Below are 41,080 nucleotides of genomic sequence, written 5' to 3'. Positions count from 1 at the left end.
CCAACCGGTCCACCAGCGGTCCGTCCATCCCGGTCCTCTCGTACTAAGGACAGCTCCTCTCAGATATCCTACGCCCACGCCGGATAGGGACCGAACTGTCTCACGACGTTCTGAACCCAGCTCGCGTACCGCTTTAATGGGCGAACAGCCCAACCCTTGGGACCTACTACAGCCCCAGGATGCGATGAGCCGACATCGAGGTGCCAAACCACTCCGTCGATGTGAACTCTTGGGAGTGATAAGCCTGTTATCCCCAGGGTAGCTTTTATCCGTTGAGCGATGGCATTCCCACTTAATACCACCGGATCACTAAGCCCTACTTTCGTACCTGCTCCACCCGTCGGTGTCGCAGTCAAGCTCCCTTCTGCCTTTGCACTCTTCGAATGGTTTCCGTCCATTCTGAGGGAACCTTTGGGCGCCTCCGATACCCTTTCGGAGGCGACCGCCCCAGTCAAACTCCCCGCCTGGCATTGTCCCACCGCCGGATTACGGCGGCTGGTTAGAAGCCCAATATCACAAGGGTGGTATCCCAACAGCGGCTCCGCGGCAACTGACGTTACCGTTTCTCAGCCTCCCACCTATCCTGTACATGCAACACCGGACCCCAGTGCCAAACTGGAGTAAAGCTCCATGGGGTCTTTCCGTCCTGGCGCGGGTAGCCAGCATCTTCACTGGCACTTCAATTTCACCGGATGTATTGCCGAGACAGCGCTCAAATCATTACGCCTTTCGTGCGGGTCGGAACTTACCCGACAAGGAATTTCGCTACCTTAGGACCGTTATAGTTACGGCCGCCGTTTACTGGGGCTTAAATTCAAAGCTTCGACTTACGTCTAACCTCTCCTCTTAACCTTCCAGCACCGGGCAGGCGTCAGCCCATATACCTCACCTTTCGGTTTCGCATAGACCTGTGTTTTTGCTAAACAGTTGCTTGAGCCTATTCTCTGCGGCCTGCTCTCGCAGGCACCCCTTCTCCCTAAGTTACGGGGCCATTTTGCCGAGTTCCTTGGCAATACTTCTTCCGCCGGCCTTAGGATTCTCTCCTCATCCACCTGTGTCGGTTTACGGTACGGGTACAGTATAAACAATAGCGGCTTTTCTTGACGCATGGCTCACGGGCTTCGCTACTAAAATTCGCTCCACATCACGTCTTCCCATTGCATGGCGGATTTTCCTACCATACTGGTACCTCGCTTGTACCGGACTTTCCATTCCCGGCTCCCGCTCTCCTTACGTGTCCCCACAGTTCTGTTATACTGCAGTACAGGAATATCAACCTGTTGTCCATCGGCTACGGCTCCCGCCCTCACCTTAGGTCCCGACTCACCCAGGGCAGATCAGCTTTACCCTGGAAACCTTGGATATTCGGCCTAGAGGATTCCCACCTCTATCTCGCTACTCATTCCGGCATTCTCTCTTCTATACAGTCCACAGCTCCTTACGGTACTGCTTCTTCCCATATACAATGCTCCTCTACCAATCCTTTCGGATTCCTTAGTTTCGGTGGCGCGTTTCAGCCCCGGACATTTTCGGCGCAGGACCTCTCGACCAGTGAGCTATTACGCACTCTTTGAATGTATGGCTGCTTCTGAGCCAACATCCTGGTTGTCTTCGAAATCCCACATCCTTTTCCACTTAACGCGCACTTTGGGACCTTAACTGTAGGTCTGGGCTCTTTCCCTTTTGACCGCCCAACTTATCTCGTGCAGTCTGACTCCCGGTGATATCTACACGGCATTCGGAGTTTGATATTCTTCGGTAGGCTTTGACGCCCCCTAGGAAATTCAGTGCTCTACCTCCGCAAGACTCACACCGAGGCTAGCCCTAAAGCTATTTCGAGGAGAACCAGCTATCTCCGGGTTCGATTGGAATTTCTCCCCTATCCACACCTCATCCCCACCCTTTTCAACGGATGTGGGTTCGGTCCTCCACTACCTCTTACGGCAGCTTCAACCTGGACATGGATAGATCACCCGGTTTCGGGTCTACTCCTACTGACTCTGGCCCTCTTAAGACTTGGTTTCCCTACGGCTCCACACCTGAAGTGCTTAACCTTGCCAGTAAGCGTAACTCGCCGGACCGTTCTACAAAAAGTACGCGGTTGTGCATATAAAGCACTTCCACAGCTTGTAGACACAGGGTTTCAGGTTCTCTTTCACTCCCCTCCCGGGGTCCTTTTCACCTTTCCTTCACAGTACTATGCGCTATCGGTCACTAAGTAGTATTTAGCCTTAGGGGGTGGTCCCCCTTACTTCCCACAAGGTTCCTCGTGTCTCGTGGTACTCCGGATCCTGCTCAGTCAGCTTGGCTTTCACGTACGGGGCTTTCACCCTCTGTGGCCGGCTTTCCCAAAACCGTTCTGTTAACTTCGCTGAATCTTAAATGCAGTCCATGACCCCGGCATGCACGCACACCGGTTTAGGCTCCTCCGCGTTCGCTCGCCGCTACTTACGGAATCGATGTTTCTTTCTTTTCCTCCGGGTACTTAGATGTTTCAGTTCCCCGGGTTCCCTTCCATACGTTATGGATTGGCGTATGGATGCATGAGGTCTTCTCATGCGGGTTTCCCCATTCAGACATCTCCGGATCACGGGATATTTGCTCCTCCCCGAAGCTTTTCGCAGCTTATCACGTCTTTCATCGGCTCTTAGTGCCAAGGCATCCGCCCTGTGCCCTTATTGCTTGACCTTTCGCTTCATCACCCTAGCGTAGGTGATGCGGTCTCTTGATTCTCTGTTGTATCACGCTACTCGCGTATCTTACAACGTGTGTTTGATTACTCTGTTCATAACAGATAAATCGATGTCTTCCTATCTTTGCGTTTGCATTAATTTCTTAATACTTTGCGTTTAAGGATATTTGATTAACTTAATCAAATTTCATGTATGCAGTTTTCAAGGTACAATGCTGACTGATGTTTTATCAGCCATCTGAAAGGAAAATAGCTTTTTCTCTCAGATCACTGGTAAAACCAGCATCTATTCTTATCAGGATCTACTCCTGCTTTTCTTTTTTTGATCTGGCAGCCCACCTGCTCTCCCACACCGTCTCCAGTGCAGTACCATCGGCCGCTTGGGTCTTAACCGTCGTGTTCGGGATGGGAACGGGTGTGTCCCCCAACCGCATCGGCTACCAGAAATATCGTTATTCAGTTGCCTTGATAACTCAACAGTAAAACACATTTCTTTTCTCTACTTTTTTCCGTTTTAGTTGGATTGATTCAGCCGTTTGCACAGCCTACTGTATCCAATTTCCTTAGAAAGGAGGTGATCCAGCCGCACCTTCCGATACGGCTACCTTGTTACGACTTCACCCCAGTCATCGGTCCCGCCTTCGGCAGCTCCTCCCTTGCGGTTAGGTCACTGACTTCGGGCGTTACTGACTCCCATGGTGTGACGGGCGGTGTGTACAAGACCCGGGAACGTATTCACCGCGGCATTCTGATCCGCGATTACTAGCGATTCCAGCTTCATGTAGTCGAGTTGCAGACTACAATCCGAACTGGGACGTTATTTTTGGGATTTGCTTACCCTCGCAGGCTCGCTTCCCTTTGTTTACGCCATTGTAGCACGTGTGTAGCCCAAATCATAAGGGGCATGATGATTTGACGTCATCCCCGCCTTCCTCCAGGTTATCCCTGGCAGTCTCCACAGAGTGCCCACCTTATATGCTGGCTACTGAGGATAGGGGTTGCGCTCGTTGCGGGACTTAACCCAACATCTCACGACACGAGCTGACGACAACCATGCACCACCTGTCTCCCCTGTCCCGAAGGAAAGGAACGGTTAAGTTCCGGTCAGGGGGATGTCAAGACTTGGTAAGGTTCTTCGCGTTGCTTCGAATTAAACCACATGCTCCACCGCTTGTGCGGGTCCCCGTCAATTCCTTTGAGTTTCATTCTTGCGAACGTACTCCCCAGGTGGAATGCTTAATGCGTTTGCGGCGGCACCGAAGAGCTTTGCTCCCCGACACCTAGCATTCATCGTTTACCGCGTGGACTACCAGGGTATCTAATCCTGTTTGCTCCCCACGCTTTCGAGCCTCAACGTCAGTTACCGTCCAGTAAGCCGCCTTCGCCACTGGTGTTCCTCCTAATATCTACGCATTTCACCGCTACACTAGGAATTCCGCTTACCTCTCCGGCACTCAAGACGGGCAGTTTCCAATGCAGTCCCGGGGTTGAGCCCCAGCCTTTCACATCAGACTTGTCCATCCGTCTACGCTCCCTTTACACCCAGTAAATCCGGATAACGCTTGCCCCCTACGTATTACCGCGGCTGCTGGCACGTAGTTAGCCGGGGCTTCTTAGTCAGGTACCGTCATTTTCTTCCCTGCTGATAGAAGTTTACATACCGAGATACTTCTTCCTTCACGCGGCGTCGCTGCATCAGGGTTTCCCCCATTGTGCAATATTCCCCACTGCTGCCTCCCGTAGGAGTCTGGGCCGTGTCTCAGTCCCAATGTGGCCGTTCACCCTCTCAGGCCGGCTATGGATCGTCGCCTTGGTGGGCCGTTACCCCACCAACTAGCTAATCCAACGCGGGTCCATCTTATACCACCGGAGTTTTTCACACTGAGCCATGCAGCTCTGTGCGCTTATGCGGTATTAGCAGCCATTTCTAACTGTTATCCCCCTGTATAAGGCAGGTTACCCACGCGTTACTCACCCGTCCGCCACTAGAATTAAATCATATCGACCGAAGTTTCAATAAAATAATTCCCGTTCGACTTGCATGTGTTAAGCACGCCGCCAGCGTTCATCCTGAGCCAGGATCAAACTCTCTGATAAAATGTTTGATTCATTTACTCAAGACAACCGTTTGGCTATCTCTCGTTTTACTGCTAAATAGGTTGTAACTCCGATTTGCTTCCGCTCATCGGAGCAGGTTCATGCTTTCGCATTCACCCGAACCGTTCTTTAAATGTAAAGAAATTTTCGAGAATCGTATGTGTTTCACTGTTTAGTTATCAAGGTTTGTTGTGTCTGTCTCTCAGACAGCTCGTTTATTTTATCTCATCTCTTTTTGTTTGTCAAGCACTTTTTTAAGTTTTTTTCAAACATTTTCGAGTTAAGATTTTGTTGCCGCTTTGTTGGCGACTTGGATACTTTATCATATCTTCTGTCTTTTGTCAACTGTCAATTTCATTTTTCTGAAATTCTTTTTAATTGTTTGTTTTTCAAAAACAATTATTTGCGACAGCTCAGTTATAATACCACTGGGAGTTATGCTTGTCAACCATAAAATTCAAATTTTTTTGATTATTTTGTTTGTTAGTCTAAATGTGTTAATTTCCATTGGCATGGAGAGGCCACTGGCTACGCACGTCACACTATTCTAACCGCATCGTCATACCAATACCGCTTCACCCTCACACTACTTCCCACAACCCAGGACAGGGCGCGAATCGCGTCCGCATCCGTCCTTCACCCAATTGACTACCAGCCGTGGAGCTGGGGTCTGGCCGGGCAACTCTGCAGGAGGGTCGAAACTACTTGGGCTGCGGGGAGCGGCGTTATTTTCAAAAATCCTGCTGTCTGAGCGACGCAGGAGCGAGTTCAGGATTTTTGGAAATGGTTTTAGCCGATCCACGGAGTCCTAGTAGTTTCCCCCGACGAAGCCCTGCCCGGACAGACCCCAGCTCCACGGCGTACGTTCGTTAATAACCACAAAAAAAGCAGGTAGCTCCGCACTGCTCCTGCTAATCTTCACTATTCACACTCACTCACTTCATATTAGCGAATCTCTCCACAGCCTTAGTAAAACTCTCTATCGTCTTATCCGGATCTCCATGGGTGATTCCATCCCGTACACAATGCTGGATATGACCCTCCAAAACAACCTGTCCCACCTTATGCAAGGCCGACTTTGCCGCATTTATCTGAGAAAGAATATCCTCACACGGAATATCCTCATCTACCATCCGATCAATAGCCTGTACCTGTCCAACAATCTTCTTCAATCTTCTGTGAAGGTTATCCGCATCCATACACTGCTTCATACTACTACCCCCATTATGCAAAGTTCATTTCATTTATTATTTTAAAGGCCTCTAACTTTCTTGTCAAGTTTTTCTCACACCCAAACATTTTTTCCGGAAAAGCAAAAAAAGCCCAGGACATACCATCTCAGTCTGTCCCGGACATTTTTCCACTGCGTACACTCTCAGTCAGAGCCTCGCCGCCTTTGCGATACCACTCCTTAACAAACGTATCAAAATAGCTCACAGGCTTTTTCCCCATAATAATCTGGATAAAAGCCTTCTTCTCCAGTTGCTGCAAAATCTGCGGGATCTCACTGTCCCCATCACCCATATATTTTCTCTCCGGTGGATGATAAGAGGCATCTACAAGAAGTCCCACAGCCGTGATCCTGGATTTATAGGCAGCCCACTCCTCCACAGACGGAGAATCTGTGCCGAGATATTTTTTGCATGCATCAAAATACGAAACCTCGATAGCACTAAGCTCCTCCCGCATCCTGGAACCGTAAAGAGCCTCCCTGATATGCCTTGTCACCATATAAGTAGCTTCATTATAATCCACATTGATCATCAGCGGCCTGGCCGTAGGATCTACATTCAAAGCAAAATAAGCATTCATTTCCTCTGTATCATCAGCCTCATACCGGGAATAATCAAACAGCACACTCAAAACCTTCATCACGATTTCCGGATGCTCGTATCCTTTGCGCACAACTACATATTTATTATCCCGAAATGTAGAATATACTTCAACCTGCCGCCTGGCACCAGAAGTCAGGTAATAAGGCTGCCAGTCCGCGTCTTTATTCTGACGGTACTCATCCATCAAAGGATTGTTAGGCGTCCACCAGAGCCCAAAAAAAGCCCCGCATTTTCCCTTCACAACAAGATCACGGATATTATTCTGTGCACGCAGTGCAAAATCCGGATCCAGAATCCCTCTGCTATAAAGATCATGCAAACAGGACAACGCATTCTTCGTCTCTTCAGTCAGCGATCCATACACGATCTCCCCCTCAGGATTACGGATCCACTGTTCAGGATAAGCCCCGAAATTTTCGAATATGGCATCCATGGAATAACTGGTACTGACAGTTCCCACAAGACCCGGATCACACACCAGACCTACCGGTTCTTCATCTCTCTCTGCGCCCATCCGGTTCTCCTGAAAAGCCTGGATCACAGAAAAAGCATCCTCCAGTGTTTTCGGCTCTGTAAGTCCCAGCTGTTCTATCCAGTCACGGCGGAGCCACAGAAGCTGCGGACCGTGATCAATGGCAGTTTCCGGAAGTGCAAGAAGCTTCCCGTCAAAAGTTCCGGATTCCAGAAGCTCATCTCCATAGCTTTCATACATCTCCCTGATCCTGTCTGATGCACAGCTTTTGTATACATCTGTCAGATCTTCGATCAGATCATTTTCAACCAGTTCCTCCAGTGTTTCCCTGTCCGACACCAGAAAAATATCCGGCAGATTCCGGTCTTTTACCAGAATATTCAAAGCCTCATCATACCCCTCTTCACTTTCCATGAAAATATTCTTATTCTGTACATTGAGGATTTTTTTCAGATACCGGGTATAGGCATTATTCTCATATGTCTCCCCCTCCGGTAGATTGGAATTGCCGGTGCCCTTCATCTGACCCAGGGTGTATGTCACTGTCTCAGGATATTTTCCCAATGGAGAAGTTTCAGCTTCCTTCCATGCCTTCTGCCTCTGTGCCATCTTAGTTCTCGTGTCTGCATCCTGGCTTTTTTTCTCGCCGGAAGTACACCCTGTAAGAAAAAGCACTGCACTTAGTATCAGAAGCATTCCGGTTTTCAGCTTAAGCCTTCTCATCTTTTTTCTCCTTTCCCGGAATTCTCATCTCAACCCTGGTTCCTTTCCCAACCTGGCTTAAGATCCTAATGGCATATTCCTCTCCATATAAGATACACATACGGTCATTGACATTCTTTAATCCATAACCTTTGGCCTGGTAGGTGATCAGCTTCTCGGCCTGCTCCTGCTCCATTCCCATTCCATTATCATCTACCCGGATCACCACGTCACTGCCATCCGCAAAAAACGAAAGCCGAAGGATTTTTTCCCCTTCTTCCTTTACATCAAGACCATGCTCCAGCGCATTTTCGACCACCGGCTGCAAAATAAGCTTAGGTACCAGTTCCTGCTGCACCTCCTGATCGATCTTCCATTCCACTTTAAAGTCATTATCATGCATGATCAGCTGGATTTCCAGATAAGCCTCAATATTCCGGATGCAGTTCTCCACAGTCACCATATCAGCACCTTTACTCAGCGCAGTCCGATAAAAAGTAGAAAGAGCCAACGTTACACGGCTGATCTCCTTCTGCCTGCTTTTGATGGCCATCCAGTTTATAATAGAAAGAGAATTATACAAAAAATGAGGATTGATCTGTGCAGTCAGAGCTTTCAGTTCAAATTCCTTAAGCGCGATCTTATTCTCATAAACTTCTTCGATCAGCCGGTTGATCTCATCCATCATATGATGGAAGCTCCGTATCAGCTGACCCACCTCGTCCTGTGAATCGCTGTAAACCGTAACCTCTCGGCTTCCCTGGTTGACCTGTTCCATATTTCTGGTAAGCAGTTCAATATTTCTGGTAAACAATTTGGAAAAAGTCATCCCCAGAACAATAATGATCACAACGCAGAGGCCGATCAGCGGGATTTCACTGATCAGAAGTTTGGAGACAGAGCTCTCAATCACTGCAGGCGGCTTATAAAAATAATAAGTCCATCTCGTTTCGTGGCCGCTGGTGCTGACATAAGCATATTCCTCCCTGAGCCTGTCCAGCATTTTTTCGGTACTTTTCTGCGCGGAAATATCGCTGGCAGCCAGATTTTCCCCGTGGTAAACCACATTTTTCTGCTTATCTACCACTATGCCGCCGGAATTTCTCTCAATAATATTGGCAAGAGGCCGGAAAACTTTTTCATAATCAAGAGTAATGCAAAGAACTGCGTCACGTTTTTTTTCGTTATAAATCTCACGCACAGCTGCAATCTGCCGATTGTCACGGTCTACGATCCACTGCGCCATCACACTTCCGTCCAGTTTGCTGCTCCACCATTCCCCGTACATCTCATCCAGCGGAACCAGCGTATATTCATGGCGTACCGGAATGCTCTCTGCAAAAAGCTGTATTCCAAGAATGGCATCGTGATAGGATTTCGGCACAGTAAGAAGTGGATCTACTACCTCTGTATACTGTTCATAAGCGGTATACCGGTCCATATCCTTATTCTCGATCACTTCCAGAATCTCCGGAGAATAAGTGAGATAATTTAGAAGACTCACATAGATCTCCATCTGGCCGTCAATACTCTCTCTTATCTGCTCCAGTATAGAATACATATCTTCCATCTCATTTTCCCGTACAAGACTGCTCATACGGCTGTGGCTGTACAAAGCCAGAACTGTCATCGGAACAAGGCTGGCCACAACAAGAAGAATCGTTAGTTTGTACCGGTATTTCATATTTTTATACTTCATCAGAAGCTTCTTCATCCTCACTGTTTCCCTTTCTGTAGGACTCCGGGCTGCTTCCGTAATATTCCCGGAAACTGCGGCAGAAGTATGACGAATTGGTAAAACCTACCTTTTCGCTGACCATAGCTACTTTCATGTTCGTTGTACGCAGAAGCTCTTTTGCTTTTTTCATGCGGAATACACGGATAAAACGGTTCAGGTTCATTCCTGTCTCCTTCTTGAAAATAAAGCTTAAATAGCCGGAAGAAAGATAAACTTTTTCCGCCAGTGTTTCAAGATTCAGATCCTCTGCATAATGGTTGTAAATATAGTTCTTAACTGCTGCCACCTCATCTCTGGATTCGCTCATGGAACGATCCAGGAACTCTTCGTACTGATGAATATTTTTCTCCGTAACCTCAATGATCTCCTGAATGGTAGAACAGCTATACAGATGATCCACTTCCAGATCCAGCCTGTGCTCACCCGCAAAACGATTCTCCTGGAACAACTCCCTTATCACATTGGAAAAAACAAATTTCACATACATGGCAGAAAACTGGGTATTGGACTGATATTTAGATGCCAGACTGCGGAAGTGGCTCCACAGCTGCTTCACATCTTTTCTGGAAATATCTTCTGAAATTTTTTCCATGAGTCTGGAATCTTGTTCTTCTTCCCGGGTATTTTTTTCCGCATCTTCCTCACTGGTGTAAACATGGATATCCGGATGATAGAATTTCTCTTCCATCTGCTGTTCCAGCTGCTCCATAATGTCCGGAAGCTCCTGATATCCATCAAAACGTCTGCTCACTGCCAGGTGAAACCTCACAGAATGCAGTCTTTTCAGAAGAGTGTAGACATTTTTTGCCACAAGTACATAATCGCAGTATACATCTTTGAAAAGAAGCAATGACTGACGGCCGTTCAGATTCAGGTAAAAAAATGATCTGCGCAGCTCTTCCATGATTTCCTCCGGAACCTCATCATTCGCAGACTCAAAAAAAGCTTCATCTGATTCAATAAGGATCGCGCAGTGCCATTCCTTCCACATTGCCAGATCCACGATCCCCTCTGCTTCCTTCAGCCGTTCCTGGTCTCCTGAATAGATAAAGCTCAGAAGAAAATATTGCTGCAGAAAACTTTTTTCTTTCATCGACTGCTGTTCTTTGTCCTTCCGGGATGTAATCTCTGCCTGTATTTTCTGAATCGTCTCATGAAAACGATCCGGATCAACAGGCTTAAGTACATAATCTGTCACACCATAACGTATCGCTTCCTGTGCAAACGAAAAATCTCCATATCCACTGAAAATGATGATCTCCAGCCCCGGATACTCTTCTCTTGCTTTTTTGGAAAGCTCCAGCCCATCCATATGCGGCATTTTGATATCTGTCAGCATCAGATCAATCTTATGGCTACGCAGCTCATTTAACGCCAGCTTTCCATTGGCAGCCTCATAAATCTCCCACTCACCTTCTTCCATAGACAGCAGAAATCTGATTCCCTCTCGTTCCAGCTTCTCATCATCTACCACCAAAACTCTGTACATTCCCCACCTCGCCAAATATGGCCTGATCCACGTAAAGACACGCAGATCAGGCCGTTTTTCTTTCATTTTACCATTATTCAGTTGATTTGTCAGCCCTTAACAGCTCCTGCAACCACACCTTCGATAATATATTTCTGGCATGCAAGATAGAATACAATGATAGGAATAATAGAAAGGACAAGAACTCCCATCATAGCTCCCATATCAATCGTACCATAGCCACCCTTCAGATACTGGATCGCAATGGAAATTGTTTTGTACTTCTTGATATCAAGTACCAGATATGGAAGAAGATAATCGTTCCAGATCCACATGGTTTCCAGAATTGCTACTGTTACACAGGTCGGTTTCATAACCGGAAGAACTACTTTAAAAAATGTCTGAATCGGAGTACAGCCATCGATCATGGCAGCTTCCTCAATCTCGATCGGAATGGATTTTACAAATCCGCTGAACATAAATACCGCAAGTCCTGCTCCATATCCAAGATAAATGATGATCAGTCCCCACGGAGTATTCAGTTTCAGAATGTTTGCGATCTTGGAAAGGGTAAACATTACCATCTGGAATGGTACGACCATGGAAAACAGACACAGCATGTACATGGTTTTTGTCAGCGTGTTGGTAACACGGTTGATGTACCAAGCACACATGGAGGTACAGAGCAGAATTACCGCAACCGAAAATACTGTGATAAATAATGTCCATCCAAATGCCTGGAAAAATCCGGTTTTTGTAAGACCATTTACATAGTTTTCCAGACCTACGAACATTTTATCCGTTGGGATTGCAAAAGGATAACGGCTGATGTATGCTTTTTTCTTAAAAGAATTGATCAAAACCAGAAGAATCGGGAAAATATAAGCAACAGATACCACGCTCAGGATCGCAGTCCACAGACCGCTGAATTTTACTTTTTTATTCATTACTGCTGTACCTCCTTACTTCTTGTGAGACGATTCTGGATCATGGCAATTGCTCCAACCAGGATAAAGAAGATCACGGCCTTCGCCTGTCCTACACCTTCCCATCCGGTACGTCCATAGAAGGTATTGTAAATGTTCAGTGCGAGCATTTCTGACATGTTGGAAGGCTCACCATTTGTAAGGGCAAGGTTCTGATCAAAAAGCTTGAAGGAGTTGGTAAGTGTCAGGAAAGTACAGATAGTGATGGACGGCATGACCATAGGAATGATCACATGCTTCAGAAGCTGTCCTTTGTTTGCACCATCAATCTGTGCAGCTTCGATCAGTTCACCAGGAATGTTCTGGATACCTGCGATGTAAATGATCATCATATATCCGATCTGCTGCCAGCACATCAGGATCACAAGACCCCAGAATCCGTAAACTGATGAATATGTAAGTGTTTTATTAATCTGAAGAAGCAGACCATTTAACAGAAGCTGCCATACATAACCAAGGATGATACCACCGATCAGGTTTGGCATAAAAAATACAGTACGAAATACATTGGTTCCTTTGATTTTCTTGGTCAGAAGCAATGCAACTGCAAAACCTATCACATTGATCAGAACAACCGATACAACCGTAAATGCAGTAGTGTACCATAATGCATGTCCGAATGTTCCATCCTCAGTAAAAATCTTCACATAGTTCTGTAATCCCACAAATTTTGCATCCGTTACTGTGGTAAATTTACAGAAGGAAAGATATACGCCCATGATAAACGGAACAATAAATCCAATGGTAAATGCCAGCAGGGTAGGCAGGACAAAAACCGGAAAATACTTTTTCATCATCTTATTCTGCATGTTTTCTCTTCCTTTCTCCTGAGGATGCATCCTTCCCTACTTTACGCACCCTCTCTTCATTGAAAGAGGCAGGCGGAAACCGCCCACCCCTTCGTGATCACGTTTCAGTTATACCTTATCAGCCTTCATTTGCTGCTTTGTACTCTTTTGCCCATCCGTCAACAAATGCAGTTTTCACAGCATCCCACTCACCGGTACCCTGTGCATACTCAAGCATTGCACTGCCGACCTGGTTTTTCCACTCTTCAGAAGGCATGGTTGTGAAGTTCCATGAAACCGGAGTTTTACCGGCTTTTACATATTCATTGGCTGCTTTTACAAGCGGATTTGTAGACTCATAATTCTCATCAAAGGTCTTGAATGGTGTTGTAAATCCCATCTCCTGGCTTATAGACTCTCTTCCTTCGTCACTTGTGATAACCCAGCTGAGGAAATCAAGAGTTGCCTGGATATCCTTCTCATCTGCTTTTTTGTTTACACACCAGTAGTTCTCACTGCCTGTGCAAAGTCCCTGATCCTCTTCACCATCTACACCAATGTAGATTGGAAGCATTCCCATATCCTCGTCTGCTACTTCGTTATCTTTGATGCTATCATAAGCCCAGGTTCCATTCTGATAGAACACAGCCTCTCCAAGACCAAATTCAGCATTTGCATCATCGATAGTCTTGCTGGAAAGAAGGCTTGGCTCACAGGTAGAATCTGTGATATAAAGGTCAAACAGGTTCTTGAAGTTATCAAGATAGGTTCCTTTGATCGCATCTGTGGATGTGATTCCATCTTCTTTGTACTCATAATAGATTGGAAGGTTTGCAAGATGTGTCTTGAAACGCCAGTCACTGGAAGAATCAAAGCCTGCGGAAGTAAATGCACCGTCAACTCCAAGGTCATCTTTCTTAGCCTGGATATCATCTGCAACCTTCTTTAATGTCTCAAAATTGTTGATCTCATCTGCAGACTTGATCACAGCTCCATCCATCTCACAGTATTTCTTAAGAAGTGCCTTGTTGTAAATAAGTCCATATGTTTCAATTACATAGGCGATACCGTCAACTGCACCGCTGTCATCCTTCAGTACGAAATCGTCACTCTCCACATTTTTATAAACATCACTGTCTTTCAGGTCATAGCAATAATCCTTCCAGGATGCAAGTCCAACCGGTCCGTTAACCTGGAATAATGTCGGAACCTCATCTTTGGCCATCTCTGATTTCAGAGTAGACTCATAAGTTCCGGAAGCTGCTGTAACAACAGTAACAGGTACACCAGTCTCATCGGTGTATTTTTTTGCCAGATCTGACCACTGATCTGCCTGCTCCGGTTTAAAGTTCAGATAGTAAACAGAACCCTCACTGTCATCTCCTTTTGCCATGGCCGGAACTGCCGGGATCATGGTAGCTGCCATTAATGCTGCAAGACCAAATGCTGTTGCTTTTTTCATTCTCATAATCGTTACCTCTCCTTTACCTTAAATGATATTCAGTTCGTTCCCCGGATATGCTTATAACGCCCCATTTGCATATCCCTGACCGATAAGCTTTAAATTTGCTTCTCGATCAACTTGATGTTATTGTAAATCGGGGAGGTCATTTTCACTATATAAAAAAATCAAGAAACATGTTCATTTTTTTATATAGTGAAAATATTGATATTTTATCATAAAAAAAGAAACCGGAAGAGGATCACTCCTGTTCCGATTTCCTTTATATATTATTTTCGATTCATCATGCTTTATTGACAGATCCGAAAAGCTCCATTTTCTCTTTAACAGTAGCTTTGATCGCCTCTGCTCCAGGTGCAAGAAGCTTACGTGGGTCATATCCTTTACCCTGCTGATCTTTACCCTCTTCAATGTATTTACGTGTAGCTTCAGCAAATGCAAGCTGGCACTCTGTATTTACATTGATCTTGGAAACGCCAAGGCTGATCGCTTTCTTGATCATGTCTGCCGGGATACCTGTACCACCGTGAAGAACAAGCGGCATATCTCCTGTCAGTTTCTGAATAGCATCCAGAGTCTCAAAGCTTAAGCCCTGCCAGTTAGCCGGATATTTTCCGTGAATGTTACCGATACCAGCTGCAAGGAAGTTGATTCCGAGATCTGCAACTCTCTTGCACTCCTCAGGATCAGCGCACTCGCCCATACCAACAACACCATCTTCCTCGCCACCGATGGAACCAACCTCTGCCTCAAGAGACATGTTGTGCTCAGCAACGATCTTAACCAGCTCTTTAGTCTTAGCTACGTTCTCATCGATCGGATAATGAGATCCGTCGAACATAATGGAAGAGAAACCAGCCTCAACACATTTCAGGCATCCATCATAGCTGCCGTGGTCAAGATGAAGAGCAACCGGAACAGTGATGTTCAGCTCTTCCATCATACCGTTAACCATACCTACAACAGTCTTATAACCTGTCATGTATTTACCGGCACCCTCGGAAACACCAAGGATTACAGGAGAGTTGAGCTCCTGAGCTGTCTGAAGGATAGCTTTTGTCCACTCAAGGTTGTTGATGTTGAACTGACCAACTGCATAATGGCCTGCTTTTGCTTTTTTCAGCATTTCTGTTGCGTTTACTAACATGATAAAATCCTCCTAACCTGTATTAGGATACGGAAAAACCGTGTCCTTTATATCCAACCGTACTCATAATAGCAGATTTCCTTTGGTAAGTCCAGTGTTTTACCAAAAATGCTGATACTGTAAGAATTATTATTTTTTTTGAAAAAAAGCTTGCAATTTCATTAATTATTATATATAATATTTTTGTTGTTCACGGATGGATTCCCGAGTGGCCAAAGGGGGCAGACTGTAAATCTGTTGGCACCGCCTTCGAAGGTTCGAATCCTTCTCCATCCATCAGATTTTAGTTCTTACACTTTGTGAAGTGTAGGAACTATTTTTTTTGCTCAAAAAAGAAAACCGCAAAGGGGACGCAAAGCCGCGTCCCCTCTGCACACCCCTTGGGCTTTTTTTATTAGTGCTTAGCTGTGGTATACGTAATGTTATTGACTTGTGTCTGTATGCTTCGGTATAGGATGTGATACGCTATGCCGATACACTCCCACACACCACATTTCCCAGAACAGGACGCCTGCGACCGTCTCCGTCCACACAGATGCCCCATTCACAGCGTACGTATGTTCATTCGTTTCCCCCACAACAAAAAAAGCGGCCGCCTCCGAAGAACCAGCCACTCTTTTCACACATCATATATAGGAAGAAAATCTATTATTTATTAACTCTGTTAACCGTATTACCAGCCAGGAATGCCTTGATATTATCAACTGTGATATCCATGATTCTCTGTCTGGAAGCCTGAGCAGCCCAGGAGATATGCGGGGTGATGATGCAGTTTTTGGCTTTGAGGAGTGGGTTATCTCCTTTGATCGGCTCTGTGGATACAACGTCAAGTCCTGCTGCATAAACTTTGCCGCTGTTAAGCGCATCTGCAAGATCCTGCTCTACTACCAGCTGTCCACGGCTGTTGTTGATAAGGATAACGCCGTCTTTCATCTTTGCAATGTTCTCTTTGTTGATCATACCCTCTGTCTCCGGGAAAAGCGGGCAGTGAAGGAAGATCACATCAGACTGTGCAAACAGCTCATCAAGGGAAACATACTCAGCAAGCTTTGCACCAGCCTCACTCTGGTAAGCATCATAAGCAAGAACCTTCATATCAAGAGCATTCAGAAGCTTGGCTGTAGCCTGTCCGATTCTTCCAAGGCCAATGATACCGGCAGTTTTTCCATAGAGCTCGATCATCGGATAATCCCAGTAGCACCAGTCATCGTTGTTCTCCCATTTGCCAGCCTTAACAGTCTCATCATGATGACCATAGTGAGAGCAGATCTCAAGAAGAAGTCCAAGAGCATACTGACCAACGATCTGTGTACCATAAGTAGGAACATTCACAACCGGGATATTTTTTTCTTTCGCATAAGTATAATCAACAACATTGTAGCCAGTAGCCAGAACAGCGATCAGTTTCATATTCGGGCATTTGTCAATTGTCTCTTTGGAGATCGGAGTCTTGTTGATGATAACGATCTCAGCATCACCGATACGCTCAGCGATCAGTGGAGACTCCTCGTAGGAAGTTCTGTCATAAACAGTAACATCTCCAAGCTCTTTTAATGCGTCCCAGCTTAAATCTCCAGGGTTCTCTGTGTAGCCATCCAATACAACAATCTTCATATTCGTACTCACCTTTCTTAAAAAAATTTTTGTGGTATGTATGATTTATTTAATTCAGATCGATCAGCAATCTGAATTCAACTTTTCATCCAGAGCCTTCATATCATTAAGCTCGCGGATATACAGATCCTGTGCAAGATCAAGGCTTACCTCGACGAAGCGGATCTTCTGTCCAGGACGTGCCTGTGCGATCTTTGTAAAATCAACTGTGATCACAGTACCGATCTTCGGGTAGCCGCCTGTACTCTGACGGTCAGCCAGCATGATGATCGGCTGTCCGTTTAACGGGACCTGAACTGATCCCATGGAAATACCGTCTGTATTGATATTACCATCACCAGCATGCTCAACCGGCTCTCTCTCTATACGGCATCCCATGCGGTCAAATTCATTTGTGATCTTGCCGCTGTACCAGAAGAATTTACGGACCCCCTCTTCTGTAAATTCATTTTCCTGCGGTCCAAGAACAACCCGGAGAACAACCTCATCATCCGGAAAGATCTCTGCCGGAACATGGCGAAGCTCCATATTCGGAAGCTCTGTCTTCGGTGCTGTAAATTCGATACTGTCACCCTTTTCCAGCTTTCTTCCCTCAACACCGCCAATATGGTTACGAAGCAATGTGGACTTGCTTCCCATCACAAGCGGAATATCCAGTCCGCCTGCAAAAGCAATATATCCGCGGCTGCCGTTTCTGGCACCTGCAAACATCAGCTTCTGGCCTTTTTTTACAAGGACTGCCCTGTACATCGGAAAAGGCTGTCCGTCCAGCATCGGTGTCAGGTCACCGCCTGTCACCGCAATAATATTATCACTGGTAAAAGTAAGCGTTGGTCCGATGAAAGTCATCTCCAGCGCACCTTCTGTCATCTCATTTCCAACCAGCAGATTGGCAATATGGAAGGAATGAGGATCCATAGCTCCGGAGGTAGATACGCCAAATGCCTGGTTTCCGAATCTTCCTTCATCCTGAACGGTTGTCAGGATTCCTCCGTTTTCAACTGTTATTCCCATATCATGTCCCTCCGTTCTCAGCCATTATCCTGCAGTGTGTAGGTTTTTACTTTGTAAGTACCATTTTCCACATCTCTACGGATCTGGTCATATTCTGCTTTTGTGACGGGAACATGTTTTACCCAGTCACCCGCACGCACAAGGAACGGATCGTCCTTTGCAAAATTACAGATATCAAGCGGTGTACTTCCGATGATATTCCATCCGCATGGCTGCTCAAACGGAATAAAATCTGACAGTGCCAGCTGAACTACAATGGATCTTGCAGGAATCTTAACTCTCGGAGAAGTTCTTCTCTTAAAGCTGAAAGGCTCCTCAAATCTTGCCATATACGGATGTCCCGGTGCAAAACCAAGCATATATACATAGTACTCATGCTGGGAATGCTTGCGGATGATCTCCTCCGTAGTGGTATTCTCAAGTTCTGCACAGTACTCAAGATCCGGCCCTGTCTCACCGCCGTAATAAACCGGAATCTCTTTTACGACTTTCTCAGTTGTTGTGGAAACTTCGTGCATGTCTGCAATTCTCTTCTGCAGTTCCTCTACAAGTTTTCCGTAACGGATCACCTCCGGGCGGTAATGCACGATCAGTGCACAGTAGGTAGGAACTGTTTCCACCATACCTTCAACAGGAGATTCTTTTAATTTTTCGTCCAGCGCACGGACTTTTGCATTGACCTCAAGACTGATCACGCTGCCGAATTCAACGGAAACTGCTCTGTCTCCTGCAATCAGGAACTTCACATCCATTTAAGCTTACCTCCGTTCTTAATTTGACAAAAAGGCCCGTCATACGTGGTGACAGACCTTCCTGCATGTATCTTTTATTCGGTTAGTCTACAAATTCAAATCCGACTTTTTTAAGAGCTTCGTCAACCCATGGACGCGGCCACTCGCCACGTGTCAGGATTCCCTCAAGCTGTTTCTCCTCACCTGCATGATAGTTTCTTGCAATCTCAGCAAGCTCAGCTGTATGCTCATCCGGCTTGATCGCCAGAAGTCCATCAGAGTCTCCGACGATGATATCACCAGGATTGATTACGATTCCTGCGAAGGATACCGGGAAGTTCATCTCTCCCGGGCCGTTCTTGTATGGTCCGTTAGGTGTGATGCCTTTTGCATATACCGGGAAATCCATCTGGCTTAATGTGTAGCTGTCGCGAACACATCCGTCGATAATGATTCCTGCGATTCCTCTGGATTTCGCATAATTGCTCATGATCTCACCGCAAAGTGCTCTGCTCATGCTTCCTTTGTTTGCAAGAACGATAACGTCTCCTGGCTGAGCCATATCCAGAGCTTTGTGGAACAGAAGGTTATCTCCTGCCGGTGCGTTTACTGTGAAAGCTGTTCCCAGAAGTCTTGCCTTCGGGTTCAGTGGGAAAATGCTGGAATCTACAGCAGCGATTCTGCCACAGTTATCATCAATATTTGCTACCGGGATACCACGGAATGCTTCTACTAATTCTTTTGACGGTCTTTCAAAGTTTCGTCTGATTCTACATCCTAATGACATATGAAAACCTCTCTTCTTTTGATTACTGATCACTTGGTAACAGTGTCTTGTTTTATCTGGATTTATCATATCACACAAGTTTACCATTGAATAACGAATAATTTCTCTGTATAATATAAATAATTTTTATATTGTTTTGAAACTTACTTTATTCCTGATAGATTGTACCAAAGAAAAGGAGCTGATCATATGAATCTTGCTGAAATTGAAACCTTTCTCACCATCGTAAACACAAAAAGCATCACCCGTACAGCGGATCTTCTTTTTCTTTCCCAGCCTACAGTCAGCCACAGGCTCACTTCTCTGGAGAATGAACTCGGCTTTCCCCTTGTGATCCGCCAGAAGGGGCACAAGCAGGTGGAACTGACTGCCAAGGGAACCGATTTCATCATTCTTGCGGAACGATGGATGTCCCTCTGGAAAGAAACCATGGAACTGCAGCGCAACCAAGATTCCCTGCTGCTTACTATCGGCTGTACAGACAGTCTGAATGTTGCTGTCTTCGCACCTCTGTATGACAGGATTTTAAATGAGCAGACCAAGCTGGACCTGAACATTGAATCCCACCACTCATCAGAGCTCTATGGACTTCTTGGAGAACACAGCATTGATATCGGATTTGTCTACCATAAATTGCATTACAAGAATATCATAACAGAGAAAATCTTTGAAGAAAAGCTTTATCTGGTACAATCAGATCAGCCAGCCATTTCTGCTCCGGCAATACATACCGATGAGCTGGATCCATCCCTGGAGCTGTTTTTAAGCTGGGACGACAACTATCAGATCTGGCATGACCGCTGGCTTTCCTCCGCTTCCAGGCCTCACATTGCGGCAGATACCATCACGCTTTTGGACCGTCTCTGGAAAAAAACGGGAAACTGGATGGTCGCACCACAGTCTGTGATCCTTGAGCTTTCTCATTACCGGCCTCTTTTTATCAGTGAGCTAAAAAACACACCGCCAAACCGTGTCTGCTATAAAATCAAACATAAATATCCAAAATCCACCAGTAAACGGGCTGTGGAATTCTTCGAAAATGCGCTGGAAGACTTCCTCGCAGAATCCACTCCTTCTTTCCCCATCGGTCAGGTATGGGAACGTCAGAAATAAAAAAACGGCAAGCATAAATCTGTCACAGGAACATTCTCTGCTTTACCATTTCTTCTTATATTATATACCAGAATGATTCATCCACCGCTTTTCGCCACAAAAAGCGGTGGATATTTTTTTATCTGATTATTTGTTTTTCAGCTCTTCCACTGCTTTTTTGATTCTCGCGCATGCTTCCTGAAGATCCTCATAGCTGCATGCATAAGAGATTCTTAAGTATCCTTCTCCCTCGGAACCGAATGCAGATCCAGGTACCAGGGCAATCTTTGCATTATCAAGAAGATACTCGGCAACCTCCATGGAAGTCATTCCAAGGCTCTTAATATTTACGAAGATATAAAAAGCACCATGTGGGTTGTTACAGCTGATTCCATCGATCTCGTTCAGCGCTTTTACCACATAATCTTTTCTTCTCTGATACTCTTTTCTCATTGCCTCAACATCATCTGCACAATCAGTTAAAGCTGTGATCGCTGCTTCCTGTACAAAGGAAGATGCGCAGGTAACTGTATACTGATGAACACGTACGCAGGCCTGGATGATTCCAACTGGTGCACACAGATATCCAAGTCTCCATCCTGTCATGGAGTAAGCTTTTGAAAATCCTCCTAATGTGATGGTACGCTCTTTCATTCCCGGAAGAGATGCAATGCTTACATGCTCTGTTCCATCGTATACAAGCTGGCTGTAGATCTCATCTGCGATCACAAGAAGATCATGTCTGATAGCGATCTCGCTTAATTTCTCAAGTGTCTCTCTGGAAAAAACACCACCTGTCGGGTTGCTTGGGTTTACAACAACGATCATCTTAGTCTTGTCTGTGATCTTTGACTCCATCTCCTCAAAGTCGATCTGATAATCGTTCTCTTCTTTCAGGCTGTATGTTACAGGTACTGCTCCAAGCGCTGACGGAACATGGATGTAGTTCAGCCATACCGGGTTAGGAACAAGGATCTCATCGCCAGGATCCAGGAAAGCGTCCATGGATGCGAAAGTTGCCTCACCAACACCTACTGTTACAAGAACTTCAGATGCTTCATAATCTGTACCATGGTTCTCGTTCTCCCATTTTGCAATAGCTTCTCTCAGTTTCGGGATACCGTAATTGGATGTGTAAAATACATGTCCTGCTGCAAGGCTCTCGTTTGCTGCCTTTTTGATTTTCTCCGGTGTATCAAAATCCGGACGGCCGATCTCCAGGTGAATGATCTTCTCTCCTGCCTGCTGCATTTTGTTTGCTTTTTCCATTACTGCACGGATACCGGAAAACGGAAGGCATTCCATTCTTTTCGCTGTCTTGTACTCCATATTCATTTCCTCCTGAACCCTTTTATTTTTCTGCGGATGTCCCGCTTTTTTACTCTGGAAATTCCGGACTGTATCTGTGCAGATGGGCAAATCACCTGCACAGCTGCGCATTCATGTCCATTTAGTATTTAAGCGTATAGCTGATATCTCAACTATACGCTTAAATGGTATCATCGTAGTAATATTAAGTCAATTTAATAATTTGTATGTATAATATTAAGACTTTTTATATTTACTTACGCGTTATATTTGTTTACGTCAAGCTCACTCTCTTTCTTGTTAACGATAACGTTGACTGTTGCATCACCGATTACGTTAAGCGGAAGAAGTGCCATCTCAACCGGACGGTTGATTGCTACAACAAGTGCATATGCGATCATGCAAAGGTCAGATGTCCAGCCCATACCGGAAAGGATGGTTACGATCAGAGTTGTGCCTGCGATCGGAATAGCCGGGCAGCCCATTGCTGCACAGATGGAAAGGAATGCAACTGTGATCAGGTTTGCAGGTGTGATGTCAATTCCGGATGCTGTTGCAATAAAGGTTACTGCAAACATATGCATAACTGTTGTTCCGTTCATGTTGATGGTCATACCTGTAGGAAGTACAAAGCTTGTGATCTCCTGAGAGCACCCAAGCTCATCAATACATGTTCTGGTGTTCAGCGGAAGGCATGCTGCGGAAGAGTTTGTGGAGAATCCGAATACACCGACCTTTGCGATCTTTTTAAGGAATTTCATCGGGCTTAAGCCTGTTGTAAGGCCGATACCGATCGGATAAATAGTAACAACAAGTACAAACAGTGTCAGCATCGCGCCTACAATGTAAGCTGCTGCAGGTGCCAGATACTCTGCTCCGTAGATAGCGAATGTACGGGAGATCAGACAGAAGATTGCAACAGGACCAACCTTGTTGATCAGGAATGTAAGATACAGGTTGATGATATCACTGAAATTTTCAAGAACTTTTTTCAGAGGATTCACCTTGTCACCAAGTGCATTCATGCAAAGTCCGAGAACGATAGCTACTACTACAACTGCAAGAATGCTGTTGTTGCTGCTGAATGCGGTTCCGATGTTGGACGGAACTGCTGTTACGATTGTTGCAAGCGGGTTAAACTGATCCAGTGTTGCAGCCTCTGTAACTGCCTCTGCCGGAAGCTTAACATTGAAGAAGCCTGCGGATTTCATTGCAAATGCAACGATACCTGCGATGCATGCGCCTACTACATAGAAGCAGAAGAATCCAAGAAGTGTACGTCCTGCGATTCTTCCCAGCTTGGAAGAGCTGGAGATACTGCACATTGCAAGACTTAAGGATACAAGTACCAGCGGTACGATTGCCATCTGTAATCCTCTCATGAACAGCTGTCCGATAATGTAGAAGAGACCGATGGAATGAAAGCCCTGATCTGCTGTAATATCCTGGAACAGAAGTGCATTAATCACGTTCCATGTTCCCTCGGACATCTGCTGCTTCAGAAGCATAAATCCGAGTCCTACGACCAGACCGCCGACCAGAGCGATCATCATGTTTCTTACTATGTTGTTCTGTTTTTTCTCTTTTGCCATAGTTTCCACCCTTTCCTTTCTTATCCTAAAAAAGTACAAATTTTCATATAAAAAGAGCCGGACAAATCATCGCAGTAATCCCTTGTTTTAAATCTCCTTTGATTTATCCGGCATTCTATCTCTCATATGAATGTACTTTATTTAGTTTTTATAAGTGTTTGATCTCAATACCCTCTTCTGTGAATTTCTCACGGATCTTCTGTACAAAAGCAAGTGCTTTCGGTCCGTCTCCGTGTACACAGAGTGTGTCGCCTTTGATGTCAAGCTCTTTTCCGTTGATGGATGTGACTTTACCTTCTTTGATCATCTTCACGCATCTTTCGATGGCAACGTTCTCATCTGTGATCATGGACCCCTCCATCTTTCTCGGTACAAGAGAAAGATCATCCATGTATGCACGGTCTGCAAAAATCTCAGATGCTGTACGAAGTCCCTTGTTCTCAGCAATATCACCAAGAACTGCTCCTGCACAGTAGTAAACGATCAGATCTTTGTCATACTCACAGATTGCCTCGCAGATCGCTGTGGAAATGTCCTCGTCATACTGGCAGGCATTTCCCATTGCTCCATGAGGAGCGACATGCTGAAGCTTCATTCCGTAGCTCTTAGTGAAAGCAGCCAGAGCTCCTATCTGATATCTGACGTAATTCTTAACTTCATCATGAGAGAGAACCATCTTTCTACGTCCAAAGCCAAGAAGATCAGGATATCCAGGATGGGCTCCAACCATAACGCCACGTTCCTTTGCCATGCGGACTACCTTATCCATTACCATCGGATCGCCTGCATGCCAGCCACATGCTACATTTGCTGTTGTGACATATTTGATGATCTCTTCATCTCCACCAAGCTTATATGCGCCAAAGCTCTCACCCATGTCACTGTTTAAGTCGATACTGTACATGTTGCTACCTTCCTTTCTTTCTTTACTTATTGAAAGTATAACATGTTAAATAAAAATAATAAAATAGAATATTTTTTCAGAATATATTAATAATTTCTATATTTCTTTTGCAATAAATTTTACTTTTTTCTGATCCGTTTTTTGAAAATCTATTGACAAAGGATTTTATATATGATTAAATAGTCATATGAACATTAATTCATATATTCATATAAATAATCAGCAAGGAGAATTCATATGAAAGAGATATTAGAGAAGACTTCCTCAGATTCCTGCGGATGCGGTCACGACCATCATGATGTACATGACCATGTAGAACATGCGCATGAAGAACATCACCACCATGAACACAACGATGAGCACTGCGGCTGTGGCTGTGAGGATCATGAACACGAACATCATCACCATCATGAACATGTCAACGATCACTGCGGTTGCGGCTGTGAGGATCATGAACATGAGCACGAACATCATCATCATGACCATGACGATCACTGTGGCTGCGGCTGTGAGGGGCATGAACATGAGCACGACCATCATCACCATCATCACCATGACGATCACTGTGGCTGCGGCTGTGAGGGGCATGAACATGAGCACGACCATCATCACCATCATCACCATGACGATCACTGTGGCTGCGGCTGTGAGGGGCATGAACATGAACACGACCATCATCACCATCATCACGACGAGCACTGCGCTTGTGGCTGCGAGGATCATGAGCACGAACATGGCCATCACCACCCCCACAGCACAGCATCTGCGAAGCGTGTCTACATCCTGGAGAACCTTGGCTGTGCTCACTGTGCTTCCAAGATGGAAGAACAGATCCAGCATCTTGACGGCGTAGAAAGTGCAACCATCACTTTCGCTACCAAACAGCTTCGTCTCAATGCAGCAGATCCAGATGCTCTGCTTCCGCAGATCCGTAAGATCTGCACCTCTATTGAGTCCGAAGTTAAAGTTGTTCCGAGAAATCCGAAGCCTTCTGCTTCTGCTGACGTAACAACCAGGATCTACCTTCTTGAGAACTTGGGCTGCGCTCACTGTGCTTCAAAAATGGAAGAACAGATTGCCGACCTTGACGGCATCTCCGAAGCTACCATTACTTTTGCAACCAGGCAGCTTCGTGTAACTGCAAAGAATCCGGACCGTTACCTGGATCAGATCCGCAGGATCTGTACTTCCATCGAATCCGAAGTTATAGTAAAAGAAAAAGATCCGAGGCCAAAGGCACAGGCAGCTACATCCGAAACTCACGCAGCCAGTACAAAGAGAACTTTTTCCAAAGAAAAGATCGATACAATCTGCATTATCATCGGTGCGATCCTTTTTGTTGCCGGTGAGATCATGGAACATAAAGGATTTACAGATACCGCCACTCTTCCGGTATTCGTGATCGCATACCTTGCACTTGGCGGTGTGATCGTTGTAAAAGCAGCCAAAAACATCTCACACGGACAGATTTTTGATGAAAACTTCCTGATGAGTATTGCAACACTTGCCGCTTTTGCTATCAATGATTCTGCTGAGGCCGTAGGCGTTATGCTCTTCTACCGAATTGGCGAGCTTTTCGAAGAAAAAGCTGTTGAGCGAAGCCGCGGTCAGATCATGGACGCAGTTGACCTCCGTCCGGAAGTTGTAAACCTTGTTGCCGGCGATGATGTTCAGGTAATTCCATCTGAAGATGCTCAGGTTGGAGATGTTCTCCTGGTTCGTCCTGGTGACCGTATTCCTCTTGACGGTGTGATCATCGAGGGAAGCAGCCGCATCGACACATCACCGATCACAGGTGAGCCTGTACCAGTTGCTGTAAACGAAGGTGACGAGATCACTTCCGGATGTGTAAATACCTCCGGTCAGTTAAAGATCCGTGTGGAAAAACCACTCGGAGAATCCATGGTAACACGTATCCTGGATTCTGTAGAAAATGCAGCAGCAAGCAAACCGAAGATCGACCGTTTTATCACACGTTTTGCAAAAGTATACACCCCTTGTGTTGTAGGAATCGCTGTTGCAACAGCACTGATTCCTTCCCTTGTAACCGGGAACTGGCACTACTGGATCTACACAGCGATCACCTTCCTGGTAATGAGCTGCCCATGTGCTCTTGTACTTAGTATCCCGCTTGCTTTCTTCTCAGGAATCGGTGCTGGTTCCAAAAAAGGAATCCTGTTCAAAGGCGGCCTTTCTATTGAAGGATTAAGCCACCTTGGTGCAGTCGTTATGGATAAGACAGGTACTATCACAGAAGGTAACTTCCAGCTCCAGAAAGTTGTTACAATCGGAGAATACAGTGAAGAGCAGCTTCTTGCCATGTGCGCAGGCTGCGAACAGAACTCTACTCACCCAATCGCAAACAGTATCGTAGCTGCCGCAAAAGAGCGCGGAATAAGCCTTGAAAAGCCCCTTTCCCTTGAAGAGATCTCCGGCCATGGAATTTCTGCCCAGATGCCAGAAGGCAAAGTCCTCTGCGGAAACCGCAAGCTGATGGACAAATTCGGTGTTGCAATCGGAGAACTTCACGAAGCAGCTTACGGATCTGAAGTATTCATGGCTGTAAACGGAAAATTCGCCGGATATATGTTAATTTCCGATACCATCAAACCAGATGCAAAAGATGCCATCGCTTCTCTCAAGAAACTTAATCTTCACACAGTTATGCTTACCGGCGACTCTGAGGACAGTGCTCAGGCTGTTGGAAAAGAAGCCGGAATTGACGAGATCTATGCAAAACTTCTTCCTGAAGATAAGCTGAACGCATTAAAGAAGATCCGTCAGGAACATGGAACTGTAATGTTTGTCGGTGACGGAATCAACGATGCTCCTGTACTTGCAGGTGCTGATGTAGGAGCTGCTATGGGAAGCGGTGCTGATGCCGCTATCGAAGCTGCTGACGCCGTATTTATGAATTCCAACGTAGATGCGATCCCTCAGTCCGTTTCCATTGCAAAGAACACCAACCGCATTGCATGGCAGAACGTAGTATTTGCTCTTGTGATCAAGATCGCAGTTATGATCCTTGGTCTTGCAGGACACGCAAACATGTGGATGGCTGTATTTGCGGACACCGGCGTTGCCATGATCTGCGTGCTGAATTCCATTCGTATCCTGTATAAAAAATAAAAATTTGACCGGTGCGGTTTTTTCAGCTACAATAGAAGTTAATATTTTGGAGGATGCGCAAATGAAGAAACCACATATAGATTACCCGATCAACGATGATACACTCTACAGACTTGCGGATCTTTTTAAGGTTTTCGGAGACCCGACAAGAATCCGCATCCTGTACGCACTTTCTGTTGAAGAGCTCTGCGTCCAGGATATCGCAGACAGACTTTCCATGACCCAGAGTGCGATTTCCCATCAGCTCCGTGTACTGAAGCAGATGTCACTGGTCAAGTTCCGCAGAGACGGAAAAACAATTTTTTACTCCCTGGCAGACAGCCATGTGGCAACCATCATGAATCAGGGTCTAGAGCATGTAACAGAAGAATAAAAAAACGGTCTGGCTTTCCCTTTTCCGGGAAATTACCAGACCGGCTTTTTATATCTGCCGGATTCCATTACGGAAGTGTCCGGCAGATTTTTTATTATTCATATTCACGATACACTGCTGCACCGAATAACTGCCTGTCAGTCTGATTCGGCCACGTCATTTTCATTCATTTACACTGTTGATTGCATCCACTGTTTTCTTATATTCAGCAGCTACCTTTCCAAGCAGCTCCGGAAGCCTGGACACATCCGGATTTCCGTTTCGCAGCTCCTCTGTGATATCGCTTGAAACTTTGAAAAGCTGTGTGAAACCAAGATTTGCACATACACCTTTTAAGGTGTGAGCTGCACGGAATGCCTCTTCATAATCCTGTTTTCCCAGAGCATCTTTCAGTAACTGATAGCTTGGATCGTCCAGAAATTTCCGAGCAAATTTCTCAACCAGCATCTTATTTCCTGCAAAACGTCCAAGTACCTCTTCGTAATTGCTTTCGATGGCATTATAGCACTGTTCAATTGTCATTTTTAAATTTCTCCTTTCCGGCCCATCAGATATCTGCCATTATTTCCAGGACAGCTGTCTGATCTTGTGTATTATTTATATTTATCTTTAGCTCCATGATAAAGCACCATGACTCCGTATGCAGGCATTCGTACCTGAAGGATTCCTGCTTCTGCAATATATTCTTCTGCCTCTTCTGTATAGCCGTTTTTAGAGGAAAGCATGATTCTCTGGAAAGCTGCAGCACCTTTACGGCTTACACCTGTTTTCCAGGCTGTCACACGCACGTCCCTCTCATATTCCTGATTATTCAGGATCACTATAATCTGCTCATCATCCGAAAAACGTCCATAGCTTAAGCCCTGATAATCATTCCACAAAAATTCCAGGGATCCTTTTGAAAGGAGCGGATATGCCTTGTGTATACAAATCATCCGCTTGTGGAAATCAAGCATTTCAAGATCTTCTTTTCCCCAAGGGTATGTCCTCCGGTTGTCCGGATCTGTAAATCCGCAGACACCAGCCTCGTCTCCGTAATATACGGTTGGCGCGCCAGGCCAGGTCATCTGGATCACAACAGCCTCTCTCATGATCGCAGGATTGATGTTTGCAGATGCTGCCTCAGCTCCTGCGTAGGAAAGTCTTCCTACCCTATGGTTCGTTCTTGTGAGGAACCTGGAATGATCGTGATTGGAAAGCTCATTCATAGCCCCGTAAAGAGCTCCCATATGAAGGGAACGCATGTGATGCTTCATAGCCCCGATAAAGGCCTCACTGTTGCCGTAGAGATCTTCTCTGTACTCATCACTGTGCTTCTCCATCCCGGTTAGAAACCAGGTTACAGGCTCCATAAAAGCATCGTAGTTCATCACAGTATCCCACTCATCTCCAAGCAGCCAGCTCTCCGGATTTCCATAATGCTCAGCCAGGATCACTGCTTCCGGATTCGCTTCCCGCACTACTTTGCGAAACTCTTTCCAGAAACGGTGGTTAAATTCATTGCTGTGCCCCAGATCTGCTGCAACATCCAGTCTCCATCCATCTACATTGTAAGGCGGGGAAACCCACTTCTTTCCTACTTCCAGAATTGTTTTACAAAGCTCCTCCGACTCTTCGTAATTCAGCTTGGGCAGAGTATCATGGGTCCACCATCCCTCATAGGAAGGATTGTACGGCCACAAATTCTGATTCTTGAAACAAAAGAAAGAACGGTAAGGGCTGTCTGCTGAAACATAAGCACCTTTCTCATAGCCTTCCTGATTTTCATAGATCCGCTCCCTGTCCATCCATTTATTGAAGGATCCGCAGTGGTTGAACACACCATCCAGGATCACTTTCATTCCTCTCCTGTGGATTTCCTCCACAAGCTCCTGAAACAGCTTGTTGCTGGCCTCCAGGTTGCGTTTATCCGTCACACGGCAGATATACTTGGCCGCATGGCTGTTATCCCTGTCTCCCGGGCTTAAAAGGCCGTCACAGTCCTCCACGATCTTCCCGATATGGGGATCGATATGGTCATAATCCTGGCAGTCATATTTATGATTGCTGGGTGAAACAAAAACCGGATTCAGATAGATCACGTCCACGCCCAGCTGCTGCAGATAATCAAGCTTATCCATCACGCCCTGGAGATCACCGCCGTAAAATTCCCTGACCCCCATTACTGCAGGTATTTTTTCCCAGTCATCTACTTTCACAGAAATATCTCCAATATAAGAGTATTCTGCTGTCTCCACATCATTAAAAGGATCTCCGTTATAAAACCGATCTACATAGATCTGGTACATTACCGCACCTTTCAGCCACTCCGGCACATGATAATCCGGATAGATCTCAAACTCAGTCCGTTCTTCATGTCTGGTACTGACACCATTGGTATCATAATAACAGGTAACAAGACCTGAATGGATCTCAAAATAATACCGCAGGATATCGGTTCCCATTACAACCTGTGCAGTATAGTAATCAAAGCTTCCCGATGTCTTCTCACGTTTCATTTCCAGATATTCTCCGTCATGCACAAGACAGACATTGTCCACATTATTACGCTGTGTCCTGAAACGGATCGTAACCGTATCGCCCACATCAGGCTCCACCGGTGTCCGGTAATATTCGGTTCCGTCACTGAACATTGCGTCTTTATTTAATACCGGACTCATATTGAGTATATACTGCATTTTTTTTGTAGTCTCCATGCTTTCATGTAACATTCTATTTTCCTCGCTCCGTTTTTAGCACTCATATTTAGTATATTAGCGTAATTTTTTATATCCTGCAAGCATTCCTGCCTTTGTTTTTCTTATCTTCCCATTCATATCTTTTTATATTTTTTTACAGTAAAAAAGACAGCTGGTTAGGCTGCCTTTTTTGGAGAAGGTATTTCTTCTTATGGGGTGTAGCAAAAACTATATAATGTATTGGGGGGTTTTTACGGTATATATAGTACCATGCGTCCATCAAAAAGTGTGCACAAAGTTCACAAAATTCAATATGTTTTTTTGTGCATTTTATTCGTTAATTTCTGCAACCCCATTTTTTTCTGTTGTAAAAAGTGCTTCAAACTCCTCACGATGTACTTTTTCCTTCTCAAGAAGAAGGGCTGCACAGCCATGAAGAACATCCATGTGCTCACGGATAATGCTCTCAGCTTTCTCGTGGCACTCGCTGATAATACGGGATATCTCAGCATCGATCTCTCTTGCTACTTCTTCGCTGTAGCCTCTTGTATGCGCCAGGTCACGGCCGATAAATACCTCATCATCGTCATTTCCATAGGCAATCAGACCGATTTTCTCAGACATACCATATTTCATGACCATGGAGCGTGCGGTCTCTGTTGCTCGCTTGATGTCATTGGAAGCACCTGTTGTGATATCACCGAAAATGATCTCCTCAGCCACACGTCCTCCTAGAAGTGTGGTGATATCCTCCAGCATCTTATTCTTTGTGTTGAACATCTCATCATTATCCGGCAGCGGCATGGTGTATCCTGCTGCTCCCATACCTGTCGGGATGATCGAAATGGTATAAACCGGATCCATATGAGGAAGAACATGGAAAAGAATCGCGTGTCCTGCTTCGTGGTACGCTGTGATCTTCTTCTCCTTGTCAGAAATCACCTTGCTCTTCTTCTCTGCTCCGATTCCAACTTTAATGAATGCTGCCTTGATATCTTTCTGCATGATATACGGGCGGCTCTCCTTAGCTGCGTCAATAGCTGCCTCATTGAGAAGGTTCTCAAGGTCAGCACCTGTAAATCCTGCAGTTGTCTGGGCGATCTGACGAAGATTCACATCATCTCCCAGCGGTTTATCCTTGGCATGTACCATCAGAATCTCTTCTCTTCCCTTGACATCCGGACGGCCAACACCTACTTTACGGTCAAACCGTCCAGGACGGAGAATTGCCGGATCCAGGATATCCACACGGTTGGTCGCTGCCATTACGATAATTCCTTCATTTACACCAAAACCATCCATCTCAACAAGAAGCTGGTTCAGTGTCTGCTCTCTCTCATCGTGTCCACCGCCCATACCGGTTCCTCTCTGGCGGGCAACTGCATCGATCTCATCGATAAAGATGATACACGGTGCATGACGTTTGCCTTCCTCAAAAAGATCTCTTACACGGGAAGCACCGACACCGACAAACATCTCCACAAAATCCGATCCGGAAATAGAAAAAAACGGTACGCCTGCTTCTCCTGCAACAGCTTTTGCCAGAAGGGTCTTACCGGTTCCCGGAGGGCCCACAAGAATTACTCCTTTCGGGATTCTGGCTCCGACTTTTGTATATTTCTGCGGAGATTTCAGGAAGTCAACTACCTCCTCCAGATCCTCTTTCTCCTCCTGGAAACCTGCAACATCCTTGAATGTTACTTTCTTATCGTCAGGGGAAGACATTCTGGCTCTGCTTTTTCCGAAATTCATCATCTTCGCATTGCTTCCGCCGCCACCGGACATCTGACGGTTCATCATCATAAAGAAAAAGATGAGGATAGCTCCTGTCAGTACGACCGGAAGAACAGTTCCGATCATAGAACTGTCTCTTGGTACATTGCGGATGGTTGGATCAATGTCATATTTCTCAAGAAGTTCCTCTGCTTCTTTTACATCGGTTACATAGACTGTCTTCTGACCGTCTGAAACAATGTTTGCTGTTACATAACCGGTGGGCACTTCTCTGTTCTGATGGATCACAGCATCCGTCACCTTGTCTTCTTCCAGGGCCTTCTCCAGCTGTCCCATTGTGTAGCTTCCCTGGGTCGATACCTGGTCATTGAGATACAGATATCCTGCGATCAGCGCCACAATAAGCAGAAAGTACAGGCCTATCTTACCTGAATGCTTGCTCACTTGGTTAAATCTCCTTTCAGTCCTCCAGCTCCACTACTCCGATGTAAGGAAGGTTTCTGTATTTCTGGGCATAATCAAGTCCATAACCAACTACAAACTCATCCGGAATGTTGAAGCAGCAGTAATCTACCTCTACATCTGTCACACGTCTCTCCGGCTTGTCAAGAAGTGTACAGAGTTTAATACTGGCCGGGTGTCTGCCCTTTAAGATACGCAGCAGATAACTTAATGTTCTTCCGGAGTCAATGATATCCTCCACGATCAGAACATCCCTGCCTTCCAGCGGCTGGTCAAGATCCTTGACGATCTTTACAACTCCGCTTGATTTCGTGTCATCGCCATAGCTGGATACAGACATGAAATCCAGAGTTACCGGGCGTGTGATCCTCTTGGCAAGCTCACACATAAAGAAAACGCCGCCCTTCAGTACACAGATCATGTGTACTTCCTTGCCTTCATAATCTTTGTTGATCACATCTGCAACTTCCTGGATACGGGCATCTACCTCTGCTTCACTGAGTAAAACTCTGATTTTTTCGCTCATGCTAAAACTCCTCCTTGGTAATGTAATTCCAACACTCTCCCTGTAGTGGAAGTGATCTTATACTGTTCGTTCATCCGTCCTCCCGGGATCCAGAGAATCTCGCTGCCTGCTGCAACAACAGGAATCTTATCTCTTAAGCTTGCCGGGATCTTCTCATCAATAAAGATCCGGTTCAGTTTCTTCCTGCCACCCTCACGGTTCACAACAAGGAAATCACCCTGTCTTCTGGTTCTAACGCATGGACTATTTTTTATTTTATCATAATCAAACCATTTCGTACACTTTTTTTCTTCAATCTTCTGTTTCTTATAGGAAAAAATTTTTGCTTCGAAGATGCCAAACGGGCATTCCAGACTTCCAGGTACCGGAATTTCCCAGAAATCTTCTGCAGGATATTTCTCTCTTTTTACAAGGGATTCTGTACTCTCCGGGGCTTTCCGCGGAACTGTCTTTCCCAGATGGACACCTTCGTACTGCCGGACTGCATAAAGATTCTGCGGGAGCCTTATATAACGGCCGATTCCTTTCTCTGAAACAGACAGCACCTGTTCCACATGAAGGGCAGTAAAATCTTTTCTTTTTCCTGCCAGCTTTCCGAAGGCTTCCAATACTGCATACTCCTGAATGATCTGATCCTCCCTGAAAAACTCCCCCTCAAAAAGATATCCGTCTTTTCTTTCACATCCGGATAAAAGCCGGCTGCCTTTTTCCAAAAGATAATGGTCTGCCGCTGCCAGCATCCTGGCTGTTTCTGCCATATGTTCCACTGCTCTTGGATTGATTTCCTTCTCCATGGCAGGCAAAACATGATGGCGGATCCTGTTTCTGGTGTATTCATCCGACAGATTGGTGCTGTCCGTGATATATGAAATCCCCTTCTCTTTCAGATAATTGACAATTTCCCGGCGTTCTAAACATAAAACCGGACGGATGATCCCATCACCGCAGGGACGGATTCCCGCGAGACCGCGAAGACCTGTTCCTCTGGCCAGGTGATGGAGCATGGTTTCTGCCAGATCATTGCGGTTGTGGGCCAGTGCCACAAGAAACTGCGGCTGGTCTTCCGTCTTCTGTTCCGGAAACCCCATTCTTTCTCTCTCCCTGAAAAAAGCCTGCTTCCGGACGATCCTTCCGGTTTCCTCCTCTCCAAGCTTCCATTCCTTCGCAAGCTCCGGAACCGGATAGTGATACACCTCAAAAGGGATCTCCCATTCTTCGCAGATTTTTCTCACCATGGATTCGTCTCTGTCTGCCTCTTCACCACGGATTCCATGATGGATATGGACAGCCTCCAGCTCGAAGCCCATATCATGCTGAATACACTTCAGGATATGGAGCATGGCAATGGAATCTGCACCGCCGGACACTCCTGCTGCCACCATATCCCCTGCCTTCAGCATATGATTTTCTCTGATATATTTCTTTACACGTTCGATCATTTCTTCTTATATCGTCCTTCTGTATAAAAAACTTCTATTTCTTCCACAGTCCTGCCACAACAACTGTCATGTCATCCCTGGCACGGTAATCGCTGTATCCAAGAACCCTCTCCAGGATTCCCCTCCCCATCTCCTTAGGCTCTTTTTCCCGGACATCCATGATGATCTCCTTCATGGTCTCCTCCTCCCGCTCAGCCGGAAGTGCATCGAGAACACCGTCTGTCATCATGATCAGATAATCCCCATGATAAAGTTTTCTTGAGGCTGTGTCAAAATCCAGCTGCTGCACAAGTCCTGCTGCCAGACTCTCTGATGCAATGGATTCCACCCAGTGATCTCGCTTGATAAAAGTAGACGAAGCTCCTGCCTTGAGAAAATTGCAGATTCCTGTATACAGATCCACAGCACAGATATCCACTGTGGAAAACATCCCTTCCCTGCCCTTCAAAAGCAATGCGGAATTCACCATTCTGGCTGCTGTTTCCTGGGAAAGCCCTGATTCCATAAACTGTTCCAGAAGTTCCACAACAATCTCACTCTCCTTGAAAGCTTCCATCCCGGACCCCATTCCATCGGAAAGGCAGAGAAAAAATCTTCCATCTTCTTCCTGTCGGCAGATATAATTATCTCCGGAAACCTTCTCCTGTTCTCTTGTAAGCCTGGCCACTCCATAAAGCATCTGATAACTCACATCTTCCACAAAATGCACAGTATGGAATTCTCCGTTCACAATGCTTCTGCTACCCTGTTCCGGAGTCATGGGACTTCCGCAGATTCTTGACAGGATCTGGGAGCTCTCTGCCATGGAAATGCACTGGCCGCTCCTGGCTCTCATATTAAGAAAAACCTGGCGTCTTCCTTCGATCTTGTCCATGACCCAAACATGGCGGATGATCACATGTTTTTTTCGAAAAGCTTTTCTAAGATCTTCCTGAAACTGCGGATCTGCAGGCATGATATCATAAAGCTCCTCTGCCATATGATCCATGATCCTGGATATCTCCGTAAGCTGCTGCGCTACTGCCAGCCGGCTTTCGATCATACGGTTGTCCCATACAAGATTCTGCCGTTCTTCCCTGAATTCTTCCCCCATCACCTGAAAATACTGGGATGATTTTCCGCAGACTCCCATCCATTCACTGCGTACCTGGCGGATAGCCTCCTCATCTCCTTCTTCCATAGTGCGTATCAGGTTTTCACTGCAGCGCATGGTATCACCGGCACGTTCTCCCCAGCAGATCTCTCTCTGATAGCATCTGGAACATACTGTCTGGCTGGTATCTGAGATAATCCGGTTCAGCTGTCCGCTGCTCAAAAATTCCTTGCGGTACGGCATGCCGTAAAAAGTATCTGCCAGCTTACGAAGTGATGCTGCATACCTCTCCACCTTCTCCTTCTGGGGATGGCTTTCACCCAGCGGCATGATTTCTTCTTTTTCGTGCTTTTTTCCCGAAAAGACAGTTTTTGCCATGTCCCGGATCATCAGCAGTATGCTGATTACGAGCATGGCAATTATCCATTCCTGCATATTCTCCCCTCCCCTGATAGCCTTCACTGACTGATTATTATAAAGGAGGTTTTATGAAATATCTGTCAAAGCTGCACGAAAACCAGAAAAAACTTTTCACCAAAATACGAAATATTTCGGCTATTTCTCTTCCTGGAATACGATCTCGTTATCTTTCACAAGACCAAGCTTCTCCCTGGCTGCTTCTTCCACATATTCATCTGTCTTCATGTATTCTTTCTCAGCATCGATCTCCTTGGTACGATCTTTCTCGCTCTCAATAGATTTCTCCAGTGCGGACGCCTTGGAATTATAATAATCCAGACGGTTCTGAAGCGTTCTGGCCTGCATCATAAGGCTTCCAAGCATAACCAGTGCAATGACTGTAATTCCCATCATGCCGAGATAATTGTATCCGATTTTTCTCTTTCCTTTTCCCTTCCCTGGCTTCTTCAATCTGTCTGCTCCTTTTTCATTTATATCTGCATCGTTTCCTTTTTCTGAGCTTACATATCCAGATTTTACATCTTCTGCAAAGAAATATCAACCAGTTTGCCGTCTTTTTTCTTCAGCGAAACAGCCTTTTTAAAAGGGACTCTTCTTTTTTATCTTTTTTTCTGCCAGGATAGCTGAGACTGTCGATTCTTCCTTCCAGACTGATCTCCCCGCTTTCCAGGTCAAGGTGTTTTACATGGAGTGCTTCACCCTTTATGTCCAGTTTTCCCTCTTCTGTATTCAGCAGTATTTCTTTTTCGTCAAAAGAGATCACCTCTCGGATTCCTGTGATTGTACCGCCTTTTTGCCTCTCCAGCATCAGTCTGTGAAGTGATGCAGATTTCTTCTCGTCCAACTCCAGCCTCCCAAGCGCGATTTCTCTTTTATTTTATGAAAAAGGCTGCCGGAATAGAACATTCTGCCTGACTGACAGCTTTCCCTTCATCAGATGTAGCGGAACATACTCTCCACTTCGTCTTTCTTTACAGTATCTTTCACCTCCAGAACTTCCACCTTTACATTCCGGCTTCCGAACTGGATCTCAACTGTGTCGCCGGTCTTCACCTGAACAGATGCCTTGGCCGGTTTGTCATTAACCAGAACTCTTCCCGCATCGCATGCTTCATTAGCTACTGTGCGACGTTTGATCAGACGGGATACCTTCAAATATTTGTCAAGACGCATATTTTTTCCTCCTAAAAAAGCAGGGGAAACCAAAATCCGGTTCCCCCTGCCGTTATCACTCTGAACTAACAGATTATTTACCGTTGACAACGTCCTTTAAAGCTTTTCCAGCTTTGAATTTCGGAGACTTGGAAGCCTCGATTGTCATGGTCTCACCAGTCTGAGGATTTCTTCCCTCTCTTGCAGCTCTTGTGCTGACTTCGAAAGTTCCGAATCCAACCAACTGAATCTTCTCGCCCTTTTTCAGCTCATCAGTTACAACATCGATAAAAGATTTCAGAACAGCTTCTACATCTTTCTTGGAAAGATTGGTATCTTTCGCCATAGCTGCTACTAATTCTGTTTTATTCATGGTGTTTCCTCCTAATAATTGATGTTCTCTTATTTTTTGGCTTTGCTTTATATATATAACCCTTTTGACTTATAATGTCAAGGTTTTTCGCGTATTACAGGCGTTTTCTCCGATTTTTTTCCCGCTTTTTCAGCTCATCCCAGGAAAGGCTGCAGGCTTCTTTATCTTCCGGGAAAAATATCTTGGGATGACGGAATTTCATCTTGTCTGCAACGCCGCTGATCACATCATCTACGGTGAACGCTCCCTCTTCACGGGCGATCTCACTCTGAAGGATAACCAGCATCAGAAGATCTCCAAGCTCCTCGCAGAAATTGTCACTGTCCCCGGTATCCCGGAAGTGATCAATACCTTCCAGAACTTCCTCAGTCTCATTGACCAGACATTCTTTCAGGCTCTCGTGGGTCTGTACACTGTCCCACGGACAATCTCTGCGAATCCGCTTTATGATGTCAACAAGTTCTTCGAATGTGTATCTGTCCTGTTCTGCCATTATTTCATGGAATCTACCATTGCAAGAACAGCCTTGCCCATTGCATCCGATTTCTCGTCTGCATCTGCAAGGGATGTTCCCTTAACGCCATAGTAGAATTTAACCTTCGGCTCTGTTCCGGACGGTCTTACGCAAACCCATGCATCGTCTGTAAGCTCATAGTAGAGAACATTGGAATTCGGAAGACCTGTAGGTTTCTTCTCGCCTGTTGCAAGATCTGTGATCTCGTCAAGCTTATAGTCACGGACAGCTGTTACCTTATGTCCGGCAAACTCTGCCGGCGGGTTCTGGCGAAGAGTTGTCATGATCTCCTGGATTTTCTGAAGTCCCTCGATACCTTTCATGGTAACTGCCTGAATAGCATCCTTGTAGTATCCGAACTCCTCGTACATGTCGATCATTGCATCCCAGAGAGTCTTGCCCTGAGTCTTATAATAAGCTGCTGCCTCGCAAAGTGCCATAGTTGCAACAATGGCATCTTTATCTCTTGCGTAAGTTCCGATCAGGCAGCCGTAGCTCTCCTCAAATCCGAAAAGATATGTACCCTTACCGCTGTTCTCAAATCCAAGAATCTGCTGTCCGATGTATTTGAATCCCGTAAGTACTTCGATCAGTTTTACGTTGTATCCCTTGGCAATAGCATCTGCCAGGTTAGTTGTAACGATTGTCTTTACAAGGGCTCCGTCTTCAGGAAGGCTTCCGTTTACAGCCTTTCTCTGGCTCAGCTCATAGTTTGCAAGAAGGCATCCGGACATATTTCCGGTAAGATCATGGTACTCGCCATTCTTATCTTTTACGCGGACGCCAAGGCGGTCTGCATCCGGGTCTGTTGCAAGTACAATGTCTGCATCAACTTCTTTTGCAAGCTTCAGGCCAAGTTCAAATGCCTCTGCTGCCTCCGGGTTCGGATAGCTTACTGTCGGGAAATCTCCGTTCGGAAGCTCCTGCTCCGGTACTACGTATACGTTTTCAAATCCAAGCTCTTTGAGGATTCTTCTGGCCGGGATATTACCGGTTCCGTGAAGCGGTGTGTAAACGATCTTAAGGTTCCTGCCCTCTGCCTCGATGGCGTCCATATGGATGATCTGTTTCTTAAGCTCTGCCATATAAGCATCGTCAACAGCCTGTCCGATCACCTCGAAAAGTCCTGCCTTCACTGCTTCTTCTTTATCCATTGTCTTCACTGTGTTCCAGTCAGAGATTGCTTTTACCTCGCCCATGATTCCTGAGTCATGAGGCGGTGTGATCTGTGCGCCGTCCTCCCAATAAACCTTGTATCCGTTGTATTCCGGCGGGTTATGGCTGGCTGTTACGTTGATACCTGCAACACATCCCAGATGACGTACTGCAAAAGAAAGCTCCGGTGTCGGGCGAAGTGTCTCAAAGATATAAGCCTTGATTCCGTTAGCTGCCAGACAAAGTGCTGCTTCCTGAGCAAACTCCGGTGACATATGACGGGAATCATATGCAATGGCAACCCCCTGGGATTTCTTGTCTACTTTAGCAATGTAGTTGGCAAGACCCTGTGTAGCTCTTCTTACAACGTAAATATTCATACGGTTGGTTCCCGCGCCAATGATACCGCGCAGGCCTGCCGTACCAAACTCAAGATCCATATAAAAACGCTCTTTGATCTCGTTCTCGTCGTCTTTAATTGCTTTCAGCTCATCTTTTGTTGTCTCGTCAAAGTATGGGTTTTCAAGCCACTGATTATAGATTTCCTTATAATCCTCCATGTTTCAAAGTACCTCCCTGTTTCTCATATACTGTACTCAATATTATATTACAGTTTTCTGAAAAATGGAAGTTTTGTTTTTGCCTTATTCAGAATAACTCCTGCACGAAGCACTGTCCTGAAAAACTTTCCCACTGCTCTTTCTGACGGATCATCATGCGCAGCTTTTCCACATTTTTCCCGGAAACTACCACCTTATTGTGGGTGTAATAATGATTGGCAAGCTTCCAGTATTTTTCCGGATAGAAAAAACGAACTTTCAGGTTCTGCCATTCTGACTTTGAGATCGGACGCACTGCATTATAAGATGAGAGCATTTTTTCCGCCATACGGGGATCCCAGCTGTATTTCTCCAGTATCTTGCGCATAAATCGGTAAAGATCTGCCATCTGCACGTCAAAACTCCAGTGGCCGAAATTGGTCACAGCTGCATTTCTGCCTAAGATTAGCACATTGTGCTGGTTGAACTCTCCATGACAGATACAGCCTGCACGCAAAGCTTGTTCCCTGAGCCTGTCATAATCCGTTGTCTTAAGCATGGAAACTGCCTCTTCGCCTTTTTCCAGAAACCATTCCACACTCCGGAGGTAATCTTTTTCGAAAGGATTGGATGCCCCTTTCTTTCGGATAAAGCTGCGTATCTTACGGAGTTCCTGGTTGTGGCGGATGTATTCATCTTTCAAGTCTCGTCCTGTATAATCCTTCTCCAGCGGGAGCTGCATTTTTCTGTGGATCTCTGCCAGTATGCGCACACTTTTCAGGATATCAGCTTCTGATTTTGTGTCACATTCCCGTCCGTCAAACCAGATCTGTGCAGTATAGGGTATGGAATCTTTGTCCCTGCTTACCAGCGCGCCTTCTTGATTTTCCAGAAATGTATCAACATGGCAGCCCTCATTCTGAAGTTTCATAAGAAGCATCTGCTGCATGGCAAGCTTTTTTTCTGATCCGTGGAATTCCCGCAGGATCACAGGGCCTTTTTCTGTCCTGCACAAAAGCGCACCTCTTACCCTGCCGGAGATTGAAGCAGTAAGCCCATACTGC

At 45.7% G+C, this 41,080-nt stretch carries 31 protein-coding genes, 1 tRNA gene and 3 rRNA genes (1 of these 35 running past the window's edge); 4 read left to right on the top strand and 31 right to left on the bottom strand.

Features of this window, described 5'->3' with window-relative positions:
• The 11 genes from AC04Q4_RS17545 to fba form a co-directional block, all read right to left on the bottom strand.
• Window positions 1–2,688, bottom strand: a 23S ribosomal RNA gene (locus AC04Q4_RS17545); the annotation flags it as partial.
• Between the two features lie 329 nt (window positions 2,689–3,017).
• Window positions 3,018–3,137 (bottom strand): 5S ribosomal RNA (gene rrf, locus AC04Q4_RS17540).
• 122 nt (window positions 3,138–3,259) lie between these two features.
• Window positions 3,260–4,789 (bottom strand): 16S ribosomal RNA (locus AC04Q4_RS17535).
• A 935-nt stretch (window positions 4,790–5,724) separates the two neighbouring features.
• Complete coding sequence (locus tag AC04Q4_RS17530; RefSeq protein ID WP_173756030.1) at window positions 5,725–6,000, bottom strand: metal-sensing transcriptional repressor; 276 nt, start codon at window positions 5,998–6,000, stop codon at window positions 5,725–5,727.
• Between the two features lie 127 nt (window positions 6,001–6,127).
• Window positions 6,128–7,819 carry a type 2 periplasmic-binding domain-containing protein gene (locus AC04Q4_RS17525; RefSeq protein WP_195455341.1) on the bottom strand — a complete coding sequence of 564 codons (1,692 nt, stop codon included), beginning with the start codon at window positions 7,817–7,819 and terminating at the stop codon, window positions 6,128–6,130.
• Window positions 7,806–9,497: a histidine kinase gene (locus tag AC04Q4_RS17520; RefSeq protein WP_476389391.1), complete on the bottom strand. Its 1,692-nt coding sequence runs from the start codon at window positions 9,495–9,497 to the stop codon at window positions 7,806–7,808. Before AC04Q4_RS17520 ends, AC04Q4_RS17525 begins: the two co-directional genes overlap by 14 nt.
• Complete coding sequence (locus tag AC04Q4_RS17515) at window positions 9,487–11,025, bottom strand: response regulator transcription factor (protein ID WP_173737526.1); 1,539 nt, start codon at window positions 11,023–11,025, stop codon at window positions 9,487–9,489. Before AC04Q4_RS17515 ends, AC04Q4_RS17520 begins: the two co-directional genes overlap by 11 nt.
• Before the next feature lie 89 nt (window positions 11,026–11,114).
• The gene (locus AC04Q4_RS17510) at window positions 11,115–11,951 is read right to left on the bottom strand and encodes a carbohydrate ABC transporter permease (RefSeq protein ID WP_173737525.1); all 837 of its coding nucleotides are present in this window, start codon (window positions 11,949–11,951) and stop codon (window positions 11,115–11,117) included.
• Window positions 11,951–12,799 (bottom strand): carbohydrate ABC transporter permease, encoded by an 849-nt coding sequence (locus tag AC04Q4_RS17505; RefSeq protein ID WP_243873821.1) that lies wholly within the window; start codon window positions 12,797–12,799, stop codon window positions 11,951–11,953. Before AC04Q4_RS17505 ends, AC04Q4_RS17510 begins: the two co-directional genes overlap by 1 nt.
• A gap of 118 nt (window positions 12,800–12,917) precedes the next feature.
• Window positions 12,918–14,246, bottom strand: coding sequence for an extracellular solute-binding protein (locus AC04Q4_RS17500; protein ID WP_178774958.1), 1,329 nt, complete (start codon window positions 14,244–14,246; stop codon window positions 12,918–12,920).
• A gap of 277 nt (window positions 14,247–14,523) precedes the next feature.
• Window positions 14,524–15,387 carry a class II fructose-1,6-bisphosphate aldolase gene (gene fba, locus AC04Q4_RS17495; protein ID WP_015527136.1) on the bottom strand — a complete coding sequence of 288 codons (864 nt, stop codon included), beginning with the start codon at window positions 15,385–15,387 and terminating at the stop codon, window positions 14,524–14,526.
• Window positions 15,388–15,581: 194 nt separating this feature from the next.
• Here fba and AC04Q4_RS17490 point away from each other — a divergent pair.
• Window positions 15,582–15,663, top strand: a tRNA-Tyr gene (locus AC04Q4_RS17490).
• Between the two features lie 372 nt (window positions 15,664–16,035).
• Here AC04Q4_RS17490 and AC04Q4_RS17485 read toward each other — a convergent pair.
• From AC04Q4_RS17485 to AC04Q4_RS17470, 4 genes are all read right to left on the bottom strand, one after another.
• Entirely contained in the window at window positions 16,036–17,001 is a 966-nt protein-coding gene (locus AC04Q4_RS17485; RefSeq protein ID WP_119240832.1) for a D-2-hydroxyacid dehydrogenase, read from the bottom strand.
• 63 nt (window positions 17,002–17,064) lie between these two features.
• Window positions 17,065–18,015: a 5-oxoprolinase subunit C family protein gene (locus AC04Q4_RS17480; protein WP_173737522.1), complete on the bottom strand. Its 951-nt coding sequence runs from the start codon at window positions 18,013–18,015 to the stop codon at window positions 17,065–17,067.
• Between the two features lie 17 nt (window positions 18,016–18,032).
• Window positions 18,033–18,767, bottom strand: coding sequence for a 5-oxoprolinase subunit PxpB (gene pxpB / locus AC04Q4_RS17475; RefSeq protein ID WP_119240830.1), 735 nt, complete (start codon window positions 18,765–18,767; stop codon window positions 18,033–18,035).
• A gap of 82 nt (window positions 18,768–18,849) precedes the next feature.
• On the bottom strand, window positions 18,850–19,533 hold the full coding sequence (locus AC04Q4_RS17470) for an RraA family protein (protein ID WP_173737521.1): 684 nt from the start codon (window positions 19,531–19,533) through the stop codon (window positions 18,850–18,852).
• A gap of 189 nt (window positions 19,534–19,722) precedes the next feature.
• Between AC04Q4_RS17470 and AC04Q4_RS17465 the strand changes: the two genes are divergently transcribed.
• Window positions 19,723–20,646 carry a LysR family transcriptional regulator gene (locus AC04Q4_RS17465; protein WP_173737520.1) on the top strand — a complete coding sequence of 308 codons (924 nt, stop codon included), beginning with the start codon at window positions 19,723–19,725 and terminating at the stop codon, window positions 20,644–20,646.
• Between the two features lie 126 nt (window positions 20,647–20,772).
• Here AC04Q4_RS17465 and AC04Q4_RS17460 read toward each other — a convergent pair whose 3' ends face one another.
• The 3 genes from AC04Q4_RS17460 to AC04Q4_RS17450 form a co-directional block, all read right to left on the bottom strand.
• Window positions 20,773–21,954 (bottom strand): pyridoxal phosphate-dependent aminotransferase, encoded by a 1,182-nt coding sequence (locus AC04Q4_RS17460; RefSeq protein ID WP_118062158.1) that lies wholly within the window; start codon window positions 21,952–21,954, stop codon window positions 20,773–20,775.
• Between the two features lie 236 nt (window positions 21,955–22,190).
• Window positions 22,191–23,525 carry a cation:dicarboxylate symporter family transporter gene (locus tag AC04Q4_RS17455; protein ID WP_476389390.1) on the bottom strand — a complete coding sequence of 445 codons (1,335 nt, stop codon included), beginning with the start codon at window positions 23,523–23,525 and terminating at the stop codon, window positions 22,191–22,193.
• A 148-nt stretch (window positions 23,526–23,673) separates the two neighbouring features.
• Window positions 23,674–24,429, bottom strand: a complete 756-nt coding sequence (locus AC04Q4_RS17450; RefSeq protein WP_476389389.1) for a 5-oxoprolinase subunit PxpA — start codon at window positions 24,427–24,429, stop codon at window positions 23,674–23,676.
• Between the two features lie 237 nt (window positions 24,430–24,666).
• Between AC04Q4_RS17450 and AC04Q4_RS17445 the strand changes: the two genes are divergently transcribed.
• Together AC04Q4_RS17445 and AC04Q4_RS17440 are read left to right on the top strand one after the other, a co-directional pair.
• Entirely contained in the window at window positions 24,667–27,558 is a 2,892-nt protein-coding gene (locus AC04Q4_RS17445; RefSeq protein ID WP_476389388.1) for a heavy metal translocating P-type ATPase, read from the top strand.
• 61 nt (window positions 27,559–27,619) lie between these two features.
• Window positions 27,620–27,931, top strand: a complete 312-nt coding sequence (locus tag AC04Q4_RS17440) for an ArsR/SmtB family transcription factor (protein ID WP_021976406.1) — start codon at window positions 27,620–27,622, stop codon at window positions 27,929–27,931.
• A gap of 162 nt (window positions 27,932–28,093) precedes the next feature.
• Here AC04Q4_RS17440 and AC04Q4_RS17435 read toward each other — a convergent pair whose 3' ends face one another.
• The 13 genes from AC04Q4_RS17435 to AC04Q4_RS17375 all read right to left on the bottom strand — a co-directional run.
• Window positions 28,094–28,453 (bottom strand): Hpt domain-containing protein, encoded by a 360-nt coding sequence (locus AC04Q4_RS17435; protein ID WP_173737516.1) that lies wholly within the window; start codon window positions 28,451–28,453, stop codon window positions 28,094–28,096.
• 71 nt (window positions 28,454–28,524) lie between these two features.
• Window positions 28,525–30,642 carry an alpha amylase N-terminal ig-like domain-containing protein gene (locus AC04Q4_RS17430; RefSeq protein WP_476389387.1) on the bottom strand — a complete coding sequence of 706 codons (2,118 nt, stop codon included), beginning with the start codon at window positions 30,640–30,642 and terminating at the stop codon, window positions 28,525–28,527.
• 297 nt (window positions 30,643–30,939) lie between these two features.
• Window positions 30,940–32,787 carry an ATP-dependent zinc metalloprotease FtsH gene (gene ftsH / locus AC04Q4_RS17425; protein ID WP_476389386.1) on the bottom strand — a complete coding sequence of 616 codons (1,848 nt, stop codon included), beginning with the start codon at window positions 32,785–32,787 and terminating at the stop codon, window positions 30,940–30,942.
• Between the two features lie 16 nt (window positions 32,788–32,803).
• Window positions 32,804–33,331 (bottom strand): hypoxanthine phosphoribosyltransferase, encoded by a 528-nt coding sequence (gene hpt / locus AC04Q4_RS17420; RefSeq protein WP_173737514.1) that lies wholly within the window; start codon window positions 33,329–33,331, stop codon window positions 32,804–32,806.
• Complete coding sequence (tilS, locus tag AC04Q4_RS17415) at window positions 33,328–34,770, bottom strand: tRNA lysidine(34) synthetase TilS (RefSeq protein ID WP_173756015.1); 1,443 nt, start codon at window positions 34,768–34,770, stop codon at window positions 33,328–33,330. Before tilS ends, hpt begins: the two co-directional genes overlap by 4 nt.
• Window positions 34,771–34,804: 34 nt before the next feature.
• On the bottom strand, window positions 34,805–36,298 hold the full coding sequence (locus tag AC04Q4_RS17410; protein ID WP_476389385.1) for a SpoIIE family protein phosphatase: 1,494 nt from the start codon (window positions 36,296–36,298) through the stop codon (window positions 34,805–34,807).
• Between the two features lie 120 nt (window positions 36,299–36,418).
• A complete protein-coding gene (locus AC04Q4_RS17405; protein ID WP_243251357.1) occupies window positions 36,419–36,733 on the bottom strand; it encodes an FtsB family cell division protein in 315 nt (104 codons plus the stop codon).
• Window positions 36,734–36,845: 112 nt separating this feature from the next.
• A complete protein-coding gene (yabP, locus tag AC04Q4_RS17400) occupies window positions 36,846–37,127 on the bottom strand; it encodes a sporulation protein YabP (protein WP_173737511.1) in 282 nt (93 codons plus the stop codon).
• An 89-nt stretch (window positions 37,128–37,216) separates the two neighbouring features.
• Window positions 37,217–37,456: an RNA-binding S4 domain-containing protein gene (locus AC04Q4_RS17395; RefSeq protein ID WP_118062154.1), complete on the bottom strand. Its 240-nt coding sequence runs from the start codon at window positions 37,454–37,456 to the stop codon at window positions 37,217–37,219.
• Between the two features lie 73 nt (window positions 37,457–37,529).
• Window positions 37,530–37,808 (bottom strand): HU family DNA-binding protein, encoded by a 279-nt coding sequence (locus AC04Q4_RS17390; RefSeq protein ID WP_015527117.1) that lies wholly within the window; start codon window positions 37,806–37,808, stop codon window positions 37,530–37,532.
• A 94-nt stretch (window positions 37,809–37,902) separates the two neighbouring features.
• Entirely contained in the window at window positions 37,903–38,301 is a 399-nt protein-coding gene (locus AC04Q4_RS17385) for a MazG nucleotide pyrophosphohydrolase domain-containing protein (protein ID WP_173756013.1), read from the bottom strand.
• Window positions 38,301–40,037, bottom strand: coding sequence for a phospho-sugar mutase (locus AC04Q4_RS17380; RefSeq protein ID WP_173737509.1), 1,737 nt, complete (start codon window positions 40,035–40,037; stop codon window positions 38,301–38,303). Before AC04Q4_RS17380 ends, AC04Q4_RS17385 begins: the two co-directional genes overlap by 1 nt.
• A gap of 88 nt (window positions 40,038–40,125) precedes the next feature.
• Window positions 40,126–41,080, bottom strand: partial view of a protein kinase family protein gene (locus tag AC04Q4_RS17375; protein ID WP_173756012.1) — the 3' portion only. The gene runs 29 nt beyond the window's last position; the window shows 955 of its 984 coding nt (coding positions 30–984); its start codon lies off the right edge, out of view; the stop codon is at window positions 40,126–40,128.

This window comes from Blautia sp. HA8986 (genome assembly GCF_056504635.1).
This window is presented reverse-complemented; position numbering and strand designations above follow the sequence as displayed.

Excerpts from the sequence above, each read along its gene's own strand:
- AC04Q4_RS17460 (WP_118062158.1), bottom strand. The coding sequence starts at position 21,954 with ATGGAGTACAAGACAGCGAAAAGAATGGAATGCCTTCCGTTTTCCGGT.
- AC04Q4_RS17510 (WP_173737525.1), bottom strand. The coding sequence starts at position 11,951 with ATGAATAAAAAAGTAAAATTCAGCGGTCTGTGGACTGCGATCCTGAGC.
- AC04Q4_RS17485 (WP_119240832.1), bottom strand. The coding sequence starts at position 17,001 with ATGAAGATTGTTGTATTGGATGGCTACACAGAGAACCCTGGAGATTTA.
- AC04Q4_RS17390 (WP_015527117.1), bottom strand. The coding sequence starts at position 37,808 with ATGAATAAAACAGAATTAGTAGCAGCTATGGCGAAAGATACCAATCTT.
- AC04Q4_RS17430 (WP_476389387.1), bottom strand. The coding sequence starts at position 30,642 with ATGTTACATGAAAGCATGGAGACTACAAAAAAAATGCAGTATATACTC.
- AC04Q4_RS17465 (WP_173737520.1), top strand. The coding sequence starts at position 19,723 with ATGAATCTTGCTGAAATTGAAACCTTTCTCACCATCGTAAACACAAAA.
- AC04Q4_RS17480 (WP_173737522.1), bottom strand. The coding sequence starts at position 18,015 with ATGGGAATAACAGTTGAAAACGGAGGAATCCTGACAACCGTTCAGGAT.
- AC04Q4_RS17530 (WP_173756030.1), bottom strand. The coding sequence starts at position 6,000 with ATGAAGCAGTGTATGGATGCGGATAACCTTCACAGAAGATTGAAGAAG.
- fba (WP_015527136.1), bottom strand. The coding sequence starts at position 15,387 with ATGTTAGTAAACGCAACAGAAATGCTGAAAAAAGCAAAAGCAGGCCAT.
- AC04Q4_RS17455 (WP_476389390.1), bottom strand. The coding sequence starts at position 23,525 with ATGGCAAAAGAGAAAAAACAGAACAACATAGTAAGAAACATGATGATC.
- AC04Q4_RS17470 (WP_173737521.1), bottom strand. The coding sequence starts at position 19,533 with ATGTCATTAGGATGTAGAATCAGACGAAACTTTGAAAGACCGTCAAAA.
- hpt (WP_173737514.1), bottom strand. The coding sequence starts at position 33,331 with ATGAGCGAAAAAATCAGAGTTTTACTCAGTGAAGCAGAGGTAGATGCC.
- AC04Q4_RS17450 (WP_476389389.1), bottom strand. The coding sequence starts at position 24,429 with ATGTACAGTATCGACTTAAACAGTGACATGGGTGAGAGCTTTGGCGCA.
- AC04Q4_RS17515 (WP_173737526.1), bottom strand. The coding sequence starts at position 11,025 with ATGTACAGAGTTTTGGTGGTAGATGATGAGAAGCTGGAACGAGAGGGA.
- AC04Q4_RS17505 (WP_243873821.1), bottom strand. The coding sequence starts at position 12,799 with ATGCAGAATAAGATGATGAAAAAGTATTTTCCGGTTTTTGTCCTGCCT.
- AC04Q4_RS17385 (WP_173756013.1), bottom strand. The coding sequence starts at position 38,301 with ATGGCAGAACAGGACAGATACACATTCGAAGAACTTGTTGACATCATA.
- AC04Q4_RS17395 (WP_118062154.1), bottom strand. The coding sequence starts at position 37,456 with ATGCGTCTTGACAAATATTTGAAGGTATCCCGTCTGATCAAACGTCGC.
- AC04Q4_RS17440 (WP_021976406.1), top strand. The coding sequence starts at position 27,620 with ATGAAGAAACCACATATAGATTACCCGATCAACGATGATACACTCTAC.
- AC04Q4_RS17500 (WP_178774958.1), bottom strand. The coding sequence starts at position 14,246 with ATGAGAATGAAAAAAGCAACAGCATTTGGTCTTGCAGCATTAATGGCA.
- AC04Q4_RS17445 (WP_476389388.1), top strand. The coding sequence starts at position 24,667 with ATGAAAGAGATATTAGAGAAGACTTCCTCAGATTCCTGCGGATGCGGT.
- AC04Q4_RS17435 (WP_173737516.1), bottom strand. The coding sequence starts at position 28,453 with ATGACAATTGAACAGTGCTATAATGCCATCGAAAGCAATTACGAAGAG.
- tilS (WP_173756015.1), bottom strand. The coding sequence starts at position 34,770 with ATGATCGAACGTGTAAAGAAATATATCAGAGAAAATCATATGCTGAAG.
- AC04Q4_RS17410 (WP_476389385.1), bottom strand. The coding sequence starts at position 36,298 with ATGCAGGAATGGATAATTGCCATGCTCGTAATCAGCATACTGCTGATG.
- AC04Q4_RS17380 (WP_173737509.1), bottom strand. The coding sequence starts at position 40,037 with ATGGAGGATTATAAGGAAATCTATAATCAGTGGCTTGAAAACCCATAC.
- AC04Q4_RS17525 (WP_195455341.1), bottom strand. The coding sequence starts at position 7,819 with ATGAGAAGGCTTAAGCTGAAAACCGGAATGCTTCTGATACTAAGTGCA.
- pxpB (WP_119240830.1), bottom strand. The coding sequence starts at position 18,767 with ATGGATGTGAAGTTCCTGATTGCAGGAGACAGAGCAGTTTCCGTTGAA.
- AC04Q4_RS17520 (WP_476389391.1), bottom strand. The coding sequence starts at position 9,497 with ATGAAGTATAAAAATATGAAATACCGGTACAAACTAACGATTCTTCTT.